This is a genomic window from Paenibacillus sp. RU5M, from assembly GCF_900221055.1.
In the GTDB taxonomy this organism is placed as follows: domain Bacteria; phylum Bacillota; class Bacilli; order Paenibacillales; family Paenibacillaceae; genus Paenibacillus; species Paenibacillus marchantiae.
Window position 1 is genome coordinate 1 of sequence record NZ_OBQM01000018.1, and the last position, 57,671, is coordinate 57,671.

The window sequence follows — 57,671 nt, forward strand, 5'->3', positions numbered from 1 at the left end:
CTATGAATGGCTTTCAATTTCTCATCTAAACTGAATTTAGGCAAAAAAACTGCACCTCCATTGTTAGTCGTGTCTAACAAATGGGGTGCAGTTCAGCACATCGTTGCTCGCCGAGTTGGCTTTTTTAGTTTAACGAACGAAGTGAATGCTATTCATAATAAGGCGTATATGATTCCTTAGCGTGTTTAATCACTTTCATGTGGAGCGTCTTTGTAAAAAACTCCATCCCGCAGTTGATCTACAAATCCCTGCAACCACTCATAATACTGCTCCGCATGCTGAAGTTTATGCAAATCCCGCAAAGCGTCTTCCCGTTCCTCCGGCGGAGTTGTTCTGGCGAGAATAATCTCCGATAACTGCGGAATGACCTCCCGAAGGCTTTCCTGCATCACGTCGATTTCCCGTTGAAGCTTGGCCCCGAAGAAGTTCTGAAACGTACGGAAAAAGTTGGTTTCGGCCAGATACTGATCCTGGCGTTCCCGCTTTTCCTCCAATTTATAGATCATCTGAGATTCGGTAAGCGAACGTACAGCATAACTCATATTACTTTTGCTCATGTTCATGGACGTTTTCATCTCTTCAAGCGTCATGGGACGATCCTCAAAATACATAATGCCATACAGTTGACCAAATGAATGATTGACTCCATACAGATCCATGGTATTGGCAATGGCGTCAATGACTTTCTCCCTCAGCTCGGGCCGATAGGACAACGACGAATGGTTCTGGTCCTCGGCAGCTTCTTTTCCCACAATCTCACCTCTAGTATATGGATGGGACTCCCTGTTTCCTTTTCATATTTTACATGACCTCGCGTTATTTTAACATAACCCGGAATTACATTTTTCAAATGTATTATACAATCATTTTTGTACAGAAGAGATTAAAGGGAGTTTGAAGACATGATTTTTAGAGAAATTAAATAAAATTTGGACGATTAGGAGTGTGCAAATTGCGTGTGAAATTATGGAGGGAGACAGAAGCGGTTCTCTTCACCCTTCCTGCCCTTATCCCATTACTCATTTTCTGGCTGGGGCCTTTGGGATACATTGTTTATCTGAGTTTTACGGATTGGGACTTCATGAGTCCTGACAAATTATTCGTCGGTTTGGATAACTACAGCTATCTGCTAACCAATTCTGAATTTTACCGTTCATTAAAAGTTACGCTGTTGTTCGGTCTTGGAAGTGTAGTGCCTACGATTGTGGGTGGATTGGCGCTGGCCATGCTCATGAACAGCAAGATTAAGTCCTCCGGCTTGTTCCGGACGCTGCTGTTCTCCCCTTGGGTGACTCCGACAGTCGCAGTCTCCATTGCGTGGTCATGGATTTTCGAACCTGAAGTGGGGCTGGCCAACCTGTTGCTTGGCTGGGTCGGCATATCCCCGATCGGCTGGCTGAAAGATCAGAACTGGGCACTGGTAGCTGTGCTCATCGTCACGCTGTGGAAATCGATTGGCTGGTCTATGGTATTTTATCTGGTCGCATTGCGTAACCTGCCATCCGATCTGCTTGAAGCGGCATCGATTGATGGGGCAGGCAGCTGGGACAAGTTCCGAAGCATTACACTGCCGTTGATTTCACCCACCACGTTCTTCCTGTCCATCATTCTGACGATCCAGTCGCTTCAGGCTTACGACCAGATCAACGTGATGACGCAAGGGGGACCAGCGGGATCAACAAGAACACTGCTTTACATGTATTATCAATCTGCATTTGAGTCCTTCAATGTGGGCGAGGCTTCTTCCATCGCCGTCGTTATTATTCTGATCTGCGTTCTGCTGTCAGGAGTATCTTTCCTGCTCGGCCGACGCCTGGTGCACTATTGATGAACATGACCACTCTAAGCAACCAAACAAGAAAAGATAATCGTCGTGAGGAAGTGCAGAAACGGAAGGTCCCTCGTGCAGGAAAAGGATTTGCTACCGCACTTCGCTATCTGCTGCTTGCTCTGGTGAGTCTGGCGATGGCATTTCCGTTCTACTGGATGGTCATTAGCGGTTTCAAAACGAATGACGAGATCTGGCAGTTCCCGCCAACCTTCTGGCCCGAAACGTTCCGCTGGAACAATTATGTGAATGCGTGGCAGTCTGCTCCATTTGCCCGTTACATTCTGAACAGTACAGGGGTAGCGGCAGCGATCTGTCTGATCCAGGTCATTAACTCCAGCATGATGGCCTATGCACTCACCCATATGCGTTTTCGTATAAAAGGGGTACTCACCGGACTGATTCTGGTAGGCTACATGATTCCGAGTACCGCCGTTTATTTGCCCAGTTATTTGGTGCTCAGCGAACTTAAATTACTGGATTCCTATACCGGACTGATTGTGTCCAACTGTGTCAGTGTGTTCTCTATCTTCCTGATCCGTCAGGCGTTCATGCAGGTATCCCACGAATTGGTGGAAGCCGGCCAGTTGGATGGAGCGTCGCACTTCCGCATTCTGTGGACCATTATGACGCCGCTGGTTCGTTCGTCGTTTGCCGTGATGGTGTTGATTACATTCATTGACCAGTACAACAACTATTTCTGGCCGATGCTCATTACCAAAGACCCCAATCTGCAACTGGTATCCGCAGGTCTGCGCAGCTTTTTCGTGGAAGGTGGAGCCTACGGTCTGGCATGGCCGCAGATCATGGCTGCCAGTGCTTTTACCATCGCACCGCTGCTTATCCTTTTCCTGTTTACCCAGAAAACGATCATGCAGAGTGTGAATATTACTGCCGGCGTGAACAAGAACTGATTTTCACAACATACTTTATATAGGAGGAATCAAAATGAAATTGGGTCAAGCGAGTATGAAATGGCGTAACAAATTAAAGCTCAGGTGGAGAGGGGGCATGTCGCTGGTACTGGCTGCGAGTTTTGCCCTGATCACCGCGTGTGGTTCCTCTGCCGATAGCGGCACGGGCACGGGTTCAGATGCAGTAGCTGCGAATGGAGCTGATTCTGCATCAAGTAGTCCGGTCGAGATTGAGTTCTGGTATGGTCTGGGTGGTAACCTGGGAGATAACATGAAGAAGACGATTGACGCCTTCAATGCATCCCAGAACGAAGTTGTTGTGAAAGGGATTGTACAAGCCGATTACACGGAGACCGAACAGAAACTGCAGGCTGCCATTGCCTCGAAAAAAGTACCCGCCGCTGTACTAAGCTCCAATATCGACTGGGCGCGCAAAGGCTACTATGCACCTCTGGATGAGCTGATCGCCGCCGATCAGAGCTTTAACAAGGAAGATTACGTGCAAACCTTCCTGGAGCAGGGAAAAGTAGACGGCAAGCAATATTTCTTACCGATGTACGGAACAACTCAGATTATGTATTACCGTATGGATGCGCTGAAAGATAATAATATCGATCCTGCCACTCTGACCACATGGGAGGCACTTGCTGAAGCGGCAGCGAAGATGAGCAAGCAGGAGAATGGCAAGACAACCTTCTACGGCTGGGAGCCGATGTGGGGTAGCGATAACATGATCGACGCCGTGCTGGGCAAAGGCGGGAAGATTCTGAGTGATGACGGCAAGACCGTAACGATTGATTCACCGGAATGGGTAGAGACGTGGGAGCTGTTCCGCAAGTGGATTAATGAGGACAAGACCATGGGTATTCATTTTGGCGGCCAAGGCTGGGAGTACTGGTACAAAACCATTGATGATGTCATGAAAAATAAAGCAGCTGGATACACCGGTTCCAGCGGTGACCAGGGAGATCTCGATTTCAGCATCGTTGCAGCCATGGAACAACCGGGCTGGGAAGGTGTAGGCCAAGGCAAACCTGTAGCGAGTGCGATCATGGCAGGTATCCCGGCCGAAGCGAGTCCAGAACAGCAACAAGCAGCTTATAAATGGCTGACGTATTTCTCGGAAACAGTGAATACAGCAGCTTGGTCCATGAATACAGGTTACATTGCAGTTCGTCAATCTGCTCAAGAAGATCCTGCTTTCAAAACGTTCAGTGAAGAGAACCCGCAAATCAAGGTTCCACTGCAGCAGGCTTCCCATGCTTCGGCTCCGTTCCAGGACCCGACCGGAGGCAAAATCAATGATGCACTGAAGGATGCGGCAGATCAGGTACAGATTAATAACATTCCAGCGGCACAAGCGCTGAAGGAAGCCAAAGAAAAGGCTCAAAAAGAATTGGATCGCGTGAAATAACAAGGGAAACAAGTTTAACTTAGAGGAGCGGTGCAGTCATGTGCCGCTTTTCTGACTTAGTAATTCAGCAGATAAGGAGCGTAACCAATGCCCGAATTAACGCTTGGGAGCCTTTCTACCCCAATTGAGGCTATTTTATTTGACAAGGATGGGACATTGCTTGATTTTACAGCCATGTGGGGCTTCTGGACCGATTGCGTGATGGAGAACTTCCGGGAAGAGCTTGCTGCCCGTGGCCTTCAGTTCAATGCAGTAGAGATTCCTCATATATGGGGAACATTCCATGATGAGCAGGGACGAATGAACGGTTATGATGTGCGAGGACCCCTTGCCATGGGAACGATGGAGGAAGTCTACGCCGTATTAACTTGGCATGGCTATCGTGCAGGATTAAGCTGGGCGGAAGCGAAAATTATTGTGAGGGAATGTTTGCTGCAGGCAGAATACGCAATGAATAAGGAGCGCCCTGCTCAGCCCCTCCCAGGCGTTCTTGCCTTTCTTGAGCACTGTCGCAGCAAAGGACTGAAAATGGGTGTCGTCACAGCGGATGAGACAGAAAATGCCCTAAGTCATTTGAAGTGGATGGGGATTGAATCTTTTTTCACCGTAGTTGTAGGAACGGATCAGGTTGGACGGGGAAAACCGTTTCCTGACATGTTGCTGCTGGCGTGTGAGCGTCTGGGTGTACCTACTGCAAGAGTTGTCGTGATCGGCGATACGGATGGTGATATGGAGATGGCTCGTGCTGCCGGGGCTGCCTGGAAGATTGCTGTCGGCGAACCTGCTCATATCAAGCTCGCGGATCTTACGGTTCGTTCGTTTGATGAATTGCTGGAAGTCGAGGTAAACCGATGACGAACCATTCGTATACGGGATGGATACTACTTGCCCTAGCGATTGGATTGGAGCTGAGCGGTACGATTCTGATGAGGGTCTCGGATGGTTTTACCCGCGTATGGCCTTCCATTCTTATGTTTGCTTGTTATGGAGCGAGCTTTACCCTGTTGAATTTTGCTGTGAAGTATATGCCGCTGGGTGTTGCTTATGCCATCTGGTCGGGTGTAGGCATTACATTGATTGGGATCGTGGGACATTACTTTCTGGGTGAACGTCTGAAGGCGATGTCGATCGTCTGGATGGGCTTTATTCTGATTGGTATTATTGGACTGAAATGGAGTGATTCCTGATGGATAATGAAAATAAATACGAACAACCGATAATCAGCTTCCAGGTCATCACAGATACTCATGTGAGAGAGCAGGCTGATCATATCCATAACCGTCATCTGGAGAAAGCGCTGGAAGACATCGCAACGTATAGCCATGGCAGCAGCGGAATTATGCATGTGGGCGATGTGACCGATCGTGGACTGCCGCAAGAATACCAAGAGTTGCAGCGTATATTGGAAGCTCACGGCGAATCACTGCCTCAAATCCGTTACACTGTAGGCAATCATGATATTGGAGCCATTCTATGGGGAGATCCGCCGCTGAACTTGACCACAATGACCCAGCACGAGGTGGGTCAGGTGTTGGGGCATTCAGGGGATATGGGCCAGGTCGAGGCTCATGGTATTGAAAAACCCCAGAATTCCGTCTCAATTGAAGAGTTATGGCAGAAGCGGCTGAGTGATTTTACAGCAATCACAGGTATGAACGGATCGTATCATGACCACTGGATCGACGGGTATCATTATATCTTCTTGGGTACGGAGCAGCCTCATCCAAAAGATTGTGATATGTCTGCCGATCAACTGCAATGGCTGGAATCGAAACTGTCGGAGCAAGCATTGCCGGAGCAGCCGATTTTTGTCTTTCTCCATCAACCACTGATGGATACAGTCGCGGGTTCCATGAAGGAACAGGGTTGGTATGGCGTGAGTCAGGACGCAGCATTAAAGGCTGTGCTAAGTCGTTATCCGCAGGTCATCCTCTTCTCTGGGCACACCCATTGGCAATTAGAGGCTCAGCGTACCATGTACGAAGGTGGCGGACAGCTGCCAACGATGTTTAATGCTTCCTCTGTAGCTTATCTCTGGACGGATGAGGATGAGCATCTGGAGGGAAGTGAGAGTCTGCATGTGGATGTATACCGTGATCGGGTTGTCGTTAAGGGACGTAATCATATAACCGGGAGCTGGATTGAAGGCGCAGAATATACGGTTCCTTATCCGGTAAAAGTAAACGGCGGTAATTGATCCATACATCGGGTGATTTGATGGAATATGCAGGACAGCAATAGAAGACTTCGCTCGTTAAATGAAGCGGAGTCTTTATTATTGCTGTAAAAGTTCCACGTGAAACGTAGCAGTGGTACTTGAATCTGGACAAACTTGTAAATGGGTATCGCGGAGATCTATACTCAGATAAGTGGAAACGCGCCTGCCAGTACGTACGAAAGGGCGTTGAAGCAATACAAAATTATTCTTCGTGTACGTTATTTAATAAACCTTGAGACAGAATTTCATCAGCTCAAAGTTACACCCAGATCTGAACAATACCAGTCGTAAACTGGAACTATCGATCAGTAGAGAGGATGTATGTGCGCATGAGGGAACTTCAAGTAAACACAAGATATGGCACGGTTCAAGGAGAGCTTCTGCATGGAGCGAGTGTATGGAAAGGCATTCCTTATGCTACACCACCCGTGGGTGAATTACGCTTTCAGGCTCCAATCCCACCCGAGTCGTGGGACGGAGTTCGGGAGGCGAAACAATTCGGTCCTGAAAATATACAGCCAAGAAATCCTCAAGCCGAGGGCCTATCTGGACAGCCTCCGGTGGAATCGGAAGATAGCCTTTACCTGAATATCTGGGCACCCGAAAAAGAAAGCCATGATCCACTTCCCGTAATGGTATGGATTCATGGCGGATCTTTCGTTTCAGGCGCTGGCAGCCAGCCCATGTACGATGGAACACAACTTGTCCTCCGGGGAGACGTTATCGTCGTGACGATCAACTATCGCCTGGGGCCGCTAGGGTTCTTGCATTTGGCTCCGCTTGGAGATGGTTTTGCATCTAATGTGGGTTTACTGGATCAGATTGCTGCGCTGCAATGGGTACAGGACAACATCGAAGCTTTTGGCGGTGATTCGCATAACGTCACTGTATTCGGAGAATCTGCGGGCAGCATGAGTATTGCGGCTTTGATGGCGATGCCAGCAGCCAAAGGGTTATTCCAACGCGCCATTATGCAAAGTGGAGCCTCACAAGTCATGCCAGCAGAGCAGGCTTCAGTCATTCGTGATGGCATGCTGAAGGTTCTGGGTGTAACACCGGATGACCTGCATAAACTCAAATCCATTCCAGTGGAGCAAATCATCGCTGCTGGCGAGACGGTCAAACAACAAAGCGGTGCAGGGATGGCCCTGTTGTTCCAGCCCGTACTGGATGGAGTTACACTTCCGAAGTCGCCTCTTCAGGCGGTAGAAGAGGGAGCCGCACAGGATATCCCTGTACTGATTGGAACTACTTTGCATGAAGGCTCGTTGTTCATTCAGCCTCAGGTGCCTTACTCCGAAGAGATCAACATGGTGAAGGCTGTTGATTTTATGACACCTGATCTGGAGAATCGGGCTGCCATTGCGGACAATTATCCCAAAACTGCAGATGGCCAGGCCCAGGTGATGACGGATCTGTTCTTCTGGCGCTCGGCTGTGCAATATGCGGCTGCTCAGCAGAAACATGCACCTGTATGGATGTATCGGTTTGATTGGGTGATGCCGGAGCACCCACTGCTGCATAAATCAATCCATAGCATCGATATCTTCTTTGCTTTTAATACGTTACCTGTATTGAAGTTTATGAATGCCGAACCGGATGCTGCCGCGGTAAAACTTGCAGGTAAAGTGCAGGATGCATGGATTTCGTTTGCCAAGCAGGGCAAGCCTGAGACATCGGGAGTTGATTGGCCTGCCTACGAAGATAATCGCGCTACGCTGATTTTTAATCATGAATTGGAGTTGGTCCATGATCCGGAAGCTTCCAAACGTGAGCTGCTGGGGCTATAGTTCGGCGACCTCTGAACTTCATCTCAACATAGACAAAAGGTGTGTCTCGTCATTGGCTGACGAGGCACACCTTTTTTTACGATGGATTGAACTTGTCGACTTTAATGGCAAACGCTACGGTAATATCTTTAACCTGAACCTATGTGCTGTGAGTGGAATGAGCCCAGAATTTATTTTCGGGAAGCTCTTGTCTTGGATACATCGTCACAGTAAAACGCTCGCTTGCCCCGGGAGAACAGCACCAGCATGACATGAACGAACAACACCAAGAGAATAAGCATATGCAGACCAAAAATTCCGACAGAGATCCACACCTTATAAGGTTCGAGCATCACATTTTCGTTCAGAAAGGCATAATCAGTTATGAATTGAGCTACGGTGACCAAGATCCAAGGGGCATAAAGTGCCAGCAACCTTTTGAACAGGGATGCGCTTGAAGGCTCGCCAGTTTCCCGGTTAATATATCTGAACCGCATGAGGGCAGACCCTGGAGTCTTGCCATCTCGCAAGGATGGAATAAAGAAAAATACAAACAGCATGGCGATCACCGTATTTAGCGCACTGACGATCACATTTGTATTACTCCAATTAAATATGGACATCAGATTGGACAGGAATACAACAACTACACCGTCAATGATAAGTGCCAGTAATTGAGGCACAGGATAGACCTTGTTTTGTTCCAGAATCTGCTCGCTCTTCGCCTGAATACTTGCTCGAGACGGGAATAAGGCAAGCAAGATGGGAGCGGCGAAAAATCCCAGTATCGTTCCTGAAGTATTCAGTAACAGGTCATCCACGTCAAACAGCCGGTACGGGCAATCATAAAAACCGTAGAAGCCGGTGATCTGGGTAATCTCAAAGAACAGGGATAAGCCGAATCCGCTTAACAAAGCCTGTTTCCAGTACGATCTCTTTTGCCAAAAATAACGGATATACACGCCAAGTGGCATGAGAAGCATTACGTTGAACAGAACCTGCAGAAAAGCCCTGCCCTGAATCATTCCCATATAGCTGGCGGGTTGAGACCAGATGATTGGTGTTTCTTTCATAATATCTTTTATAAAGGTGAACGGAACAAGGTTGTAATATACGGTATCCGCTGCTTGCTGTGCACATGTATTACGAGTGGTCGGGAAAGGAAGAATAACCAGACAGTACGCAGCCAGTAGGTAGAAAATAAATGAGAAGCTGACCCCAAACCGCGACCAGCTAAAAAATCCATCTTTCCGATATCCGTAGATCAACCAAGGAACCAGCAGAAACATGGCGATCAGGACAAAAATAAAGAAAGCCGTTTGGACAGGAAAAACATAGGGTGACATGAGCAGAAACTCCTTTTATAGGATATATATCAGCATTTCGTGTAAGACACGACTTTTAAGAATAGTATTTCGTTGTGATGCTCCACCATTTTTCTTTTATTGCTTCAGTATAAGGAACCTTCCTTAAATCAGGGGGTGGGGCAATCTTAAATTTAGTTTAAATCAATTAACCACCGTAGCCTATGTGGAACAATAGATTGCATTCCCGTATACTTGCGAGGAAGCCACAAAATGAATGGAGAGTTTAATACATATGTCTAATTTGCCTAATTGCCCCAAATGTAATTCCGAATACACGTACGAGGACGGTAATTTGTTGGTGTGTCCAGAATGTGCGCACGAATGGGCGCTAGCGTCTGAACAAGAGAATGCGGAAGAAACTAAAGTAGTACGTGATTCGAATGGTAATGTCCTGAATGATGGCGATACCGTTACGGTCATTAAGGATTTGAAGGTGAAAGGCAGCTCGTTGGTAGTTAAGCAGGGCACCAAAGTCAAAAACATTCGTCTGATTGACGGTGACCATGACATCGACTGCAAAATCGACAGCCTGGGCGCGATGAAGCTGAAGTCCGAGTTTGTGAAAAAAATCTAGCATCTCCTTTTGGCACGCTGGATTGCCATGTTATTGGCCTTGTCTTAAACCATAAAGAACGTTCATTTCTGCAATGCTGTGGAAGTGAAGGTTCTTTTTTGTTGTGTGGAGAAAGGGTAAGAATGAACCTTTGAAGGATCGGCTTTGTCTATAGATTTGAGAAGGCTGATGCAGAGAAAGGAGGGAAAGCTTTTGAACGAAAAGGAATTGTTTGAGATATACAACAAGGATGTGTACCGAACTTGTTATTACATGCTCCATCATGCTCAGGATGCCGAAGATGTATGCCACGATGTTTTTATTACGGTATTTCGTCAGGATTGGCAGAAGGTTGAATACATGAAGACATGGCTGATGAGAATTACGGTGAATCATTGTCTTAACTTTCTGAAGAGGGAACGCACAGCCAAGCAGCGGGAGAAAAGGCAGTTTATTCTCACCCCTCAACGAACTGCTGATCCGGTTGATACGTTGATCGAACATGTGGAGGAGTCCGAGGTCTGGGCACAATGGGTTCATGAGCTACCTGAAAAGATACGTTCAGCGATTCTGCTGCGTTATATGAACGAATTAAGTTTATCCGAAACTGCAGAGATTCTGGAAGTGCCACTGGGAACGGTGAAGTCCAGAGTATATAAGGGAATTCGATTGCTTAGGAAAAAATGGGATCAAGCCAGAAAGCAACATCAGAAAGGGGAAATGTATAGTGAAGCATACGGAAAATCTGTTGTCTCGTCATCTGAAAAATAATGCAGATATTCGCTATCCCGATTTCGATGCCATGTGGAATCAGATTCAACAGGATCAGGAGCGTTGCCCAGAGCTTCATGTATCAGAGAATAAAGAACATCTGCCGCAACAGATCAAATGGAAAAAGACTGCACTGATAGGAACCGCTGCAGTTATTCTCATGGCGACGCCAGTATATGCAGCAGTCCATTATAATTGGGGTGAAATTTTAAATGACCGTAGTGGTATCCAGAATGCCATGCAAAAGGATCTTGGACAGAAACTGAATCAGTCCGTAACGGTCAACGGTGTGACTTTAACACTGGATACAGCCTTTTCCGATGATAATCGCACGGTTATTTTGTATACATTGGACCCTGGTAAGTACGGAGGTGATACATTACAATTCCCTTCTATTGGCCTGCGGGATGAGAGTGGTAAGCTAATCGAAGGAAGATACTACCATGTTCCTGATCAGACCAATGGAAAGTTTAAAGGGTACTTTGAGACGGAGTGGACACCATCAGGAAAAGAAGCGAATGTCGACTTCACTGTAGGTGGAATCCAAATATTAGTTCCGGAAGAAAAGGAAATTACCCTAAATCCTTTTCAGCAACAATCACAGGTGTTCAATATTAATAAGGATGGTTTGGGTGAACTTGTAGTGAGCGCATTCAATGAAAAGGAAGATAAGATGATGTTGTCTACATCATTAACCTTTGATCAACCGGAGGTTCGTGACTATGCCTTTCCGTATTTAAAGATATACGATCAGAAAGGACAGATTTTGGAAGGGAATGCAGCGGGCATATATGGAAAGCCGGGAGAACATGGTGAATATATATCGGAACAGTTCTATAACTTGGAGAAGTTGAAGCAACAAGCAGCAAGTTATGTACTGGCTTACAGTAAAGAAGAAGGCAAAATGGAGCAATCACTGGATATTGGTATACGTCTGGATAAAACAGAGATGCTTAGTGGTACGAGTAAAAGAGTGCTAAATATACCTCTGGATCAGCAGTCGGATGGAGCAGTCATCAAGGAAGCCATAATTACACCCACCCAAATCAGGCTGATCGTTACTCATAGCGAATATTTCATGCAATTACCATATTTGCAATACACACTTGATGTAAATGGCAGCCAGTTAATTGGAGGGGTATGGCCGTCGGACGATCCGGCACATGAAGCGGAACTGCGCTTCGAAGTGACCTCTGGTCTAGAAATCAACCAAGATACACCAATGACCTTGTACGCTCGCCATAAAGTCAACTATTTTCAGGGTGAATTTGAGCCGATTATGTTATCCGAGATTGGGGAGAAACCACAGTACCTTGATTCAAATCTGGGCGGTTCTATAATCCATTGGACATATTACCGTAAAGACGGTGATTTGTACGTGGAGAGATATAGTGATGATCTACATTTTGGTGGAATTAATCAGACCTATACGATCCAGAAGGGCAAACGAAGTTATGGTACTCCTGCCAAAACTCAATTTGCCGGTGACGGAAAAAACCTGGGTATTGATCGGTATAATAATTACACATCGGATTCAGCAATCGTATATCCGTGGATGTACAGCACAGAAGAACCGGAACGTGAAGTAGCTGTGCAACTGGAAAATAAGAATTGACAGGAAATATTTAGAAGTACTATACTGGATAAAATTTAACAGTCAAACGCAATGATCAGGAGTATTAAGGCACAAGGTTTGGTCCAGAGAACTGTCGCTTCGGTGCAAGGCAGTCCAACCTTTCCCCAACTCACCTGTGAGCAGCAGAATCGAACCGTAGTTACGTGAATATCGTCATTGTTCAGCACACGAAAGGGCTGGATGTTGAAAATGATGCTATACGCTGACTTCATGTAGATCCTGACGGTTAACCTCCGTCATCAGGTCCTGAGATGTTATGGCAGGATAGGTTGGAGTATGATGTTTCCAATCCTGTTCATGGATCAAGAAGAGTGGTACCGCGAAGGTCAGACCTGTCGCCTCTTAGTTGAGGTGGCAGGTTTTTGTTTTTTTATATGCCCTTAATGTTGAGAAAAGGCAGGTGCAGAATCATGGAAAGATCACGTGTGATTGAGTATTATTCCAGATTTGACGAGTGGGGAAGGCTGGACCGTGAACCATTGGAGTTCATCATTAATATGCATTATGTCCGAGAGTCACTTCCGGCAACTGGACTTGTGCTGGACAATGGCGCCGGACCAGGCAAATATGCGATGGAGCTTGCCAAACTCGGATACCATGTCACGCTGTCAGACCTGACCCCTGCATCTGTCGATATGGCTCGGCAGAAGGCAAAGGAATTGGATTTGACACAGCAGTTTGACGGATTTCATGTGTTGGATGCGACCCATCTGAACGGTATTGCAGATGAGACATATGATGCATCTCTGATGCTGGGGCCGTTGTATCATTTGCAGACGGAAGAAGAGCGAGTGGCTGCGGTACGGGAGCTGCATCGGGTCACCAAGCGTGGGGGAACTGTGTTTGTAGCGATGCAGAGCCGTATGCGAATGGGCATTACCTCTTTGCAATTCCCGCAGCAATGGAAACCACATGACCACATGGAAGCTATCCGGTCTTTTGTGGAAAAGGGGACATTCGATCATCTGGATCAAGGACGGTTTACAGGGGCGTACTATTTCAACATTCAGGATATTAACCCGTTTATGGAGCAGCACGGATTCGAAACGGTAGACCTGATTGGATCGTCCAGTCTGAGAGCCATGCTCACAGAAGAGCAGCAGCAATACTGGAAAGAACGCGGAGAATACGATGAGTTGATCCAGTACATGATTGAGGCGGCCAAAGACCCGTCAATACTGGGAATCTCGTCTCATCTGCTGTACATTGGGAAAAAGAAATAATCATGAAATCATTGGATTTTGAGAAGAATATTTCACGAAAGTGCCCTCTGGAGAACAGGGGGCACTTGTATTTTTCCTCAAAATAGTTCAATATTAAGATAAATAACAAAAGGTGATCTACTTACAATAGGTTAGATGAACGACGGATCGCTTCATACCAGGGAGGAATAGACAATGGAAATCGGAATCAGTACATTTGTGGAGACGAACCCAGATGTAAACACAGGAGAACTTATAAGTCATGCGCAGCGTATTCGCGATGTCGTTGAAGAGATTGTTTTGGCAGATCAGGTGGGGCTGGATGTATACGGCGTGGGAGAACATCACCGTGCCGACTATGCCGCTTCATCACCAGCTGTTATTCTGGCTGCCGCAGCTTCACAGACCAAACGCATTCGCCTAACCAGCGCTGTAACGGTGCTATCTTCGGCTGATCCGGTACGGGTTTTTCAGGATTTTGCAACGCTGGACGGCATTTCGAATGGGCGTGCAGAGATTATGGCAGGGCGGGGATCATTCATCGAATCATTCCCATTGTTCGGTTATGATCTGAACGACTATGATGAGTTGTTTGATGAAAAATTGGAGCTCCTCTTAAAACTGCGTGATTCGGAAAAAGTAACCTGGGAAGGCAAACACCGCCCTTCCTTTAATAATCTAGGCATCTACCCGCGTCCGGTACAAGAGAAGCTGCCTGTATGGATCGGGAGTGGCGGTAACCAGGAATCGGTTGTCCGCGCGGGTCTGCTTGGATTACCGCTTGTTCTCGCCATTATTGGTGGTCGTCCTGTTCAATTCGCACCACTGGTGGAGTTGTACAAAAAAGCAGCTGCACATGCAGGTCACGACGCTTCCAAACTGACCGTTGCTTCTCACTCTCATGGCTTCATTGCGGATACAACAGATGAAGCTGTGGAGAAATTCTTCCCTCCAGCTCAGGCAGTAATGAATATGTTGGGCCGTGAACGCGGCTGGGGACACTATAGCCGTGCAACCTTTGACGCGGCACGTAGTCTGGAAGGCGCGCTGTATGTCGGTGATGTGGATACCGTTGCTCAAAAGATTATCTATCTACGTAAAGAAGTTGGTATTACACGCTTCATGTTACACACTCCCCTCGGCACGATGCCGCATGAGGAGGTAATGAGAGCTATTGAACTGCTCGGCAAAGAAGTGGCTCCCAAAGTCCGTGCTGAAATCTCGCGTTGGGAAGCTGAAAACGAAACCGCACGTTAATTAGCGATAGTAATCCCGTATATATAATGATAAAAAGGAGCAGGTCCTTCATCCGAGCGATGAAGTGCCTGCTCCTTCTTTCGTTTCCTTATCCATTCATGGCTTAGCCCTTGGAGGATACTCCAACAAGAGAAAGAATAACCATGGACAACGTATGATCATATAGCCGTTTCGCGGCCTCTTCACTCTCAATATGGCCTCCCAGGTACAGGTGGATGACGCCATGCAGAGGGGCCCAGATCATACGAACTGCAAGCAAGAGATCGTTCTCCTTAAGCATTCCCTGCTCAATTGAGACCGCAACCAGGGACGTAATTTGTTTGAGTGCAGTTGCTGTTCCTTGCAGACTCTCTGCATCTGGTTTGAATTCTGCAAAAGAACCGCCAAACATCAGCTGATAGAAGCTGGATTGTGTAATTCCGAAATCCCAGTAGGCATATGCGAGATCGCGAAAATAATTCTCGAATGATGCTTGCTGCGGCACGGATTCAAACGATTGGGATAGGAGGGAGCACCCCTCCATATATAGATATTTAGCTAACCCTTCTTTCTTGCCGAAGAGGTTATATATGATTTTGGTGGAGCACTCCATTCGTTCTGCCACGCGCCGAACTGTAACGGCTTCGGGGCCGTGCTCTTGCAGCAAGGATGCGGCGGCATGCACAATATTTTGGCGCAGGTTTTCGGAGTGCTGGAGTCTGGCTTCCTGAAAGGTAGTGACCGTGTGAGCGGATTTTTTGGAACCCGAATTGTGATCTTTCATCTATCTCATCCTCATACATCCATATTGTTGTTTAACGGTAACCGTGTTTCTTATCGTCATTCTACTGTTTTACGCTGGAAATCGTCAAATGATCAAAAGAAGTTGACAGTACGAAGACAAGAGAGTACGATGATTTCATTAGGAAACAGTGTTTCCAATAAAAAACGAGTGTTCTGAAAAGGTGGATGAGATATGAAGCAGGTTCAAAATCAATGGGTACTCATTACGGGGGCTTCTTCAGGAATTGGGCAGACTTTTGCATTGGAGATGGCGTCAAAAGGAAAACATGTGGTCTTGGTGGCCCGATCGGAGTCCAAATTGCGTCAATTGGCAGAACGGATTGAGCGAACCTATCAAGTGAAGACGGAAGTGATCGTAGCGGATCTATCCCAGGCGGATGCACCACAACACGTTTATGAGGAATGTATGAATCGGGGCATACAGGTTAATGTATTAATCAACAATGCGGGATTTGCCACGCATGGAATGTTTGAGCAGGTGGATGGTGCACGGCAGCAGGAAGAGATTATGCTGAATGTACTCGCAGTCATGAATATGACCCATCTTTTCCTGCCAGGTATGCTGCAAAAACGGAACGGTACCGTCATCAATGTTTCTTCAACAGCTGCTTTTCAACCTGATCCATACATGGCTGTATATGGGGCTACGAAATCTTTCGTTCTTTCTTTTACAGAGGCGTTGTATGAAGAGAACCGGAAACGAGGCGTTAAGTTTTTGGCTCTATGCCCTGGCTCAACCGATACCTCATTCTTTGACGTAGTAGGAGCCGAAGAGGCCTCGGTAGGCAAACGGGATACGCCTGAGCATGTTGTGGAAGTGGCGATGAGGGCGTTGGAGTCAGGCAAGCCGTATGCTGTGCCAGGTGCCTCCAATTATTGGACGGCCCAGTTCGCCCGCCTTATGCCGCGCAGACAAATGCTGAGGATTGTAGGGGGTATGCTTCGGCCCCGTTCGAAGAGTGGCAAGCCGCAAAAGGCACAGGCTTAACCATACCAAACCTACCAAACTCAAAGACGCTGCCAGCTGAAATACCCCACTGGCAGCGTCTCTATTTGAACAATCTTCAATACTGTGTAGGTCACGCTGCTGCATCCAGCAGAGCCCATTGCAATCAACGGGTCGTACAATCCTAACCCGCGAACAGGCTCAATTTCGTACCTCGCCAGTCACCTGATTTCCGTTCTTAATCAGAGTGTAGCGAATGAGCTCACCACTCCAGAAGTGAAATGTCAGCTCGATCTGTCCAGCGTGCAGTTCTTTGAGCCAATCGGGCTGTAGCTTAATTTCATTCGTTTCATAAGAAGGAGCAAATGTGGTCAAGAATTCCTTATACGGTGTCCAGTCCTGTGGCGCTGTGTTCTCACCGGATGTATACACAGCCTCCATCGTGGCAAGCTGATCACCTTGAAACTGGGTGGGAATGGAGAAGGAGTCTACTATACCTGTTGCGTCGCCCAACTCGGGCTCCGTGGACACAATCACATTCCATTTCCATTTTGCACCCTGATTGAACTTCGCTGTGAGTATCCCATTGTTCCCAAGCTTCTGAGTTGAGCTGATCATCCGGGATAACGCAGTGGATTTGACGGTTAACGTGTTGCCACTGAACGAATAATCCGTGCCAGCTTTCAGCATCTCCTCACCCGCATACAGGGCAACCAGCTTGTTTCCGTTTAACTTGATCGTCAATGGTCTGTCTCCCACAGGCGAACCTTGTCTGAAATAGAGCAGATCGCTTTCTCCTACGGCAGAACGTCCTGTCCAGGAAGCTTGGATCATCTGAAATAAATCCGGGTCAGCCCACTGGAATGTTTGTCGATTCAGATGCTGACCGTTGTCCCATAACATGGACGTGATCTTTTTTTCTTTTAACTGATGACCGATGAATTCAAAATATTTCAGCTTCTCTCCCTGTTCGATGACATCCGTATGTTTGTCAAAACCGAGCAGGCCGTATTCGCCCAGAATAACCGGAATGCCCTGAACAACCAGTGTGTTGTACACATTATTGAACGTGCTGGCCGCATCATTTTTCGTATCCGTATCGAAGGTGGTATGCCCTGCAATGTTGACGCTGAACGGCCAATATCCGTAATAATGCACCGTAGCAATCAGATTGTGATCCTTCAGCCCCACTATCGTCTGTTGCAAACTGTCGAGTCTCACCTGTTTTGGTGAACTTTCCAGCGTAGGCAGGACCAACGGACGCTCGGCGTTATTTCCACCTGTTTCCCGTACCAACTTAACAAATGCAGTGTTCAATTCATGCAAAAGCTCCAACTGCCGTGCCTCATCAATATTGCTGCCCGAGCCCATATCTCCGGCATTTGTTGCTCCGCGGTTAAAGCGCGGTTCGTTAACACTCTCGAACATCAGCTTACGCGGTTCATCTTTGAACTGCTTGGCAATGTGAGTCCATACTGCTTTATAACGGGAAAGCACCTGATCGTGGTTATTCTCCAGTTGGCTGATCCAGAGATAGGAATCATGGTGAACGTTCACGACGACATAGAGGTTGGCATCCAGCGCCCATTGGACAACCTCCTGAACACGAGCCATGTAGGCTGGATCAACAGTGTAGTCTGGTGCGTCCCTAATATGCCCATCCCATGTGACGGGAATGCGAATACTTCGGTATCCCTGAGCAGCGATCTGCTGTATCAGTTCCCGGGTAACTCGCGGGTTGCCCCAATACGTTTCATCAGGTCCGACCGTATCCAGAGAATTTCCCAGGTTCCATCCCGGCTGCATCCCGTCAACATCGCTTTGTAGCGGGCCAAAGGCTGTCATTTCATGTTGTCTGGCAAGTTCAGACTTGGCTGCAGAGGCAGGCAAAGGAAGCAGAATAAACAGACACAGGGTGATGCAAACAAGTGCCAGGACGAAATGGTGGCTAGGTGGGTTCATGAGGGCTCCTTTGGATGGGTATACATCGTTAATCTCGTGTGTGAAGCTTGATGTATTGCATTATATCAAAATGAACGTCTGCATAAATCATGTATTTTCACCCATGCTTCTGCGCGTTCTCCGACTCGTACTTTTCCCGGTGCTCCTGCTTCATTTTCACATAATCCGGATCCGTTTTGGCGATCTCCCATTGTGCTTTGAAAATGGCTGCTGATTCAGCCTTCACCTTATCATTCTGATAAGGCAGGGTGGAGCCGTCCTCCTTCGAGTATTTGCGTCCGCCTTTATGATTCGTATACCGCCTTGCCCGCGTATAGCCCATTTGCAGAAACTTACGCGCCATATCCATACCGACAAAGTCATCCTTTTTCTTATACTCCAAAAATAGTTCGTAGATCTTTTGCGAGGATTCTTTCGCAATTTCAGGTGTTTTGAACCGCCAGTGCGGTAGAATCTCGCTTTTGTAGGGCTCCACCATTAATACTCCTTGCTCTCCCCGGCCAACGGTATACAGTTCAGGCTGCTTGCGCAGATCAAGCTCCTCGTAATTGAGGCTGTAATCAAACTTTTTCATGGATTCCGCTCCTCCTTGAAGATTATTGTTCCTTTCCACCTCTTTACCCCGATTCTTGTACAACATGCACGGTTAATGGGAAAGAAGGGAAGTACATACATAGGAGGGATAAGGGTATGGGCATGTCCGGCAGATATCTTGTTGTCACCAATGAATTAATTGCATCCATTAAGTCAGGTGAAGTCAGTGTTCATGATTGTTCGGTCGAGCTGGATATCGATAAAATGTGGCAGATGCTTCAGTTTACGTTGACTGGTGAAGTGGTAGAGGGGCAGCCTCCTCTGGGATATGTGGTCCCTTTGGCAGGCGAACAATATCTGGGCAACTATTCAGACATGGATCTGTTCCTGCTGAACAATGAACAGGTGCTCGAGGCGTACATGGCGTTAGAACAACTGACACCTGAAGAATTGAAGAAACGGTTTAGCCTGGAACAAATGGTAGCTGAGGGCGTGTATCCTGTCATGGAGGATTGGGACGCAGAGGAGACATTCCAGGAGATCGTTCAGACACTGAATGATGTTCAGGCTTTATATCAGGCAACGGCTGCAAGCGGAAACGGAATTGTCTTTTATATTTTCTAAGTTGCCACCTCTGTCTGTTTAATTTTTCATTATTCCGGTTATTGATAGAAACAAGGCACAGATTGTTGCCTAAAATCCGGTAGAAGAGAGGGAATACGATATGACACAAGACCAGAATGAAGAGAACAAAGCCATTCAAGACGACGAACCGGATCAATTTGAAACCCCTGCACGTACCGATGGTAAAGAATCCGATGAGGACACTGAGGCAGAGGATACGAAAAAAGAATAAACTGAACTGTTTATGATTGGACTAGGCATAGTGTTGTTGAAGCCAATTACACCAAATTTTAAATATACGTCATACCCGAGGTCGGACCATCGTTCGGCCTTTTTTTGGTATTTATTTACCGATCCGGTTTACAACAATTACCTATAACCCTCATAATAGGAGTGAACCACATTTTTCCTAAGGAGGAGATTGTATCAAAAATCACAAGCTATTGAAGTGGATTGCCGTACCACTCGTTTTGATGATGGTTGCGCTTACGGGATGTCAGGCCGTAGGTGGCGTAGATATTAGCAAAGCCGTTGTCAACAGTACAACCGTCAAGTCCGGTGAATCCAAACAGTCGATGCATATAAAAATTGAACCTACAGCAAACCTCGTCGATGAGGATGCGCTTCAAATGATTGAACTCATTAATTCCGTTTCATTGGATATTGAAGATGCCAAAGTGAAGGACTCCAACACGGCGTCTGTCAAAGGTACACTGAGTATGCAAGGAAAGAAATTACCTTTCCATCTGTCGATGGATAAATCGGAAATGGTCATTGATGTAGACGGAGCGCAAAAGCCTCTATACATATCTTTGGAGGATGACACACTTCCTATGCTAGATACGAAGGCATTGGAGAAGCAGATCGAGGAGCTTTCCCCGAAATTGCTCACCTTTGCGCTGAAGCATTTGTCCAACCCGAAAAATATTTCCGTAACGCCGGTACAGGAATCGGTTAACGGTGAATCGCTGAGCCTCTCCAAGCTGCATGTGGAGATCAGTGGAGAAGAGCTTCTTGCCATGGTTAAACCGTTTCTGACAAGTGTTGCTCAGGATGAGCAAGGACTCAAGGATCTGATTGGAGATCTGTATGATGTGTTCTACCCTATCCTCGTTACATTCAACACGGTTGATATTGGCGACGGCAGTGCCCTTCCTTCTACGATTAGCGAATCACGGGATGCCGAAGTTGCTTCATTGTATGAAATGATTAAGGGCGGTCTTGACGAGATTCTTGCCAATTACGACAAGGAACTAGCCAACTTGTTGACCGAAACACCTGAATTGAAGACGGTGTTCGGAACTGAGACCAATCTCAAATTGGACTTTTATCTGGACAGCGCACTGAATATCCGTAAACAGAATTATGATTTCAAAGTAGCGTTGCCTGCTTCTGAAGATCTGCCGATCAAATCGGTATCCGTATATGGTGACAGTGAACTGTGGAATATTGGTGGACCAGTAACTGTGGATGCCGTGGACAAAACGGCTGGTGCAATTGATCTGATGCAGGGAGATATCACTCCAGGTCAGATGTTGCGCAATTTTGATTCCAATTCACTTGTGTATCAGCTGTTGAAAGATGAAGCGGGAATCACTCGTAAATATGTCATGTTGTATCCGGACGACGAAGCCTATGGCGCAGTCACTGTTAAAAATACAACATTTGTTCCTCTTCGTTATCTGTCCGAGGAATTGGATGCTGAAGTGAAATGGACCAAAGGCTCGGATAAAATCATCGTTATTGACGATATCACCGGCGATGAGATTGTCCTGACTGTGGGTTCCAAGAAGGCCACCGTTGCAGGCAAGGAAGTAACAATGGTTGAACCCGCCTATGTAGGCAAAAACGGCAAGACCTATGTCCCGCTGCGCTTTATGGCTGAGTCTCTTGGGGCATCTGTAGATAAGGAAAAAGAAACAGGCTGGATTTTCATCGACCGGCCATAAGTAAGTCGTATATTATAAAAAATGCCCGTTTCCAGCTGAACACGTTGGAAATGGGCATTTTATGTTTTACGCCGAAGGTCAGCTATGCTGCAAAGCCTGCGGCTTTTTGCTAAAGCCGGTGCTTCCTGCGGTAAAGCCCATCTGTTGGTAGAATTCATGCGCAGCTTCACGATCCGGGCGATTGCCGCTGTTTAGAGACAAGGAATCCACGCCATGAGTGGCTGCCCATTGTTCTGCTTCCAGAATAAGCTGACGACCGATGCCGGAGCTTCTGAACTGGTCATGCACGATAAGAGCCATAATACGGCAGTGTCTTCCGTTTTTTTCATATAGATAAGATGTTTGGAGGCCAATCAGTCCAACGACACGGCCACGGACCTCGGCAACCAACGTTGCAAAGTTTGAATCCGCAGCGATGTGCGAATAACGCTCCTTCATCTCGGCATACGTGGTTGGGTAACCGAGTTGATCCATAAGAATGACCATATCTTGCAGATCTTCAGAGGAACTGTTACGAATCGTTACATTCAGACTCATGATCGAGTTGCCTCCTTTTGGCGTTCTATTAACGAGAGATCAATGATGGAATCCAGCAAACTGGCAAAGGAGATACCAGCAGCGGCTGCACTTTTGGGCAGCAGGCTATTTCGGGTAAGACCTGGCAACGTATTCACCTCAAGCACGTATGGCATGCCATCCCGAATCATCATGTCCACGCGAGCATAGACACTGCATTTTAACACCCGGTAACAGGTTAATGCCGCAGCTTCTACACGTTTATGCAAATCCGCAGGCAATTGGACGACCTGCTCCTCAGCGCCGCCATCATTATATTTGGAGGTGTAATCGAAAAAATCGGCATTTGAACGAATCGAGATAACAGGAAGCATCTGACCATCCAGAACGGCGCAGGTAATCTCCTCACCCTCAATATATTGCTCAATCATGACGACTTCGTCCCAGACGAGAGCCGCTTCTACAGCCGCATGAAGAGCCGAGGGTTCTTGCACCACTTGCGTGCCGATACTGGAACCGCCTGAATTGGGCTTTACCACAACGGGATACGTTAACTGCTGCACAGCGACTGATGACAATTCATCCAGACTGCTTACCTGAAGCCACTCGCCAGTAGGTACACCCGCATGCTGGATGAGGCGTTTGGACATATCTTTGTCCATGCATACGCTGCTCGCGAGGACACCACAGCCTGTGTAAGGAACACCCAGCGACTCCAACGTACCTTGAATCGTACCATCCTCGCCGTATTTGCCGTGCAGAGCGAGCAGTGCCACATCCAATCCTGCTGCTTTGTCAATGAGATCACGTTTGCTATTGATCTCCACCGGAATAACCTCATACTTCTGTCCATCCAGATGGTTGATCATCTCCTGTCCGGTGAGCAGAGAAACATCCCGCTCCGAAGATGTGCCACCCATAATAACGCCAACTTTCATGTGAATCCTCCTCATTTCATTTGAGCAACCGTCTCGCCAATGATGCGAATACCTTTGCGAATGTTCTCATCGCTGACTCGGGAGAAGCCCAAACGCATCGTGTTTTGTCCCTGGCCTGGTTCAAGATAAAAGGTATCCCCGGGCATGAAGGTAACGCCTTTTGCCTTGCAAGCCGCCAGCAGCTCCCTCGTGCGGTATTCTGGTGGGAATTGTACGAACAGGTGAAGTCCGCCTTCACCGGAAACCCGGCACATCGGCAGATACTGCCGCAAGCAGCGGACGACCAGCTCATATTTTCGCTTGTACTCTGTGCGGGCCCGCTTCAAATATTTCTCGAAATTGCCGTTGCTCAGATACTGATAGAGCAGGGACTGATCCAGCGTCGAGGTATGAATGCTGCGCGCCCGTTTCATGCTTTCCAGGTAATCAATCAGTTCTGCATCCGCAATGACCCAGCCTACCCGCAGTCCCGGAAACAATATCTTGGAGAAGCTGCCCAGATACACGAGTCCATTCCCTTTGCCCACACTGGCAATCAGAGGGGAGACGTGTGAACCCGAATACCGCAATTCCTCGTTAAAGCCGTCTTCAATAATCGGCACCTGGTACTGGTTCATCAACCGAATGATCTCTGTCCGTTTGGCAGGGGATGTCACGATTCCGGTAGGATTGTGGTAGGAGGGCACAAGATAGGCCAGATCATACGGGTTGGCTGCAAGTTCCCGTTCCAACTGCTTTAGGTCCAGACCATCTGATTCCATATCCACACCGGTGAGATAGAATTGATGAAGCCTCAGATTTTTAACAGCGGTATGATGTGTCGGGTTTTCACACAGGGCCCTGCCGCTTTTTTTGCGAAGTGCGCCTAGTACCAGATCAAAACCTTCCGTAAATCCGTTGGTAATCAGAATATCTTTGCCGGATAGGTCGACACCTTTATTTTCCATATAGCGCAGCAGATACTTCATAAGAGGTCTGTAGCCTTGTGCATATCCGTAATTCAGCAGCACTTCCCCTTCAAGCGACATCCGGTCGAGAAAGGCTCTTTTGACATTGTGCATGTCGAACAGCTTCTCATCCGGCGCGATGCTGGTAAATGAAATCTCACCACGCTCTGAGCCAGAGCCATGTTTCATCAGATCATACTGCTCTGCCTGGATTGCATAATCGCTGACACGTTCGTTCCAGTCCAGCTGCCACCCGGATGTTGCCTCAGGTGCATCAATGGTGGAGCTTACGTAATTGCCTTTGCCTTTGATCGCGTAAATCAGGCCTTCCTCCTCAAGTTCAGCATAGGCCAGCAGAATCGTGCTGCGGCTTACTTTCATGAGTGTACTGAGTTCGCGGGTGGAAGGAAGCTTTTGTTTGGCTTGCAGGCCGCCTTTGAGCATCAATCGCTTCATATAATCTTTGACTTGTATATATACAGGGCGGTCCTCCGTCAGTTGCAGATCGGAATACATCCCATCACTCCCTTATTTGCTATCTTGCCATATTATAACCCCCGCAGAAAGAACCACGATACCTCTGTTTCCCTGCGGAGGTGGTTGGTTGTTTGCGCAAACGTAAAAAAGCCCTGGCATCATGCCGGGCTGGGGTGAAACGTGATCCATCTTTTATAGTGCTGCTGCTTATAACTTTCTAGGTTGGCGTTGCATGACTAGTCTCTCTAGGATCGATAGCTATCTGTCCTTCTACGTGTGTCTATTTACTCTCGTACGGCTATAATTGCAGGCTTTCTAGGTCAATCCAGTTCTATACTATCTTCGTAAATCTAGGATCTTTCTACGTTTGCTTGCTGCAAGGGTCGAATAGATGATGAATCGTAACACTATAAGGCTAGGTTCTTGCTAACTGTACTCTTGTCGTGCGCACGTAACAGAATTCAGTATGAAAAAGATGATCAATCATAGGGTACAATAGACGGAAGTAGATATAAAGACATATGTCTTAGTGCCCAAATTCTTCCTCATACCCCTATAGTACCACTTTGAATCAGGGAAGTTAACCTTTTTTTTGAAATATTTGTCGTAATAGTTGAAAAAAGCTTGAATCTTGCTTCTTATTAATGAAATGGTTTCCCTTTATAATATATGATAGGATGTAAACCTATAGATAATGAGGAAGTGAACCTATTGATTAATATTACTGTGCCAACACCAGATGTCACCATCACGAAGCAGGCTGATCCACAGCTTAGCCACATTTATGGATTCACCGATTTCCACCTGATTACGCGGGAACAGGGCGGTATCTTTATGTTTTACAATGCTGCTGATGAGTTGTTATTTGTCGGGAAAGCACGAAAATTAAGACCGCGCATCAAGAAACATTTTGAAGATACCGTATCACCAATGAAGTCACACCGCGAGGAAGTAACCACCATTGAAGTGTGCGTTATTGAAGATCCGGTGGATCGCGAAATTTACGAGACCTATATCATCAACACGATGCGTGCGAAATACAATGTAGATAAAGTGTTGTACAAATAATTATCTCGAATATGCCCCAAGAGCGTTAAGAATTGGAATCAAATGATGGAATGTGCTGAATAAAGCGTAAAGTATTCTTCGCAAAGTTTTGGGACATATAGCCCATGCCTTGCGTCAACAGACAAGGATGTGATCTCCGGATTGCATCCCACGTCTGCCTGGAAGCATTAGAATTTATATTTTCAATATGCAATTTAATATGTAGTTCGTAGAAATGGCAATGTAGAACGTAGAGATGGTAGTACAGGATTAACCAAATACATAGAAGAGGTGATTGTTTTGATCGGACGTAGCGGTAACCCCACACTCAAAGATAGTACGTTTGAAGACTCCAGAGGCTATGGAGATGATCGATATCAGACTAGAATGACGATTAACGGTACGGTAAACAAGGCGTTTATTACGCTGGTAATCCTGCTGGGCAGTGCATTTGCATCTTGGATGATGTTTTTCAATGGGCAGGAAGTGCTTCCTCTTGCATATGGAGGGGCGATTGTCGGATTTATCCTCGCATTGATTATTTCATTCAAACCTGTTGCAGCGCCTTATCTTGTGCCGATCTATGCCGTTGCGGAAGGGATGTTCCTCGGAGCACTCTCGGCTACGTATGAATACTTGTATAACGGCATTACGCTGCAAGCTGCTTTGCTGACCATGGCCGTCTTTATTGCTCTGCTGATGGCATACAAGACAAGACTGATCAAAGCTACGGAGAATTTCAAGCTGGGGGTTGTGGCAGCAACCGGAGGCATCATGATTATGTATCTCCTCAGTTTTGTTCTTGGTTTTTTCGGGATTACCGTTCCCTATCTGCATGACAACAGCCTGATCGGAATCGGCATTTCTGTCGTCATCGTCATTGTGGCCGCACTGAATCTGGTACTTGATTTTGATTTTATTGAAAGTGGTGCCGACAACGGTGCTCCGAAATATATGGAGTGGTACGGTGCATTTGGATTGATGGTTACGCTGGTATGGCTGTATCTAGAAATTATTCGTCTACTCGGCAAGCTGCGGAGCCGGGATTAAATTCAATTCAAATTTTTACAAACTTAATGTTGCAAAATTCGTCATCAAAAGCTAACTCGTGCCCAAAACACGCAGTTAGCTTTTTTGCCTTTTACGCGATAGTCTCAACATCGAACTGTGTACATTCTTCCATATATGGATTGACTGAATGGAAAAGAATGTGATATTTTAATTGATAATGATTATCATTTTCGTTAGTCTAATATAGTACCGGCTGTATTGCCCTGTACATTTCATATCAAACCGATCAAGCAGATCGAAAGGAGTGGCCTCATGTTACTGGAAAATGATTCGCAGACCCCTGCGCACTTACCCGTTACCGGCCGCAGTCCCAAGACGGATCTTGCCAAGGTAAAAGTATATATGGATGAGCACTATGACGAACCCTTGTCTATTGCGGATCTCGCCCACAAAGCCAATATCAGTGCGAAATATTTCGTGGACCTGTTCAAGAAGACCTACGGGCAGAGTGCAATGGAATATCTGACCGATCTTCGCATCAATCGTGCGAAACGATATCTGAAAGAAACAGGATACAAACTTCGTGAAATCGCGCTGAGAGTGGGCTATAGCGATGAGTATTATTTCAGCCGCAAATTTAAAAAAGAAGTGGGCGTATCTCCTTCGGATTATGCCAAAAATGCGAGAATACGCATCGCCACCTGCTCCTCCAGCATTATTGGACAGCTGCTGGCGCTTAATGTCATGCCTGTCGCTGCGCCGATTGACCCCAAATGGACCGCTTATTATTATAACGCGCACCGAACAGAGATTCAGTCACACTTGAGACTGACAGACCCGTATACCAGCTTGAGATTTGAAGCCAACGTGGAGCGTTTGGTTCATATCCGGCCGGACGCTATTGTCGGTACGGATCAGATCAGTGATCAGGATCAGGCCAAACTGGCTGAGATTGCACCTTGTTGTTTTGTACCGAAGTATCACTTGGATTGGCGTGCGCAGTTACGCATGATTGCTGCTTTTTTGGAGCGGGAAGAACAGGCAGAGCAGTGGATTAGCGTATACAATCAGCGAGTCGAGAAGGCACGGGATTCCGTAAAACAGAAAGTGGGGCGAGAGAAGGTCATCGTTGTCCGGGTGTATGGTCAGCACCTTTATCTGTATCGAAATCCGGGCATTGAAGAGGTGTTGTACAATAATGGATTACAACTGGAGACGTTTCCCGATGTTCAGGCCAACACACGGTTAACATTGGAACAACTGGCTGCGCTAAATCCAGATCGGATTCTTGTTATGGTGTGTCCTGAGGCCGCATCGCGGGCGTATTGGCTTAGTCTACAGCACTCGCCGGTATGGCGTCAGCTTAAGGCAGTAAGGCAATACCAGATTCATCTGATCACAGGTGACCCCTGGTTTGACTACTCTGCCGTAGGCGTGATGCGCATGCTGGATGAAGCGCTCCTGATTTTCACGGGATATTGTCCAAATGTATATCTGGATAACGTCCATGGTGATTCCCGGGCTACATGACATATAATCCATCTATCTAAATGAGAATGTTTATCAAGGGGGATATGTCATGTTTCAACAGAAAAAAGGTAACGGACAAAGTTCCGTTCGTCCATTTCGTAGTACCGGTTTCTCGGCCTTGCTCGTACTGGTATTGATTACGGGTCTGCTGTCTGCCTGTGGTTCAAAATCAGAAGTTGAGGGAGAAGCACAGAAAGAGAAGCCAACAACGGAGGCTTCCACCACGGCCTCATCAGGGACTGCTGTAAGCGAAGAGAACACGGAACAAACCAAAGGAGAACGAACTGTCAAAGATGATCTGGGACATGATGTTATCGTTCCTGAGCATACGGAGCGTGTTTTTGCACCTTATCTGGAAGACTCTCTGCTGACGCTAGGCGTTAAACCGGTAGCTCAGTGGGCAAGTGGTACGCAAGGCCATGTTTACCTTAAGGACCAGTTGAGCGGAGTGCCAACACTGGATTTCTCCAGTGGTTTGCCTTCTCCTGAAGCACTAATGGCGTACAATCCAGATTTTATTATTCTACACACGGCCCAATATGCTGAGAACGGTGTATATGAGAGTTATTCGAAAATTGCACCAACCTACGTATTTACGAATGCTTCGGGTGATGTAGAGAAGTCTTTGCAGGTGATCGGTGATCTGCTGGGCAAAACGGCTGAGGCCGAAAAAGCCATTGCAACATATCATGCGAAGGTAGATGATGCTAAGGCCAAGCTCGCCAAAGTTACCGAAGGCAAGAAAGCAGCGATCATTCGTTTTGCACCTCGCGGGATTAGTATGATGGGTGGTAACTACTTTAGTGGTTACGTTGTATATCAGCAATTGGGGCTTGGCAAGCCAACACTGGTACAAACGGAGAACAGCGCAACGGTATCGACCGAGGTGTTGCCTGAGATTGATGCCGACTTTATTTTCACGGTGGAACAGGGTCCGGGGAGCATGAAGGAAATGACGGATACCAAAGTATGGAATAGCATGCCAGCCGTTAAAGCTGGAAATGTGTACGCAGTAGAGCCAGCTCCGTGGCTGGGCGGTGGATTGATTGCTTATGGTCATGTCATTGACGACACGCTGAAGGCGTTAACGCAATAATAGAGGCAATCCATTGATGTATTGATCACAATATGAGAAATGTAGCTCCCTGCGGAGTGCCAGAAACCGGACAAATTCCAGCGTTTCAGGTATTCCGTGAGGGAGTTTTTTTATTTTAGGAGTAACCAAGTCAGTTACAGAAATGTGGGAATATGGAGATAATCAAAATCATTTCTGGATATCGTCCATGGGACAGCCGGATTTACTCTTTTATAATTGGTAATGAGAATCAATCTCATACATTTCAATAATTATATTAAACATAACAGTATAAGTTGAGTTTATGAACTACACAGAAACGGAGACGTCAGAAAAAACCTGGAGAAGCGAAGCGTTCGCCTGAAAGCTTTCTGAAAGAAAGCTACGTCGAAAGCATAGGCTATCTCCGGATTTCTCCCTTTATAAGAGGGGATAGAGGAAATCTGGAGATAACAGCGATTGGAAGGTTATTCTGACGGTGGAGTGTATGTGTAATTCAATATTCAACTTATATACGCAGAACAACGAGGAGGAACCATCCGTAATGACGTTTCAGCCCAATCAACCCGCATCTGGCACCCTTGAACATATCGCACGCAGTACAGTACAGATTCCCCGTGCCGAACAATGGACCATGAAATCACGCAACGGCAATCATGCCTATCAAATCATGGTATTCCAACCGGCAGAAGCACCACCGCCTTCGGGATATCCGGTGATCTATCTGCTGGATGCCAACTCGGTGTTTGGCACGATGGTCGAAGCCGTTCGTGTACAGGGCCGCAGACCGGAGAAGACCGGAGCACTTCCGGCCATTGTTGTTGGCATCGGGTATCCAACGGCCGGTCCTTTTTCACCGCACCGTTACTATGACTTTACCCCGCAGACCACAACGGAATATACCCAGAATTCGGATGGAACACCTTTACCAAAACAGGGTGGAGCCGATGAATTCTTGCAGTTTATTGAAGAAGAGCTGAAGCCGGATATGGAACAGCAGTTCAGGATTGATCGGAGCAGACAGGCTATTTTTGGTCATTCCCTTGGTGGATTGTTCGTGTTGCATACGCTGTTCAAGAAACCGGAAGCTTTTCGCTATTACATTGCGGGCAGCCCTTCGCTTCACTGGAATCAGAACGTCATGCTGGCGGAGGAACAGGAATTTGTCGCACGGCTGGAGCAGCATCCCGTGAACGTCAAGGTGTGGATTGGCATTGGTGAACAGGAGAAGACACATCCTGCGCGCAACAATGATAAGGCTTCGAGTCTTACAGAACGGTTGTCTGCGCTGAATCAGCCCGGTCTGGACATTAAATATACCGAGTTTGAAGAAGAAAACCATGTATCCGTATTGCCGTTTCTGATTAGTCGTACGATGCGTTTTGCCTGCAGCCCGGAGTCGTAGGAGGAAAGAGACGACAGTATTTCTCAATCAGAGGTATCGGTACGTGATATTGGGCGAAAGGCAAGTGGACAGAAATGTTACGGATTTACGGATATCCAATCGTGTTCAGCAGGCTAACATATCTCCTCCAATAGGAGAGGGAGCAGTAATGCAAGGGAGGAACAGGAGTGAGTTACACAGGGATTGATGGAAAAGTAGCCGTAGTCACCGGTGCTGCGCAAGGCATCGGTGCAGCCGTGGTGAGATTGCTTGCCGAGCAGGGCGCTATTGTTGCAGCTGTCGACATACGAGAGGATCAGTTGAATCAACTGGTCACAGATCTGCATAGTCAGGGTTATCAAGCAACAGCCTGTCCTGTGGATATATCTAATCGTCAATTCGTCGAAGATGCAATCCAGCGTATTGAGAATACATTAGGTCCGATTGGCATTTTGGTGAATGCAGCGGGAGTACTATACACGGGGGCTGTGAGAGAGCTCCCTGATGAAGAATGGACAAGAACTTTTGACGTGAATACACATGGTGTATTTTACATGTCACGTGCTGTGGTGCGTTACATGGCCGAACGTCAGTCGGGGGCGATTGTTACTGTCGGTTCAAATGCTTCTGGCGTGCCCCGGATGCACATGTCTGCCTACGTGGCCTCCAAAGCGGCTTCAACCATGTTCACCAAATGTTTGGCGCTTGAATACGCCTCAGACCATATCCGCTGTAACATTGTATCTCCAGGTTCGACGGATACCGATATGCAGCGTGCATTGTGGGCGGATGAGCAGGGAGCACAGGCCGTTATCGCGGGTTCCCAGCAAGCATACCGACTGGGCATACCACTGAACAGGCTGGCGTTACCATCGGATATAGCGGATAGTGTGCTTTTTTTGGTATCGGATCAGGCTAGACATATTACGATGCATAACTTGTGTGTGGACGGAGGCGCCACGCTAGGTGCCTGAATCAAGATAAGGAGATGATAATCATGTCAAAAGCGGGTACGGTTGCTGCAACTTCCGCCTTACACCTTCTGGAACAATATCAGGAAGGGACGTCCTTTTTCTGGTCTTCACCGCAACATACCCTGTTAGCTCAAGGGGAACAAATTCGATGGTCTGCCATGGAGGCATCGGAAGGGAATACACCTGACTCCATGGGCGCGGTTAATGTTAGTGAACAAAAGCGGAATGAAGAAACGCAGCTTTTCATTAACCGGATGGAGCAGTTGATGGGAAAGGCGAGACGCTCGGGCCAAACGAAACCGATTGTGGTCGGCGCCATTCCGTTCGATCCGATACATTCTTCTGCGGAGCTATTCGTACCAGAAAAGATCCAATGGGCTGAACCCCTATCCCCGGACTCCAGAGCATTGGTGGAAAAACGTCCAGCCGCGGTGGGTTGCGCGGTACGTGAAGAACCTGCCGGAGCCATATTTCAGCAAAGCGTAAACAACGTTTTGATGGATCTGAATCAAGGCGATCTCCACAAAGTGGTGTTATCCCGTACACTGCATGTGACTTCACAGACGATTGTGAACACGCATCAGTTACTCCGTAATTTGTTCAGGGATAACACACACGGATATACATTTGCTGTTCCGATGACGAAACTCTCTCTAGCAAAAGGTGATATAACAACGAATAAACGCGCTTATGTGGAGGCGGAAAAAGAAACTCATCGGACTTATATCGGAGCGAGTCCCGAATTGCTAGTTACCCGGAAAGGGTCCAAAGTGAGAGCCAATCCACTCGCTGGGTCTGCTGCCCGGAGTGATGATCCGGCTGAGGACCGTCGCCGTGCAAAAGCACTGCTGGCTTCCGCCAAAGATCGCCATGAACATGCAGTAGTCATTGAGGCTGTGGCGGAAGCGCTGCGTCCGTTGTGTAAGCAGCTATCCGTCCCGGCAGAACCCTCCTTGATCCAAACACGAACCATGTGGCACTTATCTACGGAAATTCACGGGGAGCTTGCTAATGTGAACACATCATCACTGGAACTTGCGTTTGCTCTCCACCCTACACCAGCAATTTGTGGAACGCCTGTACAGGCCGCTCGGGAAGCCATCCGAGAACAGGAACCGTTTGAACGGGGATTATTCACCGGCATGGTGGGCTGGTGTGACAGTGAGGGTGACGGCGAGTGGGCTGTAACGATCCGATGTGCGGAAGTGGAAGGGAACACGCTTAAACTGTTCGCTGGTGCGGGTATTGTGGCAGGTTCTACAGCCGAAGCGGAGCTGGCAGAGACCTCAGCGAAATTCGGAACAATGCTGCTCGCCATGGGTTTGGATTCATCTGTGTCCAGTATGAAGGAGGAATGAATGATGCTGTCAGGATTTCAGGCCTGGCCTGAGGAAGTTGCCGAACGTTATCGTCAGGAAGGCTGCTGGGAAGGAATTACGTTTGGAGAAATGCTCCGCCAGCGCGCAGAACTATATGGCAATCGAGTAGCCGTTATCAGTGGTGAACAACAATTAACCTATGCGGAGCTGAACGATCGGGTGGATCGTCTGGCCGCTGGCTTATATGCCAAAGGAATACGACAGCATGATCGAGTTATTATCCAGCTGCCCAATATTACGGCGTTTATCGAGGTGTGTTTTGCCTTATTCCGCATTGGTGCACTGCCTGTATATGCACTTCCCTTACATCGGAAGAGTGAGATTACGTATTTTGCCCGTTTCTCTGAGGCCGTAGCATACGTGATACCTGATCAGGATGGAGGGTTTGATTACCGCACACTGGCCGAAGAGGTTCAGGCAGAGGTTCCGGGACTTCGGCATGTATTCGTGGCGGGAGAAGCGGGGCGATTTACGGCTTTGGAGGATGTTTATACAGCACCAGTCACACTGCCGGATGAGCCAGTTTCTTCGGATGTTGCTTTTCTACAGTTGTCTGGTGGAAGTACCGGGCTGTCCAAAATGATTCCCCGCACTCATGATGACTACATCTACAGTTTGCGGAGAAGTGTGGAAGTCTGCGGACTTACCCCAGATAGTGTCTACCTGGCCGTTCTGCCTATAGCACATAACTATCCCATGAGCTCACCCGGCTTTCTGGGTACGCTGTATGCGGGTGGAACCATTGTACTGTCACGCGGGTCCAGCCCGGATGAAGCTTTTCCACTCATTATGCGCCATAAGGTAACCATAACGGCTCTTGTACCACCACTTGCACTCATATGGTTGAATGCGGCGGCTACCCTGGGGATTAAACTTCCTTCACTTGAGGTGCTTCAGGTTGGTGGAGCCAAATTCAGCGCCGAGGTGGCTGCACGTGTCCAACCCGTCCTAGGCTGCACCTTACAGCAAGTGTTCGGCATGGCGGAGGGGCTGGTGAACTACACCCGTCTGGATGATCCGTTGCATGTGATTGTTAACACTCAGGGCAAGCCGATGTCTCCGTATGATGAAGTACGAATTGTGGATGAAGAGGACATGGATGTGGAACAAGGACAATCGGGGCATTTACTGACAAGAGGGCCTTATACGATTCGAGGTTACTACAAGGCTGATGAACATAATGCCAGATCGTTTACCACGGACGGTTTCTATCGTACCGGAGATATTGCCAGTCTTACGGCTGATGGATATCTCGTTGTGGAAGGACGGGCGAAGGATCAAATCAACCGTGGCGGCGACAAAGTGGCTGCCGAGGAAGTGGAAAATCATCTGCTGGCCCATCCTGCCGTACATGATGCGGCATTGGTATCCATGCCGGATGAATATCTGGGCGAGCGCTCCTGTGCATTTATCGTGCCGAGCGGTGAAGCTCCGTCAGCTGCCGAAGTGAAATCTTTTCTGCGTAACCGGGGCCTGGCGAGCTATAAAATACCGGATCGGATTGAGTTTGTGCAGTCTTTTCCCAAAACTCAAGTTGGCAAAGTAAGCAAAAAAGCGTTGCGTGAGATGATTACGGCTAAACAGCCCATATCCTAATTGTTATTTCTGATAGATAGCATTACAGCGCAGTGATGAACATGATTGTGATAAATAAAGCTGAAAAGAGGGATATTCATGGCACTTCCAAAGATTCAACCCTATGCAATGCCTGTAGAGTCGGAGCTTCCCGTCAACAAGGTAATGTGGACACCGGATGCGAAGCGCTCGGTACTCCTGATTCATGATATGCAGCAATATTTTATGAACGCCTTTACGGCAGGGCAATCCCCTGTTGTGGAGCTGATCGATCATATTTCACAACTTCGTTCAAAGTGTCATGAGCTTGGCATTCCGGTGGTCTACTCCGCACAACCGGGCGGACAGACTCCGGAGCAGCGTGGGTTACAGCTGGACTTTTGGGGTGCGGGAATTGATGGAGGACCTGTGCAAAAAGAAATTATTGATGCGCTCGCACCCGCTCCGCAGGATACGTTCATGACCAAATGGCGATATAGCGCCTTCCAGAAAACAGACCTGTTTGAACTAATGCAGCGGGATGGCCGCGATCAACTGATCGTTTGCGGTATTTATGCACATATCGGATGTCTGATGACCTCTTGTGAAGCCTTTATGAGAGACATTCAGGCGTTCCTGGTTGCGGATGCAGTAGCTGACTTCTCGGCGGAAAAACATCGCATGGCCCTGACGTATGCAGCAGAAAGGTGCGCGGTAACACTGACAACCGGGCGTTTACTTGGATCGCTAAATGATTCTGCCGCTGACGGAAATGAAGGAGCACTGAAATCCAAAGCGGGTGAGCAAGGTGAGCAATCCTATGCTACACCTGCTCGTGTGGCTGTTTCAGAGGCTGAGCAACAAACGCCATCCGCAGCAAAGCGAATTCAGGACGGAAGTCATGGCGTTGAACTAGTCACGTTGGAACAATTAAGGAATCAGGTCGGAGCGATGCTCCAGGAGCAGCCTGCCGACATTGGAGAGCACGATGATCTGATTCAGATGTGGGGACTGGATTCCATTCGTATTATGAGTCTGGCTGAGCGCTTTCGAGTGGAAGGAGCGGGGGTAACGTTCGTGGATCTGGCGGAGCTGCCTACATTGGCTGCATGGGCAGCATTGCTGGATAAGGCCCAAAATAAGGTGCTTCCGAACGGAGACTACTTTTGAGCGGGGCCGTGCATACGTCGCACAGTCGGGACACGGCTTGGCCCCTGTCCTCTGCACAGTCCGGCATCTGGTTCGCTCAGCAGTTGAATCCGGACAATCCGATGTACAATACCGCCGAGTATGTGGTCATCGAGGGTAGCGTAGACGCCAGACGATTCGAAGAAAGTGTGCGACAGACCGTTTCGGAAGCAGAATCACTGAATATGGTTTATGGCGAAAATGAACAAGGCCCATGGCAGTCTTTGAACAGCAACCCGAATCATTGGACATTTCATGTCATCGACGTGAGGGAGAAATCGGAGCCCCACACAGCAGCATTGGCCTGGATGAAAAATGATCTGGCCAATCCCGTCAATCTGGCGACAGGTCCACTCTTCACGGAGGCGTTGTTCCAGGTAAGCCATGATTGTTATTACTGGTACCAGCGAATTCATCATATCGCAATCGATGGATACGGCGTTTCGCTGATTACCCGCAGGGTGGCGAGCCTATACTCCGCAAGTGTACGAGGAGAAGCTGTAGATCAAGTGCAGCAGGGGGCATCGTTTGGCTCATGGACGGCCGTTCTTCAGGAAGACGAGGCTTATCTTGGCTCCGTGGACAAAGAGCAGGATCGTCAGTTCTGGATGGATCGGTATGCAGATGAACCGGATGTAGTCAGTCTGGGGGAACGGGCTCCGCGAACCTCTACCTATTTCCTGAGACAGAGCGGTCTGCTTACACACTCGCAGCGTGAGCAAATACAGGCGGCAGCGGCAAGGTTCGGTGTGACTTGGCCGGATTTGTTTGTAGCGGCAACGTCCATTTACGTTCACCGAATGACAGGGGCGACCGATGTTGTGCTGGCCCTGCCCGTGATGTGCCGTTTGGGATCAACATCCCTGCGGGTTCCGGGTATGGTCATGAATGTGCTTCCGCTGCGTCTCAACGTAGAGTCGGATCTGACCGTGTCAGAGTTGCTGAGACAGGTTGTACAGGAGATTCGGGCGGTACGAAAACATCAACGCTATCGGCATCAGGATCTGCGGCGTGATCTGAAGCTGCTTGGAGAGAATCGTCGCCTGTTCGGACCCATGATTAATGTCATGCCATTCCACCATGAATTAAACTTTGAAGGGCAGCGCGGCATGATTCACAACCTGTCCACGGGCCCGGTAGACGATCTGTCCATTCATGTGGTGGACCAAGGGCATGGTCATGGGCTGAGTATTGATTTTGATGCGAACCCGTCTATCTACAATGATTCCGAACTGCAGAACCATCAGCTTCGTTATATGCAGCTGCTGAACTTGGTAATGCAGGAAGGCATGGAGACGGAGACGGTGGGACGACTGGAATTGCTGCTCCCTGCCGAACGTGAACAAGTATTGGTGACATGGAATGGAACGGGAGGGGTGACGGCCGATAGCAATTCAGCAGCACTGTTTGAACAGCAGGTCCGCCGCACACCTTCTGCAACGGCGCTGACATTCGAAGGGGAGTCTCTGACATATGCGGAGCTGAATGAACGAGCGAATCAGTTGGCTCATGAATTGATACAACGATATCAGGCAGGACCGGAACAGCGGGTGGCCATTGCTCTGCCTCGTTCGCTCGAAGTGGTCATTGCCATTGTGGCTGTCCACAAAACGGGGGCCGCCTATCTGCCGCTTGACCCTGACTATCCCGAAGAGCGTCTGATCTACATGTTGGATGATGCCAAGCCTGCTTGTGTGGTGACGGTGATGGACCATGTTTCCAGTCTGCCGACAATATCCAGTGTACCGATGATGGTCATGGATGAACCGAATACTGCTACGGCAGTGAGTCGCCGTCCTGGAAGTAATCCCGAAGGTGAAGATCTGACAAGTACAGCTTCTCTGCACAATCCTTCGTATATTATTTACACTTCTGGCTCCACAGGTAAGCCCAAGGGCGTAGCCGTAACCCATCTGGGGCTGGCGAATCTGCTTGAGGATATGAAGACGAGATTACAGGTTGGTCCGCAGGACCACTGGCTGTCGGTGACTACGATTGCTTTTGACATATCCGTACTGGAAGTATTTCTGCCGCTTACAACGGGTGCCCGGCTGGATATTGCACACAAAGAGACGATTCTTGATCCGGTAGCTCTGGCTGGGAAGATGAGAGAGCTGGGAACCACCATCATGCAGGCTACGCCTACGTTATGGCAGTCTTTGGTGACGAGCCGGCCAGGGCGATTCGATGGGCTAACCTTGATTACTGGAGGAGAGGCGCTGACGGAGGAACTGAGGCTTTCTTTGCAGGAACTGGGGTGTCACGTCAATAACCAGTACGGCCCAACCGAGACAACCATTTATTCCACAGCTGCCTCGTTCGACACAGGGGAAATGGGGAAACCGTCGATTGGTGGTCCGGTTCGCAACACGCAGCTATATGTGCTGGATCAAGGCTTAAAGCCAGTACCCTCGGGTGTAGTAGGGGAACTCTATATCGCAGGCGAAGGGCTTGCGCGCGGGTATTTGGGCAGGCCTGATCTGACCGCAGAACGCTTTGTAGCCAATCCCTTCGGTCAGCCAGGCAGTCGGATGTACCGTACAGGAGATTTGGCGAAATGGCTGCCGGATGGTTCTATCGATTATTTGGGTCGTGCAGATCATCAGATCAAAATTAGAGGTTTCCGGATAGAACTGGGCGAGATTGAATCGGTAATCTCCAGGTATCCTGGCGTAGCTCAGGTCACGGTCATGGCTCGCGAAGACCAACCGGGAAACCAGCGATTGGCAGCGTACGTAGTGGGTGAGTCTGAACTCGAGAATCGTATGGATCTGGCAGAACTAAGAGCTTACGTGGCGGATGCGTTGCCGGATTACATGGTGCCTGCTGCATTCACACTACTGCCCGAGATGCCGTTGACACCGAATAAAAAGATTGATCGCAAACGTCTTCCTTTACCTACTTTGCTATCAAATGCCAATGGACGGGAGGCGCGTACGCCACAAGAAGAAATTCTGTGCAGTCTGTTTGCTGAGATTCTTGGTGTTGGTCGTGTGGGCATTGACGATGATTTCTTTGAACTGGGTGGGCACTCCCTGCTGGCTGGACGAATTACAGCACGTATCCGTGATGTATTCGGTGCAGATCTGACCATTGGCAGTGTATTTGAAGCTCCAACCGCCGCAGGCCTTGCCAAACGATTGGATCAGGCAAACTCGGTGAGACCTGTTATTCAGCCTGTTTCACGTCAGGGGGAGCTTCCACTCTCCTTTGCCCAGCGGAGGTTGTGGTTCATGTATTGTCTGGAAGGCGCCAATCCGACGTATAATATTCCGCTGGTTGCCCGGTTGGCCGGGAAGCTGGATACGGATGCTCTGGAGAACGCCCTGCAGGATATTGTAGACCGTCATGAGACATTACGAACGTTGTATCCGCCTGAAATGGGTTCTGCGAGCCAGCATATTCTGAATGCTGCTGACGTCAAAGTGAAATTGAATATAACCGCTGCTACGGAGCAGGAGCTTCCCGAGCTTCTGACAGAAGCGTCACGCTACAGCTTCCAGCTCTCCACTGAACCGGGTATCCGTGCCGAGTTGTTCAGAACCGGCGCGGATGAGCATGTGCTGTTGTTGCTGCTCCATCATATTGCCGGGGATGGATGGTCATTGTCACCGCTCATCCGCGATCTGTCGGTGGCTTATGCATCACGCTTGCGGGGTTCTTCACCTGCCTGGGAGCCGCTGCGCATTCAATATGCCGACTATGCGGTGTGGCAGGAGAGATTGCTAGGGAATGAGAACCAGCAGGACAGTCTGATTGCAAGACAGATGGAATTCTGGAGCAACCAGCTGGCCCATTTACCGGAGCAGGTTACATTCCCTACGGATTACGCACGTCCAGTCGTGTCCAGTTATCGCGGTGGGTCGGTACCTTTTACGATCAGTCAACGTTTGCATGAGCAATTGATGGTCATCGCACGTGAGAATAAAGTCAGCCTGTTCATGGTGCTGCACTCGGCACTGTCCTTGCTGCTTACCCGAATGGGTGCAGGAACGGATATCGCGATAGGAACACCGATTGCCGGACGGAGCGATGATGCGCTGGATGAAGTCGTCGGTATGTTCATTAACACCCTTGTGCTGCGCACAGATACTTCAGGTGATCCAACATTCCGCGAGCTGCTGGCCCGTGTGCGAGAAGTCGACCTGGCAGCATATGAACATCAGGATCTGCCCTTTGAACGGTTGGTTGAAGTATTAAATCCGCCTCGATCCCGTTCCAAACATCCGCTCTTCCAAGTGATGCTTGTGCTTCAAAATACACCGGATATTCGTCTTGATCTACCGGGTATTGCGGCGGAAACCCGCATGCATGGTGTGGGTTCATCCAAATTTGATCTAACCCTTGAGCTGACAGAGCAGCGTGAGCATAACGGATCTCCAGGCGGAATTGAAGGTGTGCTGGAATATAGTGCAGATCTCTTCCGGGAATCTACTGCAGGTGAACTTGTGGTCCGATTGATGCAGGTGCTTGAAGATGCATTGCAGCAGTTGGATGAGCGAATCAGCAGATTTCATGTCGTGACCCCGACTGAACAGACGCAGCTTGAAAAAGAATGGTCCTTTACGCTGAGTGAGGATGCGCAACTGACCATAGCCGAGCGCTTTGAAATACAAGCAGCGGCTCATCCGGAAGCGACTGCCATGACCTGTGAGGATATCACCTTGAATTACAGGGAGCTGAATGCAAGAGCCAATCAGCTTGCCAGATTACTGATCGCTCAAGGCGTGGCACCGGAACAAATGGTTGCGCTAGCCTTGCCTCGTTCCGTTGAAATGGTTGTGGGTATTCTTGCTGTGCTAAAAGCAGGAGCAGCTTATCTGCCGCTTGACCCCAATTATCCGGCAGATCGGTTGACACATATGCTGACAGATGCAGCACCGAAAGTAATGGTAACGAGTACAGAGGCATATACCTTGCTTCCGCAGGTGGCGGAAATTCAGTGTATTAATATGGACGATTCGCATACTTTGCAGCAATTGCAGATGCTGGATGATCGAAACCCTGCGGATAGTGAACGCAATGGGCGTGTAACACCTCTGAACCCGGCTTACATGATCTATACCTCGGGTTCGACAGGCAAGCCTAAAGGGGTCGTTATTCCGCATGCCAATGTCATCCGTTTATTGGATGCCACGCAGCACTGGTTTCATTTTGACGCGAGTGATGTATGGAGCTTGTTCCACTCCTATGCATTTGACTTCTCCGTCTGGGAAATCTGGGGACCGCTGCTGCATGGAGGGCGATTAGTCGTTGTTCCTCATGAGATTAGCCGTTCACCTGGAGCGTTCCTGCAGTTGCTTGCTGAGCAAAAGGTGACCGTATTGAACCAGACGCCATCCGCATTCTACCAACTCATGCAGGCTGACAGGGAAAATCCGGCCTGGGGACAGCAGCTTGCACTCCGTTATGTCATTTTTGGAGGCGAGGCACTGGAGCTTGGTCGCTTGGATGACTGGTATGAACGCCATGCTGATGATGTGCCAAAACTCATCAATATGTATGGCATCACCGAGACGACGGTTCATGTCAGCTACCAAGAATTGCATGCATGCAGTTCTACGGAAGGTGCGAGCAGCTGGATTGGATGCGCCATACCGGATCTTCGGGTATACGTGCTGGATGATCAACTGGAGCCTGTACCGACAGGAGTAACTGGAGAAATGTATGTAGCCGGAGCAGGTCTGGCTCGTGGTTATTGGAATCGACCTGATCTTACAGCTGAGCGATTCGTTGCTGATCCATACGGTCCGGCAGGCAGTCGGATGTACCGTACAGGAGATTTGGCGAAGCGCCTGCATGATGGCTCGCTCGATTATTTGGGCCGGGCGGATCAGCAGGTGAAAATACGGGGATTCCGTATTGAGCTTGGCGAGATTGAAGCGGTGCTGGCAAGGCATTCAAGCGTAGCCCAGGCTGCTGTAATTGTCCGTGAAGACCAACCGGGGGATAAACGTCTTGTAGCTTATATCGTTCCGGCTTCGGATACAAGGGCAGTCCCGGAATCGAATGCTTTGCGTCGTCATGCGTCTGCCAGCCTTCCGGATTATATGGTTCCATCTGCGGTTGTAGCGATGGAGAGCCTGCCACTTACACCGAATGGCAAGCTGGATCGCAAGGCACTACCCGCACCGGAAATGCAATTAACGACAGGTGGCAGAGCGCCTCGTAACCCGCAGGAGGAGATCCTCTGTGATTTGTTTGCCGAAGTATTGGGCATGCGCAGTGTAAGTATCGACGACAGTTTCTTCGAGCTGGGTGGCCATTCGCTGCTGGCTGTTCGCTTGATGAGTCGCATTCGTGAAGCGATGGGAAGGGAGCCGGGGATCGGCATTTTGTTCGAAACAGCTACCGTAGCGGGACTGGCGGAGCGACTGGAGATGGATTCGGATTCCGGAAAAAGCTCGCTTCAAGTGCTGTTGCCGCTCAGAACGCATGGGGAGCATCTGCCTATATTCTGTGTCCATCCCGCAGGAGGACTTAGCTGGTGTTATGCCGGGCTGATGAAACATCTGGGCATGGAGTATCCGCTCTACGGGTTACAGGCCAGAGGAATTGCTGAGGTTGAGGAACTTCCGTCTACACTGGAAGATATGACAGCAGACTACATCCGTCATATCCGCACGGTACAGCCTGAGGGGCCTTACCGCCTGCTGGGCTGGTCCCTTGGAGGCAATGTTGCGCAGGCCATGGCGGTGCAGCTGCAATCTGAAGGGGAAGAAGTGGAGTTTCTCGCAATGCTGGATGCGTATCCGAGCCACTATCTGCCGATTCGCGGAGAACCGGATGAGGAAGAAGCCTTAACGGCATTACTGGCATTGGGTGGTTACGATCCGGACAGCATTGGAGATGGGCGGCTGGATATGGCAACGGCTATGCGCATATTGCGCAGTGAGGGCAGTGCGCTGGCAAGTTTGGATGAAGAAACGATCATGAAGCTGCGGAAGACCTATGAAAATTCCGTACGGATCTTGGGGGCCTACACGCCATCCCGATTCGAGGGGGATCTGATCTTCTTCCGATCCACCATTATTCCGGACTGGTTCGACCCGATTGAACCGGAAATGTGGAATGCGTACATCGGGGGCCGTTTGGAACGTCATGATATCGCTTGCCGTCACAAGGACCTCTGTCAGCCTGGGCCTCTGGAGGAAATCTGCCGAACACTGGCCGCCAAGCTTGAAGAGCTGAACAAGCGTGAAATTCAACATAAATAGGAGGATAAGGCGATGAGCAACCCATTTGAATATGAAGACAGCAACTATCTGGTGTTAATCAATGAGGAGGGGCAATACTCCCTCTGGCCTGCATCCCTTGAAGTGCCCGCAGGTTGGACCGTGATGCTTGGCAAGGCCAAGCGCCGGGTATGTCTCGATTACATCGCCGAGCAATGGACAGATCTGAAACCGTTAAGCCTCTGTGATGAAATCGGTATGCCTGGAGCTGTTCATGAGGCTAGCAGATGAAATTCGGTCTGAATCCCAAAGTCATTGTCAGCATCGTCTACGTGTTGGCGATGTTTATGGTGGCCATGGATGGAACGGTCTTGAACGTAGCATTACGAACCATTAGTGAGGAGCTGGGGATTCCCCCGGCTGCTTCGGGTACCTTGAACGTGGGGTACTTGGTGAGTCTCGCTGTATTCCTGCCTGTCGCCGGGTGGCTTGGTGATCGATGGGGAACGAAACGAGTTTTCTTATCGGCACTGGCACTGTTTACGGTATCCTCTGCACTGTGTGCGACGGCCGATCAATTAAGTACGCTAACGTTCTTTCGCATTTTGCAGGGTGCAGGGGGTGGTCTGCTTACTCCTGTGGGGATGGCGATGCTGTTTCGAATCTTCCCTCCCCAGGAACGGGCCAAGGTATCTCGAATGCTCGTACTGCCCATCGCGCTAGCCCCGGCCCTGGGGCCGATTGTGAGCGGATTGATTGTGGACCAGCTCTCTTGGCGATGGATCTTCTATGTGAATCTGCCCGTCGGCATTCCAGCGGTAATCTTCGGAATGATTTATCTGAAGGAGCACAAAGAACAGGGAGCCGGTCGACTGGATGTACCGGGGTGGTTATTATCTGCCCCAGGACTCGCTCTGACGATGTATGCTCTTAGTCAGGGTCCACTGCGAGGGTGGACTTCCCCTCTTATTATTGGAGCTGGTCTGACGGGAATCATCCTGCTCACGTTGCTTGTGTTTGCCGAACTGCGCGCGAAGCAGCCTTTGCTTGATCTCCATTTGCTGAAAGACCGTTTATTCCGCTATTCGGGTCTGGTGTCGGTATGTGGAGCAGCGGGTCTGCTGGGCATGTTGTATGTATTTCCGCTGATGTATCAAAACGTGCTTAACGCCTCTGCGCTGGAGACAGGACTAACCACATTCCCTGAAGCTCTGGGACTTATGATCGCTTCGCAGCTTGTGCCCTGGACATATCCTCGGCTGGGTCCGCGTAAGCTGATATCCATGGGTTTGATCTGCACGGCTGTGATTTTCATTACGCTTAGTCAGATTACAGTGGATACGAATCCGTGGTTCATTCGTTCCTTATTGTTCGGCGTGGGGATCTTCCTGGGGCAGACGGTAGGCGCGGTACAGATTGCTTCTTTTGCCCGAATACCGCCTCCTTCCATGGGACGAGCCTCCACCTGGTTCACGGTGCAAAATCGGCTGGGTTCCGCCATTGGAATGGCGTTATTGTCTGCTGTTCTGGCTGGCGTAGGTACAACGACGGTGACTGCGGCTGGAGCGATGGAGCCGAATATGCTGGCGTACCGTTTGGCTTTGCTCGGGGCTGCTGCGTTTTTGTTAATTGGCCTATGCTTTGCCCTGAAAATCAGTGATGCTGACGCGGCAGCAACGATACGAAAATCCAGTGGTCACGGTCTCTTCCGGAGGCAAAAGAAATCTCCACCATTGACGCAGGAATCACAATAGTCCCAAGTTTTGAAAAAATCCCTGGCGGGCTCGCCAGGGATTTTTAAGCATGATTGTTATTGGAGGAGAGGGGTTTATAAACCCCTCCTTCATAATAATGCTTGATACAACCCTTCGATTGTGATGACATCCGGCTGGGTGGGTAAATCTTCTCCTGCGGAACAAGCTGCTAACATATGACCGTGATCCAGCCGCAGGCTGAGGAATGGATATGCGGCTGCTTCTGGCGAGTGCCAGTTCCCGTCAGCATTGCGGATCATGGAGAATGAATCAAGTGGCATGGACAGGCCCATGCCGACGGCCTTGATGTAGCTTTCCTTCAGTGTCCATAGGCGGTAGAAGGTCTCCAGCTGTATCTCAGCGTGCTCTCTAGCCAGAAATTGGCTCTCTGTGAGAGAGAAGAATCGCTCCGCAATCTTCATGTCGATAGGCGCTATTTTTTCCACATCCACACCCAGAGCATCGTCACCGCCAGAGATTAAAGCAATCCAATCGCCAGAGTGCGAGACATTAAATTGAACATCAGCATAGTTACTGAGTGCAGGTTTGCCGTATTTGTTACGGGTAAACGAAAGCTCTCCCGGCCTTAGGCCAGTCAACTTGCTCAGCGTCACACGGATCAACACTTCACCCAGAACAGAGCGATAGGCGTCCGCCTGATGTACAAAACGTGAAGCTTGTCCTCGTCTTTCCTCAGATACGTGCGATACAAAAAGGTTCCAGTATGCCTCGGGCAATTCTGCCGGAACTTGAAGAACTTGAATCGTTATCATCATTTATCACCTGACGATGTATTCGGCATGGATTGCACACTTTCCTTTATAATCATCGGTTTATCGGGTCTGCCCGTGCCGCTTCATACCTGCTGTGTTCTTTTCCATTCTTCATGTGCAGCCTGTACCCGTCCCCACATTTCTTTGCGTTCCACTTCTGTGTAATTCACCAACGGTTCGTGGAATTTCTCAGCCAATACGGCTTTCCACTCGGTGTAGGTTTGAATTTCCTTTTTGCGCATACCTTCACGGTCATGCGTCCGGAGCATACATCCACGTAGTTCGTTGCTTTGGAGAGCATGCCTCTGACGGAGCAAAAATGCGTTATGCCAGGGCGAATCGGCTGACTGGCTGTAGAATTCATGCTTGGGCATGAACTCTTCCAGGCTGGTAAGCTCTTCGGGAGCGTAATCGACACCCTCACTTGGCCCGTTGGGTTCATATTCAAGTCTCCATCCGCCAGGAGCAACAGATGAAGGCATTAATGTATAAGTAAACGGGGCCGATCCGTAAGTTCCATAACGAAGAGGAAGCGGTTCGAAGGGCATGCCGCCCAGACCGACATCCACAATCCAACGTTCCACATTCGGGTCTGCATCTGGCAAAGAGACCGACAGACCGAGATGGAACGAGTTCACACGTGGCTGCTCTCCATATGGCTGAACTCCGGCACGATGCCAATGCACCGTATATCCCAGAGAGCGAAGCAGAACGCTGAATGCGCCATTCAGATGAAAACAGTAACCACTGCGGCCTTGCAATATAAGCTGGACCGATTCTTGAAGATCGATGCCCGCAGGCCGACCTGCAAAAATATCGACCGTTTGCCAGGATAGATACTGCACATGTGCCTGCTGAATTTCAGATAGGAACGCTAGTGTGGGTTCCTTGATATCATGAATGCCTATCCGTTTCAGGTAGGCCTGTATTTCAGATGGAGTCAATGTAACATTCATCCAGATCACCTCGAGTCATGTAGTGGGCGTATTATTAATTGCTGCTACCCTGAATTCATTGTAAAAGTGAACGGATGAAATGAATACACTAGTTTGCTTCAATTGTACCGGTACAGTTAAAATTCCGTTTTTCTAGAAACGTGTATATTTTCCTCGCATCTCACTGTACTGGATATGAATTCGGTTTTCAGGGTGAGCGTCTGTTGTATAAAGGACGATGAGGAATAGCCACTCGAGCGGTTTCATCAATAGATAGACGATATCGGCGGTCCATTTTGAACGAATATGTTTACTGATTGGATATCCATATCGATTGTACACACCTCGAACTAAGCCATGGAACCGCGGCGTATACTGCTCAATAACATGCTCGAATGCGTTGGCGATCATGAGTTGCCGATTAACGTGAATAATGTGGCCATGTCGTATGCCTGCTCGCACAGGTTTGACCCATTTTTGATGTCCACCGGCTGCAACTGTACATAGATAGTGCCCATCACCGGGAATCATATTGAGCGGTGGAGCTGGCAGTCTGGAGTAATTGAAGCTGCTTGTATCCAGAAATACGCGAATGGCGCTATCCGGGCGTTGTCCAAACAGAACAAGGATCAGTTGTATAACCAGCTGTACAGGAAACATCAGAATGGTCCACACTATCGGGGCGGTATGAAAGCGAATGATAGACCGGTATAGCAGTCGTTGCCATTTTGGTAAATGCTCCATATCCATAGACGTTTGATATTCAACCAGAGTAGCCTCGATAAAGCCATCCCATGAACGTTTCAATCGACCAATATATAGGAAGATAAGTGATAGATAGCTGCTCTGCAACAGAAGCACAGCAAACATCAAGAACATACCCGTCTCGGTGTACCAAGCAATGCTAGTATGCGTGATATAGACGATACCCCAAACGATATTTAATACAAGGATACTATTGCATAAGGTGTAAATGATCGGTGAGAGCTTACCTGGACGTGTGAACATTGCTAAATAAGCGAGCAAGCCAAGCAATAACGTGACCAAAAGGACAAGAAGACTACGGTGATTCAGCGTGGCGTAATTGGATGCCATCAGGCCGGAATCTTCATACATGGATAAGGGTTCTCCTCCCTGAACACCCATACTGTCTATTGCAAGACCTGCTGCGAAAAGCAATAGAGTGATGGTCAGAGAAATAAATTCGAACACCTTGAGAAGTTTTCGGCCATTTCCCGAAGCCTTTTTCAGGAAACTATTCAACATAATCCACCCGGAGGCAGCAGGAAGGATCAGGAAGAGTCCTATGAATTGAATCGTTGCATACAAAATATTTCCTCCTTCGATAGCAGTATCGTCTATTGTAGGTTAGAAGACTTTATATGGCAATAATGACCATTATAGAAAAAATGCGACATCGTATTGAGATGATTATAGGTTTATTACCTATAATAGTAAGTAACAGTAAAGGTTACGCATACACATCTTTCCATCAATGGGAGCGTTATTTCTTTTTCTTGGTATGTTAACCGTTTGGAGTGGATATAGGTTAGAATATAGATAGAAAGCAAGATTAGGAGATGGAAAAAATGGCTAATGATGAAGTGATTTTGACACAGGAAGGCTTGGAAAAGCTGGAGGACGAACTGAGGGAATTAAAGACGGTGAAGCGTAAGGAACTGGCGGCGCGTCTGAAACTCGCGATCAGTTACGGTGACCTGAAGGAAAATAGTGAGTATCATTCAGCCAAAGATGATCAGGCTTTTATGGAAACCCGCATTTTGATTCTGGAGAAAATGCTGACCAAAGCAAGAGTCATCACTTCGGACAATATCGACTCGAACAAAGTAAATATTGGCTCAACCATTCTGCTTAATGATATCGAATTCGCCGAGAAGATTGAATACATGCTGGTTGGTCCGGCCGAGGCGGATGTTGCTGATAACAAAATATCGTACGAAAGCCCGCTTGGCAAAGAACTGATGGGCAAAGAAGTAGGCAGTGTCATTCATGTCAATGCGCCGATGGGCATTATCAAATATGAGTTGCTTGAAATTAAAATTTAATGGGAATAAAGGTGTTTCGGCAACCATGGAAATGGCTGTTGGAACACCTCTTTTTTATTCTTGCAAAATAAAATTCAGCTCCGTTTTTTTCGTTCATCCAGAATTTCACGGGTCATGGCAAATAAAACCCAGAGCAGGATCACGATATGGATCATCGCAATGGAAATGCCTATGCCATACATCAAGTCATTGGTCAGTTCTGAACTGTGCATGCTAAAGCTCGCTCCATGTCCTCCGCCAAAGTTACCATGCCCACCACCGATGCGAGATAGCCCTTCCTCAGCTCCAAAGTCGCCACCAGAGCCCGTGCTCATGATCATGGCAATATTTACGTAGGTCGTCAGGGAGAAGGTGATTGCTGCGTACATCCATTTACGTTCAAAGAACGGAACTAGAACCAAGAATAACAAAGCAGGTATGCTGTAACGCTCATGAATTTCCGTTGGCAGCATAAAGAAGGCGAGATCCATTGCCGCACCTGCAATGAGCAGAGATGAAATACGAATTTCCTTAATTAGCAGTAGATAGGCTGCTACTCCAATCACGGCAATGGTAAGCAGCAGCAGACCAAACATTTTATACGTCACTATGCCAAACAATACCGTAGCATCGTTGGTTCCCGGATCACCAAGCAGGTGATACCAGATATTCATGGCGTTCAGCGAAAGCTGCGGATACATATTAACGGCGCTTCCGTAGGCGTTGGACAGCATGGTGCCGAGGGTTCCGTTTGCAGCAAAATAGAGAAGCACAGGCAGGACAGCCATCATTAATCCTGCTACAAATAGAAGCGTGGCGTGAAATCGCCTGTTATAAAGCTGGCGTAGTAATACAATACCGATGACCGGAGCAATGACGATCGCCTGAAACTTTGCCAGCAGGGCAACGGTGAACAATACACCCGCCAATAGAGGATTACTTAGCAGCAGAACGGTTGACAGCACCATTAATGTACTGTGCAGGATGTCGATCTGTCCCCACATGGCGCTGTCGACCAGCAGACCGGGGTTGAAGGAAAGAACTGCAAGCAGCACCAAACGTTTGCCAGAGCTTAGCTTTTTGAATGTAAGATTCAAGACCGCCAAGGACAGCATATCAAAGGCGATAGGCAGTATTTTCATGGACAGATTGCCAGCTGAGGCGGTTATGCCGAGCCCACCCAGTATCCAGCGGTACAACCCCAGAATGAAGATAAACAATGGGGGATAGTTCTGATCTTTTCCATACAGGTATGATTCACGAACCCCGTATTGGTGGACGGCATTCATCCAATCGACGAACAGGGACTGATCTCCGATATAACCCCTGAATTGTGTTCCAAGGTACAAACGCAGCAATAGACCGCCAGTGAAAATTAGAGCCGCATACAGCCAGAAATGCCTGTTCCATCGGGTATTTGGATCTCTGTAGCTCAGTGTGTTCATCCTTCTCCTCCTCAGCATGGGCGATTGAGATTGGTGCAAGTATAGGTGACCAAGCTGAAAAAGGGATGAATTTTGGGTCATGTTTTACTCGGATGGAAGCTTAAAGTTTGCTGAAAGCCAAGGAAGTGAAAAGATGTATCATGCAATAGATGGAGAGAGGGTCCTGTGAACAGGACCCTCTCTTTTTATGGTTTGGTGGTAGTTTGGGGTTAATGGGGAAGGGGATTAGCTGGCTTGGTTACATTGCTCGGTTACTTGCTCTTTGGCATAGGTATGGAGTGTTTCCGTCAGTTTGCTGGAATCCACGCCTTTTTCTTTGGCAATCGCAGTTAACGTTTTTCCATTCTTCAGTTGGGTTTGCAGCTCATCTGCGGATGTGTTGAACAACTGGGCAGCCTTGGCCAAATAACCGCTGTCCTTGAATTGCTGCTGCTCTGTGGTTAAAGTACCGGTCGTGTTTTTCCAGGACTCATTCAGTTGAGAAGTGACCCAGCTTTTTTCTTTGGTTACGACAGTATTAATGACTTTGCTCTTGTCTACGCCCTGATCCTTGGCAATATCAACGATGGATTTACCAGCCTTGATTTGCTGATTCAACTCCGTTTGCGACAGGTTGAGTGCAGATGCCGCGGCAGATTTATTCAGACTAGTCAGGTTATTGGATGACGTGGTATCCGTTGATTTTGCTGTAGCCGCAGCCGTCTTGGATGTGGTTGAAGTGGTCGTAGACGTTGTTGTTACCGTCGTTACGGTGGTCACTTTTTTGGTCAGGGAATTATTCAGCTGCTTGGTCAGGTCTGTCTTAATAGAAGCCACTTTGGCTTGCGTGAGCTTGCCGGACTTCTGATCACTTGCGAGCTTAGTCAGCTGTGGCTGCAACAAGGCGTTGGTTACTTTAGTTGTGCTGACGCCCTTTGTTTTAGCCAGATCCGCCAACGTTTTACCAGCCTGGAATTGCTTTTGCAATTCCGTTTTGCTCAGGCCGAGTACTTTTTGCAGCGATGTATTGGAGCACAGGGAGTTCTGATCCAGACTGATATTATATCCATTCGAACTCACCTTGGCATTCGTTGCAGCAGAGACTTGAGTTACAGCGGTCGGGGTGGCGGCAAATACTGAAGCCGATGTGGCAGAGAAGATCATCGTTGCACCCAGCATGGCAGGAATCCATTTTTTCATTGTACATTCACTCCTAATTTTGATTTATTTTTTGTTGCACCCTTACTGTAATCCCGAAAGGTGAAAAAACGGAGAAAGACAGACTGGGGTATTTTTACAAACGCGATGTATTGGACACGGACCATCTGGAAGTGCGAGAATGTTTGAAAATTAAACCGGGCAGGGTTGGCGTGCTCGTCTTTATCACATACTGCTTCTTAGGAGGTTCACATTGACTACACACCGCATACTGCTTGCTGAAGATGATTCCTTGTTGGGTGAGTTGATTGTTCATATGTTGGAGAAAACCGGCTTTGGGACTGTAGAATGGGTGGAAAATGGGGAAGACGCCTATCACTATTGCATGGATTCTCATTATGATGTGGCTGTACTGGACTGGATGCTGCCTGGATGGACAGGGCTATCCGTATGCAAGAAATTAAGAGAGAACGGCTATGCTGGAGCAATCTTGATGTTAACCGCCAAGGACGCGCTGTGTGACCGGGTTCAGGGATTGGATGCAGGAGCAGACGATTATCTGGTGAAGCCATTTGAATTGGAAGAGCTTCAAGCCAGGCTGAGAGCCTTGTGTCGCCGTAATTATGCACCGCTGCTGGAAGAGGTTGCTGAGCTGGATGGTCTGTATCTGAATCGTTCCAGCCTGACGCTGAGTATGGAAGAGGAGGTCATCCAGTTAAGCCCTCGTGAATTTCAGATGCTGGATCTGTTGTTACGGAACAAGAGCGCTACCCTCAGCCGCGAATTAATCCTGGAACGGATCTGGGGGTACGACTCGGACGTTTCGACCAAAATTGTGGATGCCACGATTAAGCTGCTGCGCAAAAAGCTTGAGCTATTCAACAAACAACACCTGATCCATAGCATCCGAGGGGTGGGCTACAAGCTTGAATAATAGAAAACGAATAGGTAGAGACGAACAAGGCATCCACCCAGGAAGAACTAAAGGAAATTTGTTCGGTCGTACGCAGGGTCGACTTACCCTCACATACAGCAGCCTGACGATTGTGCTGCTTGCACTATTTGTAGGCGTGGTCTATGTTCTGTTATCTTACATTGTCATCAATGGTCAGAAGGATAATCTTCTCTCTCTCGTTGCGGTTGAGCGGGCTTTGGTGGAAAAGAATATGCAAGAAGGCAAGGCCGGAGATACGCTGGATAATCGAAGGTTATGGGGATCGGGCAGTGACCAGTTCTTCTATTATGTCCTCGGTTCGGACGGCAATGTGATCTCAGGCAATGAAATGTTCCCGGGGATGCGTTCAGACCTTCTGGGGCTTGTACAGGACTGGAAACCACGTGCCAAGGAGATTAAAGAGGTAAGCCTGAGCGTTCCCGCAGATGTATTGGATAACGGAGAGGAAGATGCTGCACCCGTTGCACCATCGACTCTCCATCTGATGGTAACCGGCCAGAACGTGCTGACCAAGAATGATCCAGAAATGACGCTCTATGCGGGTATTAATGTAACGCCGCAATACAAACTACTGCACAGGCTGCTAATGCTGCTAATTTTATTGGCGATTCTGTTTGTATTTATTGCCTGTCTCATCGGTTGGCTGATGTCCCGTAAAGCGATGGTTCCTATTGTGAAATCCTACAATCGACAACGTGAGTTTGTAGGAGATGCTTCTCATGAGCTGCGCACTCCGCTGAGCGTGCTGCTGGCATCCGTTAACGCCCTTGAGCTGGAGCTTGGACAGGACGCACCTTCTTTTGCCAGAAGAACCCTTTCCAACATGAAAGATGAGATCAGGCGAATGACACGTATGGTGCAAGATCTACTCGTTCTGGCACGGTCTGACTCGGATGAGCTTGAACTGGTCAAGCGGGATTTCGATTTTCGTCCGATTGCCGAAAAGACGATGCAATCCATTCGGCGTCTCCAAGCGGCAAAGGGCATTCGAATGGAGCTGGAAGGGTCTGATAAGATGGTTCTCAATGGCGATCCGGAGAAACTGAGACAGGTACTGACCATTTTGCTGGATAATGCTGTGAAGTTTACTCCACGGGGTGGGGAGGTTCGCGTGGTGCTGTCGGATCGGGATAAAGATGGACGTCCTATCTTCCATTTGTCTGTAGCAGATACGGGAGTTGGCATCAGGCCGGAGGATGTGGAGCGAATCTTCGATCGCTTTTATCGTGGGGACAAATCACGTACACGTGGTCCGGGAGGACACGGTTTAGGGCTTGCGATTGCGAAGTGGATAGTGGAAGCCCATCATGGTCAGATTGCTTTGTTAAGCGAAGAAGGCAAGGGCAGCATATTTAATGTAGACATTCCTGTAAATAAATAACATTTCGATTAATTTCGATTTTCGAATGACCTGAGTGGATGACTGTTATATAATAACGGAAAATCTTAGAACAGATGGAGTAGATATAATGAATTTCAGTAAGTCCAGTAATTCCAATTTGAATCAAGACGAACCGGGCAAAGGTGAACGCTTCTCACAGGCCGGATTTATCCTGGCTGCCATTGGTAGTTCAGTGGGTCTCGGCAACATGTGGAAGTTTCCTTATATTACGGGAGAGAACGGGGGAGCGGCGTTTTTCCTGCTCTTTATCGTTTGTCTCCTATTGATTGGTCTGCCCGTATTGCTGGCTGAGCTTGCGATTGGTCGTAGCGGCAGAGGAAGCGCGGCTACGGCCTTTATCAAAGCGGGTGGGCAAAAAGGGTGGCTTGCGGCTGGTTTGCTGCAAGTATTGACGCCGTTTATCATTCTTTCCTTTTATGTCATCATTGCAGGCTGGACGCTGCAATATGCAGTGACGTCATTCAGCGGCACGCTGTATAACAATCCTGACTATGCTGGGCAATTTGGTGATTTTGTAGGCGGTTATATGCCGATTGTCTGGCAGCTGATCTCAGTTCTGATTACAGGCTGGATCGTAGCCAAAGGGGTATCGAATGGGATCGAGAAGTTTAACAAAGTGCTGATTCCAGCGATGCTCGTTCTGCTCATTATCCTGATGGTTCGTGCAGTGACTTTGCCAGGAGCTGGTGCGGGAGTTTCCTTCTTCCTGAATCCTGACTTCTCGCAGCTTACGACTGAATCTGCGCTTGTTGCGCTTGGACATGCTTTCTTCTCCCTATCGCTGGGTATGGGTATTCTCGTGACATACGGTTCATATGTTGATAAAAATCAATCGCTCGGTGCAGCAACCATTGCTGTCGGTGCGGGTGACTTGATCTATGCATTCATTGCCGGTCTGATCATATTTCCAACGACATTCTCCTTCGGGATTGCACCAGATCAGGGCCCGTCGCTGATCTTTGTGGCTCTGCCGGCAGCCTTCTCGGCTATGCCGCTGGGCTTCGTGTTTGGTGGGTTGTTCTTCGTGCTTCTAGCGATTGCGGCGTTAACTTCGGCTGTATCCTTGCTGGAAGTTCCGGTGAAATATTTCATGGAGAGACTATCCTGGAGCCGGAGTCGTTCGGTATGGACCATCTCACTTGCGGTCTTCATCGTTGGGCTTCCTTCGGTATTGTCGCTCGGGTTATTCCCAGAATGGAAGATTGGCTCGAAGAGTGTGTTCGACTGGATGGACTTTATGGCGTCCAACATTTTACTTCCGATTGGTGGATTGCTCGTTACTATTTTTGCCGGATACTTCTGGAAAAAGGCAGCCGAAGCTTCCGGCCTGCGTGCAGGCTGGTTCCGGGTATGGCTGTTCATGCTGCGTTATATAGCGCCAATCCTGGTGCTTCTGGTTCTGCTGCACACCTCCGGTATTATTCACTTCTAAACGGTTGGGAATTGAAGTGGAGAAGTAAGCTACTGTGCAGATTTGCCATTGATAAAACCTCTTGGAAGAAATGCAAAAGCCCTTGTGTTCCCTCGTCAATTTTGGGACAATACAGAGTAGAGGTTTTTTCGATAGACCGATAAGCCATATGCTTTTTGCGAAAAGAGGACAATAACATGATTAAATCATCCATATATGGATTAACATTAGAGCAACTACGTGACTGGCTGCCGGAGCACGGACAGAAGAAATCCCGTGCTTCCCGCATCTGGGAATGGTTATATCAGGAGCGTGTGCACGATTTTACAGACATGACGGACGTGCGTCAGGAATGCCTGGATGTCATTTCCGAGCACTTCACGATGAACTCGCTGAGTGAACATGTGAAGCAGGAATCCGCAGACGGCACCGTGAAATTTCTGCTGCGTATGCAGGACGGTAATCTGATTGAAACGGTCTTAATGCGCCAAAAATACGGTCTCACTGTATGTGTAACTACTCAAGTGGGATGTAATATTGGTTGCAGCTTCTGCGCGAGCGGGCTGATCAAGAAGAGCCGCGATCTGTCCGGTGGTGAGATTGTAGAACAGATTATGCATGTACAACAGTATCTTGATGCAGCTGCTCAAGGCGAGCGGGTAACTAACGTGGTCGTAATGGGAATTGGCGAGCCGTTTGACAATTTCCAGAACATGACTGACTTCATCGAAGTGATCAAGCATCGTAAAGGACTGGCGCTTGCGGCTAAACGGATCACCGTATCCACGAGTGGGCTACCTGACAAGATCAAGGAATTTGCAGACAGCAGTCTGCAGGTTAATCTAGCGATCTCCCTGCACGCACCGAATAACGAACTGCGGACACATATCATGAAGATCAACCGGGCCTTCCCGATTGAACAATTGATGGATGCAGTGGATTATTACCTGGCTACGACGAACAAGCGTATTATGTTTGAGTATATTTTGCTCCGGGATGTCAACGATCAGCGTGAACATGCGGCCGAACTGGCTGAACTGTTGTCCAGCCGCAAGAGTATGGTCAGCATCAATCTGATTCCGTATAATCCGGTGGATGAGCACAGTCAGTATCAGCGGAGCACGGAAGAGTCCATTCTGGGCTTCTATGATACGTTGAAAAAGAATAACATTAACGCAACTGTACGCATGGAACATGGTACCGATATCGATGCGGCATGCGGACAATTGCGTAGTAAACAGATGAAAAATAACGCCACTGAATCCCAGCCAGGTCGTCTGGCTTTGGGATAAGGATGCAAGAGAAGAAGTCAGGTTAACGCCTGGCTTCTTTGTCATGTTATATACTTATTAAATACTCTCCCAATGTGGCGCTACATCTAACGAACTCATTCACCTTATTGTGGCAAAATACGTGAATTAGAAATCCTAACGAACTTCAATCACGTTATTGCATTCAAATTGATATAGAAGGTGCAAGCTAGTTTGCAAAGCAGAAAATAAGGCGTGTACGGTTCGTTACAATCCCAAAATGGTTGAATCTCCATTAATAGCACTGACTGGGTTCATTAGAAACCAAAAAGAGCATCCCAAAGTCTTGTTCTTGAACTTTGAGGATGCTCTTTTTGTATTTATTTCAGTTTTTTGGTCATCAGTAGATGAGGAATGCCATCTTCCATGAATACGTCCGAGGCTGCCGTGTATCCGAGACGTTCGTAGAATCCGGAGGCTTGTACCTGTGCGTGCAGCTTGGCTTTCTTCAGCCCTTGAGCGAGTGCCATCTGCTCCAGCTTATCGATCAGCACACGACCAAGTCCATGTTTCCGATAATCGATCATGACACAGATCCGTTCCAATTTGGCAACATTTTCGACCACACGTAGTCTGGAAGAGGCGGCAGGAATGCCGTCTACGTAGAGCAGGATATGTTTTGCTTCCGTATCCAGTGCATCATAAGCATCGAATTCGTCCTCAGCCGGCACCCCTTGCTCTTCAACAAAAATAGCGGTACGAATGGCGAAGCAGGCATCGAGCAATTCCTGGTTATTAGCTTCAACAATAGTTGTATTCATGAATGTTTCTCCTTTAGTCAATAGTAATTCTATTCTGGCATGGTAAACTGGTAGATAGCTTGAATATATACCTGTTCGATGTGTTATCATGGTTAAAATTTAAACTGATTCAATTCAGTTATATCATCAATTATGTTGCGAATGCAACAATTTTATAGAGGGGTGAATCCATTGACTGAAAAAAAAGAAGTGTTGCGTGAAATCGGCATGATTGCCCGCTGTTTGGATTCAATCAGCAACGTTGAATTCCAACATCTAAACTTGTCTCGTGGACAGTATTTGTATCTTTATCGCATATGTGAGAATCCTGGTATTATCCCCAACCAGCTCGCTGAATTAATCAAAGTGGATCGGACCACTGCGGCTAGAGCCATCAGCAAACTGGAAGCGGACGGGTTTGTCGTCAAACAGTCGGCAATGGGTAATAAAAAGAATAAGTTGTTATATCCGACAGATGCGGGTCTTGAAGCCTGGGAGTTCATCCGCAGGGAGGGTGTTCATTCGGACCAGGTAACGCTGGAGGGCTTAACGGAGGAAGAGATCGAGATTGCAGTTAAGCTTCTGCGCCGGATGCGCCACAATATTGAGGTGGATTGGAAATTCGTCAAAAAGGGCGGCCGCCGACCTTATATGGATCAATCTGAATGAGCAAAGAGCGATATCCCAGAACTGTAACAACACAGGAGGGAAATATGCAGGTCATGAACCGGAAAAGACTGGTGTGGTTGGTCATACTGGCAGTTGGTATCGCGGCAGCATGGATTATTTTTATGAAGGAGCGGTTTGTGATGAACGATCCATCCCCGACAGTCTCTTTTGTA

Annotated in this window: 49 protein-coding genes (1 of these 49 running past the window's edge); 35 read left to right on the forward strand and 14 right to left on the reverse strand. The window is 48.3% G+C overall.

Going from position 1 to position 57,671, the window contains the following annotated elements:
* Positions 1 to 185: 185 nt before the first annotated feature.
* Entirely contained in the window at positions 186 to 752 is a 567-nt protein-coding gene (locus CRO25_RS30200) for a GbsR/MarR family transcriptional regulator (protein WP_072733846.1), read from the reverse strand.
* 200 nt (positions 753 to 952) lie between these two features.
* On the opposite strand from CRO25_RS30200, the gene CRO25_RS30205 reads away from it, so the two are divergent.
* From CRO25_RS30205 to CRO25_RS30235, 7 genes are all read left to right on the forward strand, one after another.
* Positions 953 to 1,828 (forward strand): carbohydrate ABC transporter permease, encoded by an 876-nt coding sequence (locus CRO25_RS30205; protein ID WP_063565861.1) that lies wholly within the window; start codon positions 953 to 955, stop codon positions 1,826 to 1,828.
* The gene (locus CRO25_RS30210; RefSeq protein WP_256863795.1) at positions 1,828 to 2,742 is read left to right on the forward strand and encodes a carbohydrate ABC transporter permease; all 915 of its coding nucleotides are present in this window, start codon (positions 1,828 to 1,830) and stop codon (positions 2,740 to 2,742) included. Before CRO25_RS30205 ends, CRO25_RS30210 begins: the two co-directional genes overlap by 1 nt.
* 34 nt (positions 2,743 to 2,776) lie before the next feature.
* Positions 2,777 to 4,156, forward strand: a complete 1,380-nt coding sequence (locus tag CRO25_RS30215; protein WP_079697534.1) for an ABC transporter substrate-binding protein — start codon at positions 2,777 to 2,779, stop codon at positions 4,154 to 4,156.
* Between the two features lie 87 nt (positions 4,157 to 4,243).
* A complete protein-coding gene (locus CRO25_RS30220) occupies positions 4,244 to 5,011 on the forward strand; it encodes an HAD family phosphatase (RefSeq protein ID WP_063565863.1) in 768 nt (255 codons plus the stop codon).
* On the forward strand, positions 5,008 to 5,343 hold the full coding sequence (locus CRO25_RS30225) for a multidrug efflux SMR transporter (protein ID WP_063565864.1): 336 nt from the start codon (positions 5,008 to 5,010) through the stop codon (positions 5,341 to 5,343). The genes CRO25_RS30220 and CRO25_RS30225 overlap by 4 nt, the downstream gene beginning before the upstream one ends.
* Positions 5,343 to 6,353 (forward strand): metallophosphoesterase, encoded by a 1,011-nt coding sequence (locus tag CRO25_RS30230; protein ID WP_079697535.1) that lies wholly within the window; start codon positions 5,343 to 5,345, stop codon positions 6,351 to 6,353. The genes CRO25_RS30225 and CRO25_RS30230 overlap by 1 nt, the downstream gene beginning before the upstream one ends.
* Before the next feature lie 350 nt (positions 6,354 to 6,703).
* Positions 6,704 to 8,164 carry a carboxylesterase/lipase family protein gene (locus CRO25_RS30235; protein ID WP_079697536.1) on the forward strand — a complete coding sequence of 487 codons (1,461 nt, stop codon included), beginning with the start codon at positions 6,704 to 6,706 and terminating at the stop codon, positions 8,162 to 8,164.
* A 170-nt stretch (positions 8,165 to 8,334) separates the two neighbouring features.
* Here CRO25_RS30235 and CRO25_RS30240 read toward each other — a convergent pair whose 3' ends face one another.
* Positions 8,335 to 9,489 (reverse strand): VanZ family protein, encoded by a 1,155-nt coding sequence (locus tag CRO25_RS30240; protein ID WP_079697537.1) that lies wholly within the window; start codon positions 9,487 to 9,489, stop codon positions 8,335 to 8,337.
* A gap of 253 nt (positions 9,490 to 9,742) precedes the next feature.
* Between CRO25_RS30240 and CRO25_RS30245 the strand changes: the two genes are divergently transcribed.
* The 5 genes from CRO25_RS30245 to CRO25_RS30265 all read left to right on the forward strand — a co-directional run bounded on the left by CRO25_RS30245 (position 9,743) and on the right by CRO25_RS30265 (position 14,929).
* Positions 9,743 to 10,084, forward strand: coding sequence for a zinc ribbon domain-containing protein YjdM (locus CRO25_RS30245; protein WP_064642005.1), 342 nt, complete (start codon positions 9,743 to 9,745; stop codon positions 10,082 to 10,084).
* A 192-nt stretch (positions 10,085 to 10,276) separates the two neighbouring features.
* Positions 10,277 to 10,834, forward strand: a complete 558-nt coding sequence (locus tag CRO25_RS30250) for an RNA polymerase sigma factor (protein WP_063565868.1) — start codon at positions 10,277 to 10,279, stop codon at positions 10,832 to 10,834.
* Positions 10,791 to 12,449, forward strand: coding sequence for a DUF4179 domain-containing protein (locus CRO25_RS30255; protein ID WP_079697538.1), 1,659 nt, complete (start codon positions 10,791 to 10,793; stop codon positions 12,447 to 12,449). Before CRO25_RS30250 ends, CRO25_RS30255 begins: the two co-directional genes overlap by 44 nt.
* A 431-nt stretch (positions 12,450 to 12,880) precedes the next feature.
* Complete coding sequence (locus tag CRO25_RS30260) at positions 12,881 to 13,693, forward strand: class I SAM-dependent methyltransferase (RefSeq protein ID WP_079697539.1); 813 nt, start codon at positions 12,881 to 12,883, stop codon at positions 13,691 to 13,693.
* Between the two features lie 174 nt (positions 13,694 to 13,867).
* Positions 13,868 to 14,929, forward strand: coding sequence for an LLM class flavin-dependent oxidoreductase (locus CRO25_RS30265; protein ID WP_079697540.1), 1,062 nt, complete (start codon positions 13,868 to 13,870; stop codon positions 14,927 to 14,929).
* Positions 14,930 to 15,032: 103 nt separating this feature from the next.
* On the opposite strand, the gene CRO25_RS30270 is transcribed toward CRO25_RS30265, so the two are convergent.
* Positions 15,033 to 15,692 (reverse strand): TetR/AcrR family transcriptional regulator, encoded by a 660-nt coding sequence (locus CRO25_RS30270; RefSeq protein WP_079697541.1) that lies wholly within the window; start codon positions 15,690 to 15,692, stop codon positions 15,033 to 15,035.
* A gap of 192 nt (positions 15,693 to 15,884) precedes the next feature.
* On the opposite strand from CRO25_RS30270, the gene CRO25_RS30275 reads away from it, so the two are divergent.
* A complete protein-coding gene (locus CRO25_RS30275; RefSeq protein WP_064641617.1) occupies positions 15,885 to 16,700 on the forward strand; it encodes an SDR family oxidoreductase in 816 nt (271 codons plus the stop codon).
* Between the two features lie 159 nt (positions 16,701 to 16,859).
* Here the strand turns inward: CRO25_RS30275 and CRO25_RS30280 are convergent, their stop codons facing one another.
* A complete protein-coding gene (locus tag CRO25_RS30280; protein WP_079697542.1) occupies positions 16,860 to 18,620 on the reverse strand; it encodes a cellulase family glycosylhydrolase in 1,761 nt (586 codons plus the stop codon).
* A 97-nt stretch (positions 18,621 to 18,717) separates the two neighbouring features.
* The gene (locus tag CRO25_RS30285; protein WP_079697543.1) at positions 18,718 to 19,194 is read right to left on the reverse strand and encodes a DUF4385 domain-containing protein; all 477 of its coding nucleotides are present in this window, start codon (positions 19,192 to 19,194) and stop codon (positions 18,718 to 18,720) included.
* A gap of 116 nt (positions 19,195 to 19,310) precedes the next feature.
* Between CRO25_RS30285 and CRO25_RS30290 the strand changes: the two genes are divergently transcribed.
* The 3 genes from CRO25_RS30290 (at position 19,311) to CRO25_RS30295 (ending at position 21,727) form a co-directional block, all read left to right on the forward strand.
* Positions 19,311 to 19,778, forward strand: coding sequence for a YfbM family protein (locus tag CRO25_RS30290; RefSeq protein ID WP_072733835.1), 468 nt, complete (start codon positions 19,311 to 19,313; stop codon positions 19,776 to 19,778).
* Positions 19,779 to 19,878: 100 nt separating this feature from the next.
* Complete coding sequence (locus CRO25_RS34080) at positions 19,879 to 20,010, forward strand: hypothetical protein (RefSeq protein WP_256716703.1); 132 nt, start codon at positions 19,879 to 19,881, stop codon at positions 20,008 to 20,010.
* 211 nt (positions 20,011 to 20,221) lie between these two features.
* Positions 20,222 to 21,727, forward strand: a complete 1,506-nt coding sequence (locus CRO25_RS30295; protein WP_256863796.1) for a copper amine oxidase N-terminal domain-containing protein — start codon at positions 20,222 to 20,224, stop codon at positions 21,725 to 21,727.
* Between the two features lie 78 nt (positions 21,728 to 21,805).
* Here CRO25_RS30295 and CRO25_RS30300 read toward each other — a convergent pair whose 3' ends face one another.
* From CRO25_RS30300 to CRO25_RS30310, 3 genes are read right to left on the reverse strand one after another with little or no spacing between them, the layout of a single operon-like run.
* Complete coding sequence (locus tag CRO25_RS30300; protein ID WP_063565877.1) at positions 21,806 to 22,264, reverse strand: GNAT family N-acetyltransferase; 459 nt, start codon at positions 22,262 to 22,264, stop codon at positions 21,806 to 21,808.
* A complete protein-coding gene (locus tag CRO25_RS30305; protein WP_079697544.1) occupies positions 22,261 to 23,181 on the reverse strand; it encodes a D-alanine--D-alanine ligase in 921 nt (306 codons plus the stop codon). Before CRO25_RS30305 ends, CRO25_RS30300 begins: the two co-directional genes overlap by 4 nt.
* An 11-nt stretch (positions 23,182 to 23,192) precedes the next feature.
* Complete coding sequence (locus tag CRO25_RS30310; protein ID WP_079697545.1) at positions 23,193 to 24,644, reverse strand: PLP-dependent aminotransferase family protein; 1,452 nt, start codon at positions 24,642 to 24,644, stop codon at positions 23,193 to 23,195.
* A 672-nt stretch (positions 24,645 to 25,316) separates the two neighbouring features.
* On the opposite strand from CRO25_RS30310, the gene CRO25_RS30315 reads away from it, so the two are divergent.
* The 12 genes from CRO25_RS30315 to CRO25_RS30370 all read left to right on the forward strand — a co-directional run bounded on the left by CRO25_RS30315 (position 25,317) and on the right by CRO25_RS30370 (position 44,676).
* Positions 25,317 to 25,673 carry a nucleotide excision repair endonuclease gene (locus CRO25_RS30315; protein ID WP_063565880.1) on the forward strand — a complete coding sequence of 119 codons (357 nt, stop codon included), beginning with the start codon at positions 25,317 to 25,319 and terminating at the stop codon, positions 25,671 to 25,673.
* Between the two features lie 279 nt (positions 25,674 to 25,952).
* Positions 25,953 to 26,702: a Bax inhibitor-1/YccA family protein gene (locus CRO25_RS30320; RefSeq protein ID WP_063565881.1), complete on the forward strand. Its 750-nt coding sequence runs from the start codon at positions 25,953 to 25,955 to the stop codon at positions 26,700 to 26,702.
* Between the two features lie 273 nt (positions 26,703 to 26,975).
* Positions 26,976 to 28,193 (forward strand): AraC family transcriptional regulator, encoded by a 1,218-nt coding sequence (locus CRO25_RS30325; protein WP_079697546.1) that lies wholly within the window; start codon positions 26,976 to 26,978, stop codon positions 28,191 to 28,193.
* 49 nt (positions 28,194 to 28,242) lie between these two features.
* Complete coding sequence (locus CRO25_RS30330; RefSeq protein ID WP_079697547.1) at positions 28,243 to 29,289, forward strand: ABC transporter substrate-binding protein; 1,047 nt, start codon at positions 28,243 to 28,245, stop codon at positions 29,287 to 29,289.
* Positions 29,290 to 29,812: 523 nt separating this feature from the next.
* Positions 29,813 to 30,673, forward strand: a complete 861-nt coding sequence (locus CRO25_RS30335) for an alpha/beta hydrolase (RefSeq protein WP_079697548.1) — start codon at positions 29,813 to 29,815, stop codon at positions 30,671 to 30,673.
* 167 nt (positions 30,674 to 30,840) lie between these two features.
* Entirely contained in the window at positions 30,841 to 31,626 is a 786-nt protein-coding gene (locus tag CRO25_RS30340; protein ID WP_079697549.1) for a 2,3-dihydro-2,3-dihydroxybenzoate dehydrogenase, read from the forward strand.
* A 23-nt stretch (positions 31,627 to 31,649) separates the two neighbouring features.
* Positions 31,650 to 32,984 (forward strand): isochorismate synthase DhbC, encoded by a 1,335-nt coding sequence (gene dhbC, locus CRO25_RS30345; RefSeq protein WP_079697550.1) that lies wholly within the window; start codon positions 31,650 to 31,652, stop codon positions 32,982 to 32,984.
* 3 nt (positions 32,985 to 32,987) lie between these two features.
* The gene (locus CRO25_RS30350) at positions 32,988 to 34,601 is read left to right on the forward strand and encodes a (2,3-dihydroxybenzoyl)adenylate synthase (RefSeq protein ID WP_079697576.1); all 1,614 of its coding nucleotides are present in this window, start codon (positions 32,988 to 32,990) and stop codon (positions 34,599 to 34,601) included.
* Positions 34,602 to 34,679: 78 nt separating this feature from the next.
* Positions 34,680 to 35,729, forward strand: a complete 1,050-nt coding sequence (locus tag CRO25_RS30355) for an isochorismatase family protein (RefSeq protein WP_079697551.1) — start codon at positions 34,680 to 34,682, stop codon at positions 35,727 to 35,729.
* Entirely contained in the window at positions 35,726 to 42,964 is a 7,239-nt protein-coding gene (locus CRO25_RS30360; RefSeq protein WP_256863797.1) for a non-ribosomal peptide synthetase, read from the forward strand. The genes CRO25_RS30355 and CRO25_RS30360 overlap by 4 nt, the downstream gene beginning before the upstream one ends.
* Before the next feature lie 12 nt (positions 42,965 to 42,976).
* Positions 42,977 to 43,213, forward strand: coding sequence for an MbtH family protein (locus tag CRO25_RS30365; protein WP_072733826.1), 237 nt, complete (start codon positions 42,977 to 42,979; stop codon positions 43,211 to 43,213).
* A complete protein-coding gene (locus tag CRO25_RS30370; protein WP_079697552.1) occupies positions 43,210 to 44,676 on the forward strand; it encodes an MDR family MFS transporter in 1,467 nt (488 codons plus the stop codon). The genes CRO25_RS30365 and CRO25_RS30370 overlap by 4 nt, the downstream gene beginning before the upstream one ends.
* 89 nt (positions 44,677 to 44,765) lie before the next feature.
* On the opposite strand, the gene CRO25_RS30375 is transcribed toward CRO25_RS30370, so the two are convergent.
* The 3 genes from CRO25_RS30375 to CRO25_RS30385 form a co-directional block, all read right to left on the reverse strand.
* Positions 44,766 to 45,449: a 4'-phosphopantetheinyl transferase superfamily protein gene (locus CRO25_RS30375; RefSeq protein ID WP_179132310.1), complete on the reverse strand. Its 684-nt coding sequence runs from the start codon at positions 45,447 to 45,449 to the stop codon at positions 44,766 to 44,768.
* A gap of 83 nt (positions 45,450 to 45,532) precedes the next feature.
* Positions 45,533 to 46,405, reverse strand: a complete 873-nt coding sequence (locus tag CRO25_RS30380; RefSeq protein WP_079697554.1) for an arylamine N-acetyltransferase — start codon at positions 46,403 to 46,405, stop codon at positions 45,533 to 45,535.
* Between the two features lie 132 nt (positions 46,406 to 46,537).
* Positions 46,538 to 47,713, reverse strand: a complete 1,176-nt coding sequence (locus CRO25_RS30385) for a DUF6688 family protein (RefSeq protein WP_079697555.1) — start codon at positions 47,711 to 47,713, stop codon at positions 46,538 to 46,540.
* 260 nt (positions 47,714 to 47,973) lie between these two features.
* On the opposite strand from CRO25_RS30385, the gene greA reads away from it, so the two are divergent.
* Complete coding sequence (greA, locus tag CRO25_RS30390; protein ID WP_079697556.1) at positions 47,974 to 48,450, forward strand: transcription elongation factor GreA; 477 nt, start codon at positions 47,974 to 47,976, stop codon at positions 48,448 to 48,450.
* 74 nt (positions 48,451 to 48,524) lie between these two features.
* On the opposite strand, the gene CRO25_RS30395 is transcribed toward greA, so the two are convergent.
* Both CRO25_RS30395 and CRO25_RS30400 read right to left on the reverse strand, forming a co-directional pair.
* A complete protein-coding gene (locus CRO25_RS30395; RefSeq protein ID WP_079697557.1) occupies positions 48,525 to 49,874 on the reverse strand; it encodes a hypothetical protein in 1,350 nt (449 codons plus the stop codon).
* A 225-nt stretch (positions 49,875 to 50,099) separates the two neighbouring features.
* On the reverse strand, positions 50,100 to 51,053 hold the full coding sequence (locus CRO25_RS30400) for a hypothetical protein (protein ID WP_072733820.1): 954 nt from the start codon (positions 51,051 to 51,053) through the stop codon (positions 50,100 to 50,102).
* A 211-nt stretch (positions 51,054 to 51,264) separates the two neighbouring features.
* Between CRO25_RS30400 and CRO25_RS30405 the strand changes: the two genes are divergently transcribed.
* The 4 genes from CRO25_RS30405 (at position 51,265) to rlmN (ending at position 56,071) form a co-directional block, all read left to right on the forward strand.
* Positions 51,265 to 51,945, forward strand: a complete 681-nt coding sequence (locus tag CRO25_RS30405) for a response regulator transcription factor (protein WP_079697558.1) — start codon at positions 51,265 to 51,267, stop codon at positions 51,943 to 51,945.
* The gene (locus CRO25_RS30410) at positions 51,938 to 53,347 is read left to right on the forward strand and encodes a cell wall metabolism sensor histidine kinase WalK (RefSeq protein ID WP_143806617.1); all 1,410 of its coding nucleotides are present in this window, start codon (positions 51,938 to 51,940) and stop codon (positions 53,345 to 53,347) included. Before CRO25_RS30405 ends, CRO25_RS30410 begins: the two co-directional genes overlap by 8 nt.
* A gap of 88 nt (positions 53,348 to 53,435) precedes the next feature.
* Positions 53,436 to 54,800, forward strand: coding sequence for a sodium-dependent transporter (locus CRO25_RS30415; RefSeq protein WP_063565896.1), 1,365 nt, complete (start codon positions 53,436 to 53,438; stop codon positions 54,798 to 54,800).
* A gap of 176 nt (positions 54,801 to 54,976) precedes the next feature.
* Complete coding sequence (rlmN, locus tag CRO25_RS30420; RefSeq protein ID WP_079697560.1) at positions 54,977 to 56,071, forward strand: 23S rRNA (adenine(2503)-C(2))-methyltransferase RlmN; 1,095 nt, start codon at positions 54,977 to 54,979, stop codon at positions 56,069 to 56,071.
* Between the two features lie 338 nt (positions 56,072 to 56,409).
* On the opposite strand, the gene CRO25_RS30425 is transcribed toward rlmN, so the two are convergent.
* A complete protein-coding gene (locus CRO25_RS30425; protein ID WP_079697561.1) occupies positions 56,410 to 56,850 on the reverse strand; it encodes a GNAT family N-acetyltransferase in 441 nt (146 codons plus the stop codon).
* Between the two features lie 141 nt (positions 56,851 to 56,991).
* Here CRO25_RS30425 and CRO25_RS30430 point away from each other — a divergent pair, with 141 nt between their 5' ends.
* Both CRO25_RS30430 and CRO25_RS30435 read left to right on the forward strand, forming a co-directional pair.
* Positions 56,992 to 57,498, forward strand: coding sequence for a MarR family winged helix-turn-helix transcriptional regulator (locus tag CRO25_RS30430; RefSeq protein WP_064641639.1), 507 nt, complete (start codon positions 56,992 to 56,994; stop codon positions 57,496 to 57,498).
* A 53-nt stretch (positions 57,499 to 57,551) separates the two neighbouring features.
* Positions 57,552 to 57,671 carry the beginning of a glycosyl hydrolase family 8 gene (locus CRO25_RS30435; RefSeq protein WP_306291831.1) on the forward strand. The gene runs 981 nt beyond the window's last position, so only the first 120 of its 1,101 coding nucleotides appear in the window; the start codon lies at positions 57,552 to 57,554; its stop codon lies off the right edge, out of view.

Bases quoted from the DNA above. Each gene is read 5' to 3' on its own strand.
- CRO25_RS30235 (WP_079697536.1), top strand. From the start codon at position 6,704: ATGAGGGAACTTCAAGTAAACACAAGATATGGCACGGTTCAAGGAGAG.
- CRO25_RS30355 (WP_079697551.1), top strand. From the start codon at position 34,680: ATGGCACTTCCAAAGATTCAACCCTATGCAATGCCTGTAGAGTCGGAG.
- CRO25_RS30290 (WP_072733835.1), top strand. From the start codon at position 19,311: ATGGGCATGTCCGGCAGATATCTTGTTGTCACCAATGAATTAATTGCA.
- CRO25_RS30305 (WP_079697544.1), bottom strand. From the start codon at position 23,181: ATGAAAGTTGGCGTTATTATGGGTGGCACATCTTCGGAGCGGGATGTT.
- rlmN (WP_079697560.1), top strand. From the start codon at position 54,977: ATGATTAAATCATCCATATATGGATTAACATTAGAGCAACTACGTGAC.
- CRO25_RS30245 (WP_064642005.1), top strand. From the start codon at position 9,743: ATGTCTAATTTGCCTAATTGCCCCAAATGTAATTCCGAATACACGTAC.
- CRO25_RS30350 (WP_079697576.1), top strand. From the start codon at position 32,988: ATGCTGTCAGGATTTCAGGCCTGGCCTGAGGAAGTTGCCGAACGTTAT.
- CRO25_RS30415 (WP_063565896.1), top strand. From the start codon at position 53,436: ATGAATTTCAGTAAGTCCAGTAATTCCAATTTGAATCAAGACGAACCG.
- CRO25_RS30230 (WP_079697535.1), top strand. From the start codon at position 5,343: ATGGATAATGAAAATAAATACGAACAACCGATAATCAGCTTCCAGGTC.
- CRO25_RS30225 (WP_063565864.1), top strand. From the start codon at position 5,008: ATGACGAACCATTCGTATACGGGATGGATACTACTTGCCCTAGCGATT.
- CRO25_RS30425 (WP_079697561.1), bottom strand. From the start codon at position 56,850: ATGAATACAACTATTGTTGAAGCTAATAACCAGGAATTGCTCGATGCC.
- CRO25_RS30270 (WP_079697541.1), bottom strand. From the start codon at position 15,692: ATGAAAGATCACAATTCGGGTTCCAAAAAATCCGCTCACACGGTCACT.
- CRO25_RS30280 (WP_079697542.1), bottom strand. From the start codon at position 18,620: ATGAACCCACCTAGCCACCATTTCGTCCTGGCACTTGTTTGCATCACC.
- CRO25_RS30275 (WP_064641617.1), top strand. From the start codon at position 15,885: ATGAAGCAGGTTCAAAATCAATGGGTACTCATTACGGGGGCTTCTTCA.
- CRO25_RS30330 (WP_079697547.1), top strand. From the start codon at position 28,243: ATGTTTCAACAGAAAAAAGGTAACGGACAAAGTTCCGTTCGTCCATTT.
- CRO25_RS30375 (WP_179132310.1), bottom strand. From the start codon at position 45,449: ATGATAACGATTCAAGTTCTTCAAGTTCCGGCAGAATTGCCCGAGGCA.
- CRO25_RS30215 (WP_079697534.1), top strand. From the start codon at position 2,777: ATGAAATTGGGTCAAGCGAGTATGAAATGGCGTAACAAATTAAAGCTC.
- greA (WP_079697556.1), top strand. From the start codon at position 47,974: ATGGCTAATGATGAAGTGATTTTGACACAGGAAGGCTTGGAAAAGCTG.
- CRO25_RS30395 (WP_079697557.1), bottom strand. From the start codon at position 49,874: ATGAACACACTGAGCTACAGAGATCCAAATACCCGATGGAACAGGCAT.
- CRO25_RS30365 (WP_072733826.1), top strand. From the start codon at position 42,977: ATGAGCAACCCATTTGAATATGAAGACAGCAACTATCTGGTGTTAATC.
- CRO25_RS30300 (WP_063565877.1), bottom strand. From the start codon at position 22,264: ATGAGTCTGAATGTAACGATTCGTAACAGTTCCTCTGAAGATCTGCAA.
- CRO25_RS30325 (WP_079697546.1), top strand. From the start codon at position 26,976: ATGTTACTGGAAAATGATTCGCAGACCCCTGCGCACTTACCCGTTACC.
- CRO25_RS30285 (WP_079697543.1), bottom strand. From the start codon at position 19,194: ATGAAAAAGTTTGATTACAGCCTCAATTACGAGGAGCTTGATCTGCGC.
- CRO25_RS30380 (WP_079697554.1), bottom strand. From the start codon at position 46,405: ATGAATGTTACATTGACTCCATCTGAAATACAGGCCTACCTGAAACGG.
- CRO25_RS30265 (WP_079697540.1), top strand. From the start codon at position 13,868: ATGGAAATCGGAATCAGTACATTTGTGGAGACGAACCCAGATGTAAAC.
- CRO25_RS30400 (WP_072733820.1), bottom strand. From the start codon at position 51,053: ATGAAAAAATGGATTCCTGCCATGCTGGGTGCAACGATGATCTTCTCT.
- CRO25_RS30220 (WP_063565863.1), top strand. From the start codon at position 4,244: ATGCCCGAATTAACGCTTGGGAGCCTTTCTACCCCAATTGAGGCTATT.
- CRO25_RS30310 (WP_079697545.1), bottom strand. From the start codon at position 24,644: ATGTATTCCGATCTGCAACTGACGGAGGACCGCCCTGTATATATACAA.
- CRO25_RS30335 (WP_079697548.1), top strand. From the start codon at position 29,813: ATGACGTTTCAGCCCAATCAACCCGCATCTGGCACCCTTGAACATATC.
- dhbC (WP_079697550.1), top strand. From the start codon at position 31,650: ATGTCAAAAGCGGGTACGGTTGCTGCAACTTCCGCCTTACACCTTCTG.
- CRO25_RS30430 (WP_064641639.1), top strand. From the start codon at position 56,992: ATGCAACAATTTTATAGAGGGGTGAATCCATTGACTGAAAAAAAAGAA.
- CRO25_RS30260 (WP_079697539.1), top strand. From the start codon at position 12,881: ATGGAAAGATCACGTGTGATTGAGTATTATTCCAGATTTGACGAGTGG.
- CRO25_RS30370 (WP_079697552.1), top strand. From the start codon at position 43,210: ATGAAATTCGGTCTGAATCCCAAAGTCATTGTCAGCATCGTCTACGTG.
- CRO25_RS34080 (WP_256716703.1), top strand. From the start codon at position 19,879: ATGACACAAGACCAGAATGAAGAGAACAAAGCCATTCAAGACGACGAA.
- CRO25_RS30240 (WP_079697537.1), bottom strand. From the start codon at position 9,489: ATGTCACCCTATGTTTTTCCTGTCCAAACGGCTTTCTTTATTTTTGTC.
- CRO25_RS30210 (WP_256863795.1), top strand. From the start codon at position 1,828: ATGAACATGACCACTCTAAGCAACCAAACAAGAAAAGATAATCGTCGT.